Below are 57,671 nucleotides of genomic sequence, written 5' to 3' on the forward strand. Positions count from 1 at the left end.
CCAATCAACACACAACCATGCACACAAAAAATAAAAAGTACATTGGCACACTATTGAGTTCTCAAACATCACCACCAACCAACAAGAAAATTAACTTCCCGTTAACCTCTCATCGGCAGCCCGTACAAACCTACTCAACTCAAAGAACAAAGTCAAATCATCAAACCAAGTCCGTACAAAATGTCACCATCAAGTAACCTCCCGGCTACCTCCCGGCGACTTGGATTAATGTAGTCCACCACAACCAAACAACACAAATCCCCAGTATGGGCTGGAAAAACGAAGAATGACGCCCTTCCACCGTGTGGAAAGGACGTCATTTCCCGCTGTTTAGCTCAGCTTGGCACCGGCGAAATTCTTCTTGCCGCGGCGCAGCACCAGCCAGCTCCCATGAAGAAGATCGTCTGCCGAAGGCTCCCACTCCGCCGATTCGATGCGCTCGTTGTTGACATACGCACCGCCTTCCTTGATGGTACGGCGAGCAGCACCCTTGGAATCGGCCAAACCGCTGGCGACCAAAAGATCAACGATGGTACGCGGTTCGCCGGCTGCAACATCCGCAACGGTGGTCTCAGAGAGAGCGCCGACGAGGGTTTTCTCGTCCAGCTCGGAAAGCTCTGCTTTGCCGAAGAGCGCTTGCGCGGCAAGCTCGACTGTCTTCGTAGCCTCTGCACCATGAACCAAATCGGTCATCTCTTGAGCCAGGCGGCGCTGAGCTGCTCGCTTGTAGGGCTCTTCTTCGACTGCTCGCGCATACTCGGCGATTTCCTCCTGCGTCAGGAAGGTAAACCAGCGCAAATAGTCGATGACGACAGAGTCACCGGCGTTGAGGAAGTACTGGTACCAAGAGTAAGCGGAAGTCTTTTCCGGATCGAGCCACAGTTTTCCGCCGCCGGTGGACTTGCCGAACTTCTGTCCAGAGGCGTCGGTAACGAGCGGCACCGTAAGGCCATGCACCTTCGCACCGTCAATGCGGCGGTTGAGGTCAACGCCGGAAACGATGTTGCCCCACTGATCGCCGCCGCCGATCTGCAAAACGCAATCGCGCTCGCGGCGAAGCTGTACGAAGTCATTGGATTGCAATAGCATATAAGAGAACTCGGTGTAGGAAATACCGTCGCCTTCAAGGCGTCGCTTGACGGTATCGCGGTCCAACATCGTGTTGAGGGAGAAGTTCTTGCCCACATCGCGCAAAAAGTCAATGACCGACATATTCATGGTCCAATCAGCATTATTGACCATGGTGGCGGCGTGTTCGCCCTCGAAATCAATAAACCGACGTAGCTGCCCCTTGATAGCCTCAAGGTTATGGGCCAAGTCCTCTTCGCTGAGCATGGAACGCTCGCCGACTTCGCGCGGATCGCCAATAAATCCTGTCGCTCCACCCGCTAGCGCGATCGGGTGGTGCCCCGCTTCTTGGAAGCGACGCAGCATAATAAGCGGAACGAGGTGACCTGCATGGAGGGAGTCACCGGTAGGGTCGAATCCGCAGTACAGCGCGATAGGGTTCTCGCATGCTTCGCGGAGCGCTTCAAGATCGGTGGACTGATTGATTAGTCCGCGCCATTGCAGTTCATCAATGATATTCATGGGAAGTCTTTCTAGAAATCGAAGTTAAGCGGGCCATTTCTGGGCGTGGTCTACAAGCATGACTGGGATGTCATCCTCAATGGGATAGGCAATACCCAGCCGCTCGTTGACGAGGACCTGTTTATCTTCCAGATATGTCAAAGGGCCCTTGTCTTGCGGGCAGACAAGGACCTCTAGCAACTTCGGGTCAAGACTCATGCGCCTTATCTTAGCGGGTAAAGGAAGAAGTTGGATCCCTCTACCCCACCTTGGCCTTAAAGAAGGGAAGGAACGTTAGCCACCAAGGAGAAGAGATCCTTGGGATCATCCGGGTTGGCAATGATGTCGATCTCAGACTCCAAGTCGGTTCCCTTGACGGAATCGCGCAGATAACGCAGGGCGGAGAAGTCGTTAATAGCGAATCCGACATCGTCGAAAAGCGTGATCTGCTCATCGTCATCGCGGCCGGTGGCCTGGCCGGTGAGCACCTGGTAGAACTCGACAACCGGGAAGTCTTCGGGCTTCTGCTGAATTTCGCCCTCGATGCGAGTCTGCTCCGGGAACTCCACGAAGACCTTGGACTTGTCCAGAATGGAGCTTTCCAGCTCGGTCTTACCTGGGCAGTCACCGCCAACAGCGTTGAGGTGGACACCTGGGGCGACGTGGCGCTCGGCCAGAATCTGGTTCTGTGCCTTGTCTGCAGTGCAGGTGGTAATAATGTCTGCACCAAGAACCGCCTCGTCGACGCTAGAGCAGGCAGTGATATTAAAGCCCAGTGGCTCCAGATTGCGCTTGAACTTCTCTACCGCCTCAGGGTCAATGTCATAAATAGTGATGTCCTCGATGCCCATCACGCCACGGAAGCCCAAGGCCTGGAATTCAGACTGGGATCCGGCACCGACCATGGCCATGCGCTTGGAGTCCTTGCGCGCTAGGTGCTTTGCCACCATGGCGGAGGTTGCAGCAGTACGCAGTGCGGTAAGCAGCGTCATCTCGGCTTCGAAGGTGGGGTAGCCATTGTCGACGTCGGCAAGCACGCCAAAGGCGGTAACGGTCTGGAAACCACGGGCCGGATTGGACGGGTGGCCGTTGACGTACTTGAAGGAGTACTCCTTACCGTTAGAGGTCGGCATGAGCTCGATGACACCGAATGGGGTGTGGGAGGCAACGCGCGGAATCTTGTCAAAGCGCTCCCACTCGCGGTAGTCAGCCTCGAGGTAGTCCACCATTCCGGTAATGATGTTTTCAACGCCCTCGCGCTGAATCCAGCGCGCCATATTTTCTACGTCTACGAACTTAACTGCGTGGTTCATAAAAGTTCCTTTCTATTTCTTTGGGTGAAGGTCTGTTTGCGGTGCGGCCGGGAAGCTGGAGGTTGGCAGATGCTTGGCCTTCCTCTCTTCCGCGATTGTACGAATACGGTCGCGCCATGCGTACCACATTGCCATAAAGACCGGAACGAGGAGCAGGGTCGATGCAAGTGCAAAAGTGCCGATTGGATAGTCAAAGGCCATCAAGATAATGACTAGGCCAATGAAGATGAGCACTGCCCAGTCTCCGCCTTCGCCAAACGGCGAGCGGTACCCCGGTCGGGTATAGCTTCCGCTCTTGGCTAGGCGCACAAACTTGAGGTGCGAGAGCGCAACTGCCGCCCAGGACGCCAATGTACCCAAGGCTGCCAGGTTGAGCACGATTTCAAACGCCATCTCCGGCACCACATAGTTGAGGAAGACGCCTACCAAGCCCACCATGGCCGCCATGACGATGCCGCCGTAGGGAACACCAGACTTGGACATGCGAGCGCCAAACTTCGGGCCGGAGCCGGAGGTGGACATGTTGTACATAATGCGGCCGGTGGAATACAGGCCAGCGTTGAGCGAGGAAATCGCAGCGGTGATAACGACAAGCTGGAAAATCGGAGCCGCCGCGCCAACGCCCAGGGACTCAAAGAAGGTCACGAACGGCGAAACATCTGCGACATAGTTAGTGTATGGCAACACCAAGGTCAGCAATAGCACGGAGCCGAAGTAGAAAATCAAGATGCGGAGCAGCACATTGTTGACTGCGCGCGGGATATGCTTTTCTACATTTTTAGTCTCACCGGAGGTGGTTCCAACAAGCTCGATGCCGGCGTAGGCAAAGACGACACCTTGGACAACGATGACGGCAGGCATGAGGCCATTGGGCAGCCAGCCACCGTTATCAGAAATGAGGCTAAAGCCGGTGGGATCGCCGCTCGGGTGGCCAAGAATAAGGACACCGATGGCCACCAACATGAAGATGATCAACGCGACAATTTTGATGAGGGAGAACCAGTACTCCAGCTCGCCGAAGATCTTCACCGAGAGCATGTTGAATACAAGGATGCCGCAGATAACAACGAGGGCCAGTGCCCACTGCGGAACGGCGTCGAGCCACGACGTGTACTGGCTAAACCACTTGATGTAGATAGCTACGGCTGTGCCGTCCGCCACCAAGGTCATCGCCCAGTTTCCCCAGTACAACCAGCCTGTGACAAAAGCGGTCTTCTCACCGTAGAACTCACGGGCATAGGAGACGAAGGAACCGGAGCTGGGGCGATAGACAATGAGCTCGCCAAGAGAACGCAGGATGATATAGCCAAAGAAGCCACAAATAAGGTACAGCACCGCTAGGAACGGTCCGGCTTCTTGCAAGCGGCTACCGGTACCCAAAAGAAGACCGGTACCAATGGCAGAACCGATGGCGATCATCTGGAGCTGGCGATTGCCCATCCCCTTTTGCAGGCCGTGGTCTTCCGAAGCGTAGACCGCCTTCTCGTTCTCGTGCGGCCCCGCTGTGGGCGGCGGCGAATTTACTGTCATGGGAGAGATCGTCCTTTCATTGACAGGAATGCGTCTGTTAGGTCACATTCTCTGCAAGGATAGTACCGCACCATACTGTTACCCACGTCACTGGCACCCCCATTGTGTTCAACAATGCAGTTGGAGGGTTGGAAATAGGGACCGTTTCCCTACCCCCGCTTCTAGGCATAAAAGAACCGCATGGCCATAGACCATGCGGTTTTCAGGGAAAAGAACTCATTAGCGCAGTGGCGTCTGCGCCCACGTGCGGGCCGCAGCGACCCGTTCCCGTGCCTTTTCCCGTTGCTCTGCCACTCGAGCGCCGGCCGTGCCACCCTTGGTGTCACGAGAAGCCACTGCTCCGTCGATGGTGAGCACTTCGCGGACGCCCGGCTTTAGCCGCTTGTCGACGCCCGCTAGGTCCTCGTCGCTGAGGTCGATTAGGTCCACCCCACGTTCCTCAGCAATCCGTACGCAGGCGCCGGAGGCTTCGTGCGCTTCACGGAAAGGAACACCTTGGCGGACCATCCATTCAGCCAAATCGGTAGCCAGCGTAAACCCGCGCGGAGCCAACTCGCGCATGCGGTCCTCATGAAACGTCAGCGTCGATACAAGACCGGTCATCGCCGGCAGCAGCAGGTTAAGCTGTGTCACCGAGTCAACGATTGGCTCCTTGTCTTCCTGCAGGTCACGATTATAGGCCAGCGGCTGAGCCTTCAGCGTGGACAAAAGCCCAGTGAGATTGCCAATAAGGCGGCCAGTCTTGCCGCGGGTAAGTTCCGGCACGTCCGGATTCTTCTTCTGCGGCATGATGGACGAACCCGTCGACCAAGCATCATCAAGCGTGACATAGCCATATTCCGGTGTGCACCAATAGATGATTTCTTCCGAGAGCCGGGACATATCCACCGCGATCTGCGCCAAAACGAAGGCAGTCTCGGATGCGAAGTCACGAGCCGCAGTGCCGTCCAAGGAGTTTTCAGCAGCGGAGTCGAACCCTAGCTCTTCTGCAATCGCCTCTGGGTCGAGCTGCAAAGATGAACCAGCAAGCGCGCCAGAGCCATAGGGAGACACGGCTAGGCGCTTGTCCAAATCCTGCAGGCGCTCGATATCGCGCAGAAGCGGCTGCGCATGGCCCAAAAGTTCGTGTGCTAGCAGAATTGGTTGCGCGGCTTGCGAGTGAGTCTTGCCCGGCATGATGGCATCGGGATGGGATGCGGCTTGATCGGCCAAGGCATCCACCAAGTCACTCACCTGGGCGGCGGTATCACGAATGGCATCGCGTACCCACATGCGAAACAGCGTCGCTACCTGGTCATTACGCGAGCGGCCAGCACGCAGGCGGCCGCCTACTTCCGGCCCGACAATCTCAATGAGCCCGCGTTCCATCGCACCGTGGACATCCTCATCTGTCGGCGCCGGGCGGAATTCGCCAGAATCCACCTTCTCCCCTAGCTCGGTGAGACCGGCGAGCATGGTTTCCAGGTCGGCGTCGGATAGCAAGCCTGCCTTGTGCAGCACTTTCGCATGCGCCTTGGAGGCTAATACGTCATAAGGCGCGAGGACCCAGTCAAAGTGGGTGGATACAGAGAGGGCAAACATTGCCTCGGAGGGTCCGCCGGAAAAGCGGCCGCCCCACAGGGCACCCTCATTAGTCTTATGTGGTTCCATATGCTTCTACTTCTGGGCGCTGGTCGGGAAACCGCCGTCGCGGTCGCGCTGATTGGAAATTTGGGTAGACAGGCCGTGCAGCTGAACAAAGCCCTTTGCGGCGGTTTGGTCGAAGGAATCGCCGGTGTCATAGGTGGCAAGATCAAAGGAATACAGCGACTGGCCAGAGCGGCGCCCAGTCACCGTGGCGGTGCCGGCGTGCATACTTAGGCGAATATCGCCGGTAACGTTTTCCTGAGATTCCGCAATGAAAGCGTCCAGGGAACACTTCAGCGGCGAATGCCAGAGGCCGTCGTAGACCTCCTCGGACCAACGAGCATCGGTGAGGCGCTTGTAGCGAGCCAACTCGCGCTCCACAGTGACATCCTCTAGCGCTTCGTGCGCTTGGATAAGGACCATTGCACCCGGAGCTTCGTAGACCTCACGGGACTTAATGCCCACCAAACGGTCCTCGACCATATCTAGGCGACCAATACCCTGTGCACCTGCGCGGCGGTTGACCTCTTCAATGATCTGCAGCGGGGACATCTTTTGGCCATCTACCGCCACGGGGATGCCCTTTTCAAAGGAGAGGATAATTTCATCCGGGGCATTGCCCAGACCCGGGTCCTCGGTGTAGGCGTATAGGTCCTTTGTCGGTGGATTCCACAGATCCTCTAGGAATCCAGTTTCGACGGCGCGGCCCCACAGATTCTGGTCGATAGAAAATGGCGAGGAGGCGGACTGCTCAATTGGCAGGTTGATCTCCTCCGCAAAGGCGATGGCCTTATCGCGGGTCCAAGCATAATCACGTGCAGGAGCGATAATTTCGAGAGAAGGATCCTGGGCACGGAAAGAGACCTCAAAGCGTACCTGGTCATTGCCCTTGCCGGTGCAACCGTGGGAGACGTGGGTGCCGCCAAATTCCTGGGCAGCCTTAACAAGGTGCTTGGTAATGAGCGGACGGGAAATGGCCGATACTAGCGGGTACTGCTTCATATACATGCCGTTTGCCTGAATGGTGGGAACGCAGTACTCCTCTGCGAACTCATCCTTGGCATCGATAACGATGGACTCTACGGCACCGCAGTCAAGTGCACGCTGGCGCACCGATTCCATATCCTCGCCACCTTGACCCAAGTCCAGGGAAACGGCAACAACATCGCCGCCGGTCATTTTTGCCAGATACGGAATAGCAACAGAAGTATCAAGGCCACCGGAGTAGGCCAAGACTACGCGTGCAGACATGGAAATCTCCTTAATCTATTGAAAAGAATTCATTTAGGTACATAATATACGAGTGTGTGATAAATTTCCACTCTCACCGTTTAAATATTCCGCGTGGTGAGCGTCACAGCCAGATCTGCGCCCGTAACCCCCTCGCGCGCCAAGACAAAAATGGTGTCATCACCGGCGATACAACCAATGACATCGTGCAGCCCTACCCTGTCAATAAAACTAGCCAGGTACTGGGCCGCGCCAGCTGGCGTGCGCAGCATCGCAATATTGCCGGAAGAATCATGGGATACCACCAATTCATCGAGCATGCGTCGCAGCTTTTCGCGGGGCCCGCCCACCTGATCTTCAAATTGCTCCAGCTCACCGCCGACCATGTAATAGGAACGGCCGCCATCACGCTTTACCTTCTTCGCTCCCAACTCATCCAAGTCACGGGACAAAGTAGCCTGCGTGATGTCAATGCCATCTGCAAGAAGCAGCTCGGATAGTTGCACCTGGCTGGTGACGCGATTGCGGTCCAAAATCTCTAGAATCTTGGCCTGCCGAGCATTGCGGGTGGTCGGGGTGTTCATTACTTAGTTGATCTCCTTATTTATTTCGAGCAACCAGACGAGAAGCGCCTTCTGCGCATGCAGGCGATTTTCCGCTTCATCGAAGACTCGCGACTGCGGACCATCGATCACCTCAGTCGTGACCTCGTTTCCACGGTACGCCGGCAAACAATGTAAGAATATTGCATCCTTATGTGCTTTACTCATTATGGTCGAATCAACCTGATAGGGCAGGAACGGCGTGCGCCTATCACGACCATCATTTTCCTGTCCCATAGAAACCCAGGTATCCGTAATCACGACGTCTGCGCCTTCTACTTCATTGACATCATCAGTAATGGTGATATTGCCCCGCTGACGCGCGCGGTCGACGAATTCCTGGCGAGGCTGAAATCCCTCTGGCGCAATGATGGAGACGTCCATACCGGCCGTGGCAAAACCGATCATGTAGGAGTTGGCCATATTATTATCGCCATCGCCCAGGTAGACGGCCTTTTTACCCGGCAGATCACCTAGATTCTCGCGACAGGTCAGCAAATCAGCCAGGATCTGGCACGGATGTAGGTCATCAGAAAGTGCATTAATCAAAGGTACGGTAGCAGTCTCGGCCATCTGGAGCAGATTGTCGTGCGCAAACGTACGCCACACAATGGCCTCCACGTACCTTGAAAGCACCGCCGCCGTATCTTGAAAAGATTCCCCCTTGCCCATTTGGGTTGTAGAAGTATCGACGGTAATACCCCTGCCGCCCATATTCGCTACCGCGGTTTCAAAGGAAAAGCGGGTGCGCGTAGACGTTTTATCAAAGAGAACCGCCACGGTCTTGGGGCCTTCTAAGGGGCGCTCTGCAAAGGGCTCCTTCTTTAGCTTTTCAGCTAAATCTAAAACCGTCGCTTGTTCTTGTGGGCTGAGATCATCGTCAGCTAGGAAGTGCCGCAGGCTCATGCCAGTTCCTCCAATATGGTTCCGAGAGTTGATAGTGCTGTGTCGAGTTCATGCTGGGAAATGACCAAAGGTGGGGTTAGTCGAAGAACATTCTCGTTGGGAGCGTTGAGAATAAGCCCGTGTTCGAGCCCGTCCCGCACGGCCTGCTTAGCCACCGGTGCGCTTAATACAAGGCCCAGCATAAGACCTCGGCCGCGCACGCGATCTACAATTGAATACTTTTCACATTCCTGCCGCACATAGTCCCCCTTGCGGGTCACCCCTGCGAGAAATTCGGCATTTACGGTGTCAAGAACAACATTTGCCGCGGCGCACGCCACGGGGTTCCCGCCAAAGGTAGTGCCATGAGAGCCAGGCCCAAAAAGACCCTTGGCACGCCCTCGGGTAATCGTTGCGCCGATGGGTAGTCCGGCACCTAAGCCTTTCGCCATAGTGATAACGTCCGGTTGAATTCCTTCTACCTCGTGGGCAAAGAAGGTCCCGGTACGGCCTACGCCTGTTTGTACCTCGTCAACGATTAATAGGACTCCGTATTCATCGCACAGCTCGCTGACCTTTTTCATGAACCCCGCAGGGGCCGGAATGACGCCAGTTTCTCCCTGAATAGGTTCCAGGATTATGGCCGCAGTGTCCTGGGGGTCTTGCTCCACCACCTGACGCAGATACTCCACATCCCCGAACGGATAGAACTCCACTCCTCCCGGCAACGGGCGGAAAGAGCGCTGTTTATCGGGCTGACCGGTCAAGGCCAGTGCCCCCATGGTTCGTCCATGAAAGCCGTGCTCGGCAGCGAGGATTCGCCGGCGCCCGGTCAAGCGAGCAAGCTTAAATGCAGCCTCATTGGATTCGGCGCCGGAGTTACAGAAGAACACTCGGGCGCTATCGTCTCCCACGCGCTCAATCAGCTTCGCTCCCGCATCCAACACTGGCTGAGTGGCGAAGAGGTTCGAGGTATGCGCCAAAGTGCGCGCCTGGTGGGATACCGCTTGTGCTACGTGCTCATTGCCGTATCCCAAGGAATTAACCGCAATGCCTGCTAGTAGATCAATATAAGACTTACCTTGCTCATCGTTAAGCGTTGCCCCTTGGCCGGAGACGAGACCTATAGACGGTATGCCATAGGTATCAACGACCGTCTCCGACCACCGCTGTGTCAAGCTCTGTGGCTTATTCATGCTGCATCATCCTTCCTGAAGATGGTCCCTTCGGGGTAGTCGTGTTGCTTATAATCATCTGGCAACACCATGGTTCCGACGCCACCCGGAGTTAAAAGCTCTAAGAGCACTGAGTGGCCAATCCGGCCGTCGATAACGTGCGCGGCCGATACCCCGCCTTCTACTGCCTTGAGGCAAGATTCCATCTTGGGAATCATCCCAGAGTCCAGTCGGGGAAGAAGTCTGGAAAGTTGACCACGCTCGATCTTGGACACGAGGGAATCGCGGTTCGGCCAGTCTGTGTATAGTCCTTCCACATTGGTGAGAATGACCAAACGCTCTGCCCCGATTGCGCTAGCCAAAGCCCCAGCCGCGCTATCGGCATTGATGTTATAAATTGCGCCTTCCTCCCCCGGTGCGATGGTCGAGACCACTGGGATGCGCCCAGCGTCGATAATGTCCATCACGGCCGTTGGATTGACCTCTACGATGTCTCCGACCATCCCAATATCGGTAGGTTTTCCATCGACTTCCACCAACCTTTTGGTGGCCCGAAATAGTCCCGCGTCTTCGCCAGAGGTCCCCACCGCATATGGGCCGTGCGAATTGATGAGGTTGACTAATCCGCGACCTACCTGCCCAAAAAGCACCATGCGAACTACTTCCACGATCTCCGGAGAGGTCACGCGAAAGCCGCCTCGAAACTCCCCTTCTATACCAAGCTTGTGGAGCATGGAGTTGATCTGTGGCCCACCACCATGCACCACCACCGGCTTAACGCCCACGGTGCGCAAAAAGACCATGTCCGCAGCAAAGGCAGCTTTAAGTTCTTCGTCCACCATGGCATTGCCGCCGTATTTCACCACTACGATGGTGTCCCGATAATGTTGGAGCCACGGGAGGGCATCCGCTAGGACGGTGGCGCGCTCTTGATCACTAAGCCCACTAAACATTTTCATCTCCTCCCTAGGAGCTATACGCCGAATTGATTTCCACGTAGGCGTGAGAGAGATCCGTGGTCCGCACGAACGCAGACCCAGTACCTCCCGTTCCAAGGTCCACGTAGACATCGATATCAGTCCCGCTAAGGTCCACCTCGCGCGCGCCGGGTACACCCGTCGAGGCACGACACACCGGCTGGCCATTGAAATAGACCGAGATATTTTCCGGGTCCATTTCTGCATCTGCCATCCCCACCGCCGCAAGGACGCGCCCCCAGTTCGGATCAGAGCCGAACATGGCGCACTTGAACAGGTTGTCGCGGCCCAAGGTGCGCGCGGCGTTGAGGGCCTGATAGTCGGTGGCAGTGCCTTCCACAGTGATCTTGACGCGCTTGGTTACACCTTCTGCATCTGCTTGCAATTGCTCCGCAATGTCTGAGCAAACCGCCAGCACCGCCGTTTCAAATTCTTCTTGGCTGGGCGAAACACCCGAGGCCCCAGAGGCCATGAGGATCACCGTGTCATTAGTAGAAGTTGATCCATCCACGTCGAGGGTGTTGAAGGTCTGCGACACGGCCTTGTCCAGGGCACTCTGGAGGGCAGCGGCGCTTGCGGCGGCGTCGGTAGTAAGGCACACCAACATCGTCGCCAGCGAGGGGGCCATCATGCCCACCCCCTTGCCCATGGCCCCAACGGACCAGCCGGCCCCAACATAGGCGGCTTCCTTAGTTACGGTATCGGTGGTCAAAATAGCCTCGGCCGCTGCGTGAGCATGGTCCGCGCTGCCGCCTAGGGCCTTCGCCACAGCGCCTGCACCAGCCAACGCTTTTTCCATAGGCAAAGGCTCGCCTATAAGCCCGGTCGAACAGGCGGCAATATTTCCTTCTGGAAGGGACAAGGAGTGGGCAACCTCGGCTACCAGCGCGGAGGCATCCGCATCACCCCGCGGGCCATTGCACGCATTGGCGTTTCCAGAGTTAAAGACAATAGCGGCAAGCTGGCCATCGGCCACCGCCTTGCGGGAGAGTTTCACCGGCGAGGCCACAACACGATTACGGGTAAATACCGCCGCCGCATCAAAGCGTGGTCCATTATTGACAACTAATGCCATATCGGGTTTGCCTGAGGGTTTAATCCCCGCTGTGGTAGCGCCGGCGCTAAAGCCGGCCGGGCCAGTAATTCCTGCTGCATTCATAATCTTCTCCTAGTTTTTATGGGGCTACGGCCGCTTGCGGCAAGCCCAAAGTTTCATCCCAGCCGAGTATTAGGTTCATACATTGCACGGCGGCGCCGGCTGTTCCTTTGCACAGGTTGTCCAGTGCTGCGGTAACCACGAGGCGTCGGGCGCGTTCATCCACATGGGCTTGGAGGTGAACCATATTGGTACCTACAACGTTTTGGGTCTCGGGCTGCTGACCGGCGGGAAGCACGTGACAGAAGGGCTCTTGGGCATAAAACTCACCGAATGCAGTCTCTACTTCCCGCTTGCCGACGCCCTCTTTCATCCCCGCCGTTATGGTCGCCAAGATGCCTCGGGTTAAGGGAGCTAGAACCGGAGTGAAGCTGACGTCAAGCTTTTCCTGCGCAAACGGCTGCAGATTTTGCACGATTTCCGGGGTATGTCGGTGCGTGCCGCCGGGCTTATATGCCTTCAGGTTTCCCATAGTTTCCGCGCCGAGTTGCGCCACGGAGGCCTTCTTCCCGGCTCCGGAAACACCGGTAATAGCAATCACCGAGAGGCTCGGCTCAATGAGTTCGTGGGCAACTGTCGGCAAACCTGCGAGGGTTACCGCCGTGGGAAAACACCCCGGCACAGCTACCCGGTTGGCATCGCGCAGCACTTCCCTATTGCCTGGAATCTCGGGGATTCCATAAGGCCAATGCCCGGCGTACACTCCGCCATAAAAGGCGTCCCAGTCCTTCTTATTGCGAAGGCGAAAATCGGCCGCACAATCGATCACTGTGGTCTGCGGCCCCACGTGCTGAGCAATCGCCGCAGAATGACCGTGTGGAAGGCCCAAAAATACAATGTCGTGCCCGCGAAGATTTTCAGCGGTCGTGCCCACAATGGCACGGTCTGCCAGCTGCGGGAGGTGCGGCATAAGCTCAGCGACCTTCTTCCCTGCGGTGGAATAGGCAGTTAGCGCCCCAATGCGTAGTTCGCCGCCAAGATACGCCGGGTGCGACAGCAGCAGGCGAAGGATTTCGCTTCCCGCGTACCCGGTCGCACCTGCTATTGCTACTGAAATCGTCATAGAAGGGACTATAGCAATAAATACACCCAACCGTATGTTATTCAGTCAGATTGTCCGATTCCGCAGGTAAATGAACGTCGAGTAATGAAAATAATGTATGAAAAAAGGGGGCAGTGAGTTAAATCTCACCGCCCCCTGAGCAGGGTTTAACTACGCGCGCATTTCTGCGCCCAGGCGCTGCTTAGCCAATTCCGCCGCCGCCATGCGGTGCTCGTTGACTTCGTCATCCGTCAACGTGCGGTCCGCGGCGCGGAATAGAAGCTGGAAGGCCAAGGACTTCTTGCCATCTCCTAGCTGCTCACCACGGAAAATATCGAAGAGTTCGACGGACTCGATGAGCTCTCCTGCTCCCTCTTCCACGATGGCGCGCACACGCTCGGCGGGTACGTCTTCATCCACTACCAAGGCAATGTCTTGGTGCAATGCGGGGAACGAGGACAACACCGGTGCGGGGAACTTTTCTTCCAACGGCATGGCGCTAATGTCCAGCTCCATAGCGCACGTGCGCGCAGGTAGGTTCAGGGCCTCCAAGACCTGCGGGTGCAGCTCACCAGCATGGCCCAGTACTACGTCGGTGCCAGCCACCTTCACGGCTGCACAGCGGCCAGGATGCCACGGCAGAACCTGTGCTGCCTCCAGCTCAATATCCACACCAGCGGCGCGGGCGACCTGACGGGCGGATTCGATAGCATCGGCGTAGCTATATGCACGGCCCTCGCCCCACGGTCCTTCATGCTCAATATTGCCCGTAGCCACCGTAGCAACGTGAAGCGGCTGCTCAGGCAGGGTATCAAGGAGCTGAGAAACCACCTCTGCAGAAGGTCGCTGTTCTACGGAAGGCATAGGGGATGCCGCAGCGCGCTTGAACGCCACCTGCTGCAGCCCATACAGGGCGAGATCGCTGCGGCCACGAGCCACATTGCGGGCGATGGCCTCCAACATGTTCGGCAACAGCGTCGTAGACAAGATGGCCTTATCCGCCTCAAGCGGATTTTGCACTTCTACGGTGCGGCGGCGAGCATCATCCTTGTCGAGGCCCCACACATCAAACGTATTATTAGCCACGAACGGTGCAGGCAATACCTCGGCATAGCCGGCATAGGCAAGACCATGTCCGATAGCCCGACGACGCTTCTGCGCAGGGGTTAGCCCGCGGCCGCCGGCCGGGGTAGGCAGCACGGCAGGAATATCCTCCAAGCCCTCAAGGCGCAGAATCTCCTCGACGAGGTCAACATCCATTGCAATATCGGTGCGCCAGGTTGCTGGTGTTACCTGCAGTTGCTCACCTTCATCCCCGACGGTGCAGCCGACTTCTTCAAGACGGGAAATAACGGTATCACGGGAGTAGTCAACGCCGGCATATTCACTGGCTTTCGCGGTGCGCAGAGCAATGGGCTCGCGCTTGGCGACGTCCCCGATAAGCGTACGACCCTTTTCAATGGTGCCGCCTGCTAGCTGCTGGAGCAGCGCACATGCGGTGTCTAGGGCGACCTCTACGATCGCCGGATCTACGCCGCGCTCAAACCGGCGAGAGGATTCGGAAGACAACTTATGGCGGCGAGAGGTACGCGCGACGGTAATCGGATCCCAAATAGCAGATTCGAAGACAACGTCTGTGGTCTCCGCCGAGATTTCAGAGGTAGTCCCGCCCATCACGCCGGCCAAGGACTGGATGCCATTGTCATCACAGATGACCACGTCTTCTGCAGAAAGTTCTCGCTTTACATGATCCAGAGTCTCAAACTTCTCCTCCTCCGCTGCGTTACGGACAACAAGGTTCCCCTGAATCACGTTGGCGTCAAAGGCATGCATTGGTGCGCCCAAAAGCAACATCACATAATTAGTAATGTCCGTAGGCAGATTCACGCTGCGTTGGCCGCAGAGCATTAGCTCGCGTTCCAGCCAAAACGGGGTGCGTGCCTGCGGGTCAATGCCGCTGACCTTGCGGAGGCCAAAGCGCTGTGCCTTGGTTTCGGGGGCCACAGTGACGTCGATAAGCGAGCCCTGCGCCTCCGGCACAGCGGAGGTATCTATGCCAGCCACGGAAGGATCCTGGGCAATATCGGCAAACTCCAGATCAAAAGCGGAGGCAATCGCGCGGCTCAAACCGCGTGCGGAAAGTGCATAACCACGATCTGGGGTGATGTTGACGTCAAAGTCGGTATCGTGCAAGCCGATAATCGGGCGCGCATCCTCACCCACTTTATCGGCGACTTCATCGCCTAAGACGATGATGCCGTTGGCTTGCGCGCCCAAGCCGAGTTCAGCGCCGGAGCACATCATGCCATTAGAGATGTGATCGTAGGTCTCGCGTGCCGCGATCTTGAAGCCACCAGGAAGCTCCGAGCCGGGAAGCGCAACGACAACATAGTCATTCAGGCGAAAATTGCGAGCGCCACAAATGATGCCTTGCAGTTCGCCTGTGCCATTAGCCTGGCCTACATTCACCTGGCAGTAGCGAATGGGCTTTTTAAACTGAGTGAGCTCTTCAATCTCTACGACCTGGCCAATAACCAGCGGCCCCGTGCTCTCTGGAACAGCGGCGTATCCCTCGGTCTCAAAACCTACGCGCACGAATCCGGAATCCATATCGGCAGCGGAAACGCTCCAACCGGGGTTCTTAGCACCGAGGATGCGGGTAACCCAGTCTTGGGAAATAAGCATTAGTGTGTCTATCCTTTCTGGGTTTAGGCCTGTACGCCGAACGGTAGAGTAAAGCGAACATCGCCTTCGACCATATCGCGCATATCGGTCAATCCATTGCGGAACTGCAGTGTGCGTTCAAGGCCCATGCCAAAGGCAAAGCCCGTGTATTCCTCTGGATCTACGCCTACGGCGCGAAGAACATTGGGGTTGACCATGCCGCAGCCGCCCCACTCGATCCAGCCAGCGCCGCCCTTTTTATTGGGGAACCACACATCGACCTCGGCCGAGGGCTCAGTAAATGGGAAGTAGTTCACGCGCATACGCGTAGTAGTTTCCGGCCCAAAGAGTACTTTGGCCAAGTGCTCTAGTGTGCCGCGCAGGTGAGCCATGGTCAGGCCTTTATCAACGGCCAATCCTTCTACCTGGTGGAAAACCGGGGTATGGGTGGCATCCAGCTCATCTGTGCGGAATACGCGCCCCGGGCAGGCAATATAAAGCGGCACGTCGCGCTCCAACATGGTGCGCACCTGTACCGGGGAGGTATGGGTACGCAGCACCTGCCTAGAACCCTCGCCCGAGACGTGGAACGTATCCTGCAAGGTACGTGCTGGGTGGTCCGGCTTGAAGTTCAGAGCATCGAAGTTAAAGTACTCTGCCTCGATTTCTGGGCCGTCCGCAATTTCCCATCCCATGCCGACGAAAATATCAGCGATGCGCTCAGACAACGCGGTAATCGGGTGAAGGGCACCGGTCTGGGTGCGGGTGGTAGGAATCGTGACATCTACGGTCTCGGCTCGCAACTGCTCCTCGCGAGCTTGTTGTTCCAAGACATCCTTGACCTGAGCAAAGCGCTTTTCCATTTTGCCGCGGGCCATGTTGACGGCCTTGCCGGCGCTTTTGCGCTGGTCCTTGGGCAGCTGCCCCAGCGATTGGCGAGCCTGCGGAATATAGCCGCCGTCTCCTAGGTGCTCACGGCGGGCAGCAGCCAACTCATCTAGTGTTTCGGCCGCGTCGAAGGCTGCGATAGCCTTATCGGCCGCGGCCCCAAGAGCCTCTTCGGTCAATTCGATCTGCGGTGTATCGGACACGTATTTCGTACCTTCTTCTCGCGCGAAAACTAACGCGTGCAATCTTACTCTGTTGCGGCTAGCGCGACCGCGCCAGGGACCCCCTTTTCATTCGGGTCACACTAGTTATCCGCTTGCGCCTTAGCCGACTCATAAAGACAAATGCTTGCGGCAGTTGCGAGGTTAAGAGATTCTGCGCGTCCACGCAGTGGAATCCGCACCCGCATGTCTGCTTCCTCCAGCAGCTCGCCGAGCCCGTGTGCCTCATTGCCAAATAGCCACGCTGTTGGCTGGGACAGGTCTGCCTCCGCTAGGTCCACTTCACCGTCGGCAGCAGTTGCCACAATCTGCATGCCCGACTTACGCAGCTGACCCAGCACGTCTTTAATATTGGGGTCCCGCGCTACAGGTACGTGAAACAGCGAGCCGGCCGAAGCGCGCGCTACCTTGCAGCTAAGGGGATCAACGGTTTCACCTGCGAAGATGACACCATCGGCGCCCATTGCATCCGAGGTTCTAATCAAGGTGCCGGCATTGCCCGGCTCAGCAGTCAGCACGGGAACGGAAACGAGGCTTGGTTTGCCGTTCAGGATTTTGCCCGCGGACCAGAGCACCGGCTTGCAAAGCGCAAAGAGTCCCGTAGTCGTGGCTGTATCGGAAAGGTGCTTAGCCGCCTTATCGGTGATGGGATGGACGTACACTCCCATGTAGCCGCACGCAGTGATGATGTCGCCAAAACGCTCTGCCGCCTTCTCAGTAACAAAAACGTCGACTGCAGCGCCGGTAGATACCGCCGCGTCTACCGCATTCTCTCCCTCAATGAGGAATTGCTTCGCCTTCTTCCGGTTAGCCGCACGGTGCAGCTTAGCTGCGTTAACAATGCGCGGAGTGCGTTCAGTAAAGGCAGAGTCAAAATCCAAATTCATGGCTACTACCCTACCTGCCAATTCCTTCTTCTCAGACTCACCCCTGAGTCCCTTATAGGAACGAAAAATCCTGCTGCCGCACGGCAACAGGATCGTATAGGCGAGTTCTACTTAGCGAGCGGGACGCCGCGGGCGTCCTTGTCGTAATCACCGGCACCGGCGATGATCATGATGAACTCAATAAACACCCAAAGACCGAGGATGGCCCAGAAGGCGAATCCGAGCAAGAACCAGAAGGTAGCCCAGCCCAAGATATTGAGCACCAACTGTGACACGCCGAAAGTCGTACGGCCAGTGTAGAAGTTGTGTCCGCCGAAAGAGCCTAGGAAAAAGCACAATAGCAAGGTGGCGATCCACGACTTCTGCTGGCCCGGAGCCACATACTGTTGCTGCACCGGGTAAGCACCCATGTTCGGTTGCGGTGCATAGCCTTGGCCATACTGCGGCTGGTAGTTAGCTTGCTGGTTATAAGGGTTGTACTGCTGACCATGGTTATTGTAATCGGACGGGCCAGAGTACTCGCCATTATCAGGTTGGTAGTCTCCGTTTGGATTCGTCATAGGAAATGTTCTCCTGGGTCTCGGCTTTCACGGGGTCTGGGATAAATCTAGCATGTGAGGCCGAGCACCCTAGTTAAACAAAGGTAACGAAAACCAAAATGCCCGCATACCCCGGTTAACAAGGCCGGAGAATGCGGGCACAAAAGCTTTAATGATTAGGCAGCCTTAGGAGCGTTAACGTCCTCAGGCAGAGCAGCCTTGGCAGCCTCGCACAGTGCGGAGAATGCCTCGAAGTCATTAACAGCAAGCTCAGCGAGGATCTTGCGGTCAACCTCGATCTCAGCCAGGCGCAGGCCGTGGATGAGGCGGTTGTAGGTGATGTCGTTCATGCGGGCAGCAGCGTTGATGCGCTGGATCCACAGCTTACGGAACTCAGACTTACGGGCGCGACGATCGCGGTAAGCGTAAGTCATGGAGTGCAGCCACTGCTCCTTCGCCTTACGGTACAGGCGGGAACGCTGGCCGCGGTAGCCCTTAGCGGACTTCAGAATCGCGCGACGCTTCTTCTTGGCGTTAACTGAGCGCTTTACTCGTGCCACAGTGATACTTCCTTAATTCAGATTGTGATGGCGGATGTGGGTTGATTCGGCGCTACTAAGCGCGGCCGAGCAGACGCTTTACGCGCTTGGTGTCAGGCTTTGCGACTGCCTCGGTGCCCTTCAGGCGGCGGGTACGCTTGGACGGCTTGCCTTCCAGCAGGTGGCGGCGGCCAGCCTGCTCACGGCGCAGCTTGCCGGAACCGGTCACCTTGATACGCTTTGCGGTGCCCTTGTGGGTCTTCTGCTTCATGAGTATTAAGTCCTTAAATCCTACGTGGAATCTGGTCTACTTCTTGCCCTTGCGAACCGGACCCAAGACCATGGTCATATTGCGACCATCCTGCTTGGGGCGCGACTCAACGACGCCAACTTCGGCAACGTCATCAGCCAAACGCTCCAAGAGGCGGAAACCGAGCTCCGGGCGCGATTGCTCACGACCGCGGAACATGATGGTCACCTTGACCTTGGATCCCTTCTCGAGGAAGCGGACTACGTTACCCTTTTTGGTCTCATAATCGTGATCATCGATCTTTGGACGGAACTTCTGTTCCTTCACCACGGTTTGCTGCTGGTTCTTACGGGCCTCGCGAGCCTTCTGAGCCTGCTCGTACTTGAACTTGCCGTAGTCCATGATCTTGGCCACTGGGGGCTTTGCCTTCGGAGCTACCTCGACTAGGTCAAGGTCAGCCTCGTATGCAAGCTTGCGAGCATCATCGGTACGGACGATGCCCACCTGTTCACCACCGGGGCCTACCAAACGGACCTCGGGTACTCGGATACGCTCATTGATGCGAGCTTCAGCGCTGATTGTGGTTCTCCTCGATTAGGGGGTGTATGAGTAAGTAGTTCACCTACCGGGACCACAAACGAAGCAAACCCGGTCTGCCATAGACAGCCGGGAGTTCTCACAGTGCCAAGCATGAATGCTTGGTTACCTTTACCTTTATCCTACGAAGCGTGTTCGCGGCATCGGGTGGGAGAAACTCCGCTTGTGACCCACGAACCTCGACAAGGCGTCATGGGCGGTAGTGCCTTTGACAATAGCAGCTCCTCCCCCTCCTACCAAATTGCGACGTTCCTAGCGGGTTTTACAATGGGCGACTGCTTTAATGTCCCCTGCATCTACCCCAGTATCCACGATATCTACCAGCTGATGGGCGAGGTACTTAACCGCTGGTTCGGCATCGGCGTAGTCCTCCCCGTCCATCACGACAGATAGCGCTACTCCCACGCGCTTTCCATCCACCTCATGAACTCCAAACTGACGGTAGGTGTACTCGTTTTCTTCCTCATCCAGTCCCCAACCACTTTTCGCACGGGTTCGCGGCTGCGCAGACAAACCTACCCTTTGCCAGGACACAATGTCTTTGAGCACCTTGTGGACGTAGTCCGCTTCTGGAATGCACGGCAGTTCAGCGCCAAATACTGCTTGGTCCTTTAACGACCACGTGGAATATCCAAAAGCGGAGTCGTGAATTTTTGCGTGTGATCCGTAGTCGTCGAGTAAAGCTTTGACCGCATTTTCTGCCGAGCCCTCGCGCCATTGCACCTGCGACCACAAGGCAAAAGCGGCATCATTATCAGATTCCTTGATAGCCAAGTCCACCAAGCTTTTATCCGCACCGTCTTTGAGCGCCGCAATGGCGATGGGCACCTTGATGGTGGACCACACTGGCCCCTCACCTTTATCGCCCGCCGCAAAAGTGTCTTCACCTGCAGAAATGGCGACCCCTACCTTTGCATGATACTTCTTTGCGGTTTTGTCCACCGCACGGTCAAGCTGAGCACGCACCTCAGCTGGATCCGGCACCGCAGAGGTAGTCGTTGACACTGGGGCATCTTCTATCTTGGGGTCGCTAGAGCAGGCACTCATGGTACACAGACCGAGAGCTGCGAGCAGGCTAACTACAAGGCGGATATTTTTCACGCTTTGCCCTACTTCAACATGCCCTTTAGGTAGCCACCGGTATAGGAGCCATCTACTTGCGCAACGTCTTCAGGGGTTCCCTGCGCCACAACGGTACCGCCGCCCGCACCGCCTTCCGGGCCCATATCAACAATCCAGTCCGCTGCCTTGATGACATCAAGGTTATGTTCAATAACAAGCACCGAATTACCCTTGTCCACCAAGCCTTGGATAACCAGCATCAGCTTGCGAATATCCTCAAAGTGCAGTCCAGTAGTCGGCTCATCCAGAATGTAAATCGTCCTACCGTTGGTACGCTTTTGCAGCTCGGAAGCTAGCTTGACGCGCTGCGCCTCGCCGCCGGAAAGCGTAGTAGCAGCTTGGCCGAGGCGTACATAACCCAAGCCGACGTCGACAAGCGTGGCAAGGTAGCGGTGAATGGAGTTGATGGGTTCAAAGAAGTCCGCTGCCTCAGAGATTGGCATGTCTAGAACCTCGGCAATGTTTTTGCCCTTGTAGTGCACCTCCAAGGTTTCGCGGTTATAGCGTGCTCCTTCACACACCTCACACGGCACATAAACATCTGGAAGGAAATTCATCTCGATCTTGATGGTGCCATCGCCCTGGCACGCCTCACAGCGCCCGCCCTTGACATTAAAGGAGAAGCGTCCAGCCTTGTAGCCGCGGACTTTTGCTTCCTGGGTTTCGGCAAAAAGGTTACGGATTTTGTCAAAGACACCCGTGTAGGTCGCCGGGTTAGAACGCGGGGTACGGCCAATCGGACTTTGGTCAACTTGCACCAGCTTATCTAGGTGCTCCACACCTTCGACGCGCTTGGCACGGCCGGGAACCTGGCGGGCGCGGTTAAGTTTATTGGCCAAAGTCTTAGCCAAAATCTCATTGACCACGGTGGATTTACCCGAGCCAGACACACCAGTAATACATACCAGCACTCCCAGCGGGATTTCCACGTTGATGCCCTTGAGATTATTCTCCCGAGCACCAACCACCTTTAGGGTGCGGTCCTTATCAATCTCTCGGCGCTGGTCCGGTACGGCGAGCACCTTCTTGCCGGAAAGGTATTGTCCGGTGAGGGACTCTTCTACCTGTTCGATTCCGGATGGTTCGCCTTGGTAGACCACTTCGCCGCCATATTCGCCCGCACGCGGGCCTACATCGACGAGCCAATCTGATTCACGGATGGTGTCCTCATCATGTTCGACCACAATGAGGGTGTTTCCGATATCGCGCAGCCGCTGCAGGGTTTTGATGAGTCGCTGGTTATCACGCTGGTGCAGACCAATGGATGGCTCATCGAGCACGTACAGAACCCCTGCCAAGCCGGAGCCAATCTGAGTAGCCAGACGGATACGTTGCGCCTCACCGCCGGAAAGCGTGGACGCGCCGCGATCGAGCGTGAGGTAATTCAACCCGACGTCCAGGAGGAAACGCAGGCGGGCTTGAGTCTCCTTAAGCACTGCCCCGGCAATGATTTCCTCACGGTGCCCCAGCACCAGGGAGTCTAGGAACTCAGAGGCGTCTTCAATAGAGAGCGCACAAAGCCCGGCAATGGACTGCTCACCGTGAGTCGTAGAGGCCAAGCGGACGGCCAAGATCTCCGGCTTCAGCCGGGTGCCCTTACAGGTGCTACACGGCACGCGGCGGGTATATTGCAGCAGGCGATCCTTTTGGGATTGAGAATCGGTAGTTTCCAGCTTGCGGTGAATAAACCCGGTAGCGCCTTCAAATGGGGCGGTCCAATTACGCTGGCGCCCGTAACGGTTCTTATATCGAACCTGGACTTCCTCATCGGTGCCATAGATCAGCGCGTGGCGCTGTTCCTCGGTTAATTCACTCACCGGAGTTTTGGGGTCAAACCCCATAGCCTTGCCTAAACCCTCTACTAGCTTGACAAAGTAGCGGGAATTGGGGCTGGAGTGCCACGGTTGAATGGCATCTACAGCTGGAGCATCTGGATCCGGAATGAGCAGATCAACATCAACTTCCAATTTGGTACCCAGGCCATCACACACCGGGCAGGAGCCAAACGGAGCATTGAAGGAAAAGGCACGGGGCTCGTATTCTTCAATGGTCAATGTGTGGCCATTCGGACAGGCCGCCTTCTCCGAATAGGTATGGGTGAGTTCTTCCCTATCCACGAACTCAATGGTGACTAGACCATCTGCCAAGCGCAGCGCTGTTTCCACCGAATCCGTTAAGCGTTGCTTTTGTGAGGCCTTTACCTGCAGGCGATCAACCACTACCTCAATATTGTGCTTGATCTGCTTCTTCAACTTGGGCGGATCGCTTAGCTGATAGGTCTCCCCGTCCACTCGGACGCGGGAATAGCCCTGAGCGGACAAATCCTGGAAGAGATCAACAAACTCGCCTTTGCGCTTGCGCACCACCGGTGCGAGCACCTGAAACTTCAGTTTCTCTTCCAGCGCCAGCACGGCATCGACGATTTGCTGTGGCGTTTGGCGCTCGATTACGGCATCACACTTTGGGCAGTGTGGCGTTCCGGCACGGGAGAAGAGCAAACGCAGGTAATCATAGATCTCCGTAATCGTGCCCACCGTAGAACGCGGATTATGGTTGGTGGACTTTTGATCGATAGACACTGCGGGTGACAGACCGTCAATAAACTCCACATTAGGCTTGTCCATCTGCCCCAAAAACATGCGGGCATAAGAACTCAAGGATTCTACGTAGCGGCGCTGGCCTTCTGCGAAGATGGTGTCAAAAGCCAGCGAAGATTTACCAGATCCGGAAAGACCAGTAAAAACAACCATTTTATCGCGAGGGATATCGATATCCACGCCCTTGAGGTTGTGCTCGCGGGCACCGCGCACCACCAAACGATCAGCCACTGTGCTCAGACCTCCAGTACTAGGGATTGCAATCTTCCCTCGAATGTACCCGTAGGCTGGGACACATGACTAACGAGCTTCAGTTACATCAGATTTCTGTGTCCGAGATGGACAATAACTGCTACCTTTTGCAGGCGGGCGAAGAAGGCTTGCTTGTCGACGCCGCCGATGACGCCCCCGCACTCCTCGACATGGCCCAGAAGGCCGGCGTTAAAATCACCGCGGTACTAACCACCCACCGCCACTGGGACCACGTACGCGCGCTCAAAGAGGTTCTCTCTGAGACCGGCGCTATCCACTACGCGTCCTTCCTTGATTCTCCGGCTATCCCAGCCGAGGTAGACGTTGAGCTCCGCGAAGGCGACTCCATCAAGTTCGCGGGCCTCGACCTCCCCATCATCATCTTGCGCGGCCACACCCCAGGCGGCGCCGCACTAGTTACAAACATCGATGGCGTAATTAATCTTTTCGTGGGCGATTCACTCTTCCCGGGCGGCTTGGGCAAGACCACCTCTGAAGGTGACTTCGTACGCCTGTATAAGGACGTCACCGCGCGCATCTTTGATGAGTTCCCGGACAATACGATCGTGCGCCCCGGTCACGGCAAGTCCACTACCTTGGGCGAGGAGCGCCCCAAGCTGGAAGACTGGTGGGAGCGCCGCTGGTGATCCAGTGGCCAATTTCCGCGTACAATGGTCTAGCACACGATAGGTCTAAAACAACGAGCTAAGGAGCTTTAAGGACTATGATTCGCAAGCTTGCCCGCCCCATGCTGGCATCTGTATTTGTATGGGAAGGCGTAGACAACCTGCGCAACGCGTCCGAGCATGTAAAGGAAACCGAAGGTTTCCTCAAGACCGTGCGCAAGGCCGTTCCTTCTGAGTACCAGGGCTATATTCCCAATGACCCGGAACTGGTTACCCGCGCTATTGGCGGCGCTAAGGTAGGCGCCGGCTCCACCTTGGCTCTGGGCAAGGCACCGCGCACCTCCGCTGCGGTTCTGGCCGCCGCAACTCTGCCCAACTTGATTGCTAAGAACAACTTCTGGGCTGCAGATAACAAGGAAGACAAGGAAACTCGCCGCAACGGCTTCCTTACCAATACCGCTTTGCTCGGCGCCTTGTTTATCGCTACCCAGGACACCGAGGGCAAGCCTTCCCTTCGTTGGCGCGCACAAAAGGCTGGTCAGCGCACGAACAAGAAGATTCAGCAGGCGCTGCCTACCAAGTCTGAGTCCGAGCAGAAGCGCGAAGAGCTCTCCGCCCGTGCCAACGAGTTTTCCACCAAGGCCGGCGACTGGATCAACGAAACCTCTGCAAAGGCACAGGCATATGTAGATGACAACAAGGATGACTGGCAGTCCACCGGCCGCGGGTTGCTCGATACCGCAAAGTCTTACGTTGACGATGCCAAGACTTATGTTGAAGACAATAAGGACGATTGGCAAGAGTCTGGCCGCGATTTGCTGGGCAACGCAAAGTCCTTCATTGAGGACTCTGTCGATAACGCCAAGACCTATGTTGAAGACAACAAGGGTGACTGGCTTGAGTCCGCACAAGCCAATCGCGACACCGCCCGTACCGGTGCTGTAAAGGCCGCTACCAAGGCTCAGGCACGTGCAGATAAGGCCGTCGCCAAGCTGGATGGTGCGAAGTCCAAGCGCGCAAGCAAGAAGGCTTCCAAGCATGCTGAGAAGCTGCAAAAAGAGGCAAATAAGAAGATTGAGGCAGCAATCAAGAAGCTGGAAAAGCGCTCTAAGTAGCCACAACTTCTGCGGCCGAATAACTCGGCAGTGACACACGGCCCAGCCTTATGCTGGGCCGTTGTTCTTTGTCACGGCAGGGTCTAAACTCATCTCTCCCCTTGCCGGACAGCGTGCCCGGCCCATCCCCATCAACGTCCAATTACCAAGGAGTCACGTGAACTCAGCATCCAATAGGCACGCGGCGGCTGCAGGTTCCTCGGAGCGCACAGCCATCGCTACTGAGCAAGATTATGTGGACGGACTTTTTTCGCGCCTCGACGATGAGGTGGCGGCAGCCAATAGAAGGCTTAATGAGGTGCAGGCGGATGTAGATCCTTCCACGCCGGACGCGGACGCCTTGGTGCGCCGTGAAACCGAATACCACGGGCTGCAGGCAAAGCTTGATCGTCTCAATGTGGCCCAAATGGGCTTGGTCTTTGGCCGCATTGATATCGACGCCCCCGGCGATAATCCCACCCCCGAAGGCCTAGACCGCCGCTACATCGGCCGCATGGGACTAGATGCACGCGAAGATGACTATCGCACACTGCTTTTAGATTGGCGTGCCCCAATGGCGCGGCCTTTCTATCTCGCTACCACGGCCCAACCGGAAGGCGTCCACACCCGTCGCCAAATTCGCACCAAGGGACGCACCGTCACCGGAATACACGATGAGGTTCTTTCCGGCCCCGGTGTGCGAGAAGAAGAAGCAGGAGTCGCGAGCGAATCGGCGCTCTACCACGCCATGCAACGGGCACGTACCGGCCACATGGCGTCAATCGTGGAGACCATCCAGCGAGAGCAAGACGAGATTATCCGCGATAACACCCGCGGCGTCATGGTAGTAGAAGGCGGCCCAGGTACGGGTAAGACCGCTGTTGCTCTGCACCGTGTGGCTTACCTGCTCTATACCCACCGCGAACTACTTTCTGCCACGGGCGTCCTCATCGTGGGCCCTAATAGCAGCTTTTTGGACTATATTTCACGCGTGCTGCCAGAACTGGGCGAGACTGGCGTGGTGCTATCAACCATCGGCGGGCTCTTCCCCGGAATCGAACCAGAGCACGAGGAAGACCTCGTCGCTCGCGAAATCAAAGGTAGTGCCGCCATGGTGGAGATTCTCTCCACCGCGGTCAAGGACTATCAGCTTCTTCCTGCCGACCCACGCGAGCTGGCAATTGACGGACTCAGCTTAAGCGTTACGCCCAACATGGTGAAAAGAGCCCGCACCCGGGCCCGGCGCTCGCGAAAGCCACACAATGAGGCTCGCGGTGCCTTTATTGAGCACCTCGTAGAAGACCTTGCATTGCAGATGGCTGAAAAAGTCGGGGCCGATCCGCTCGGCGGGAAGAACCTCCTTTCGCGCGCCGATATCGATCAATTCCACGATGACCTTGCAGAAGATACGGCCGTTACTGCATTGATCGATGAGTTCTGGCCCGAGCTCCACCCCACCGACGTGCTTGCTAGCCTATTCTCCTCACCTGAGCGCATTGCCTCTGCTGCCCGCGGGTACGACGATGAAACTCAAGAGGCGCTCTACCGAGAACAAGGGCGAGCATGGACAGATTCGGATGCCGCCCTCCTAGATGAGCTAGCCGTCCTCATCGGCCTGCCCAACCCTGAGGAAAAGAAGGCAGCTGACGATGCTGCGTGGCGCGAACAAGTGGCAGAGGCAGAAGACGCTCTAGATATCTTGTCTTCTTCCGAGTCCACAGATAATGACGATGACATGTTTGAAGCGGAAATTCTTTCTGCCCATGATGTCATCGACGCCGAGACCTTGGCACACCGTCAGGAGGTACGCGATAAGCGCACCACTGCTCAACGCGCCCGCGAAGACCATACGTGGGCATATGGTCATATCATCGTGGACGAAGCCCAGGAATTAACTCCCATGGAATGGCGGATGCTCTTTCGTCGTTGCCCTTCGCGGTGGATGACCTTGGTGGGCGATACTTCCCAGACCGGCTCACCGGCGGGTGTTGATGATTGGGGCGAGGCCCTGAAGCCGTTCGTCGCGCAGCGCTTCCGTCACCATTTTCTCACCGTCAACTATCGCACCCCGCAGCCCATCACTGAGCTGGCTAATGGACTATTAGAGATGATTAACCCTGATGCCATCCCGGCTACAGCCATCCGTGATGGCGTGCAGGTGCGCCGACTTGCACAGGGCAGCTACACCCCTGGTGTACACAGGGAGGCAGACGGCAGGCTCACAGCAGTTATTGACGCCGCCACGGCAGAACGTTTCAAAGGCTTAGAGTTTGACCATGTGGTGGTACTCGATCCGAAGAGGATCGTCGATGCCTCCCCGCAGGGTTTGCAGAATCTCTTTGTCTGCATCACTCGTGCTACCCAGTCGCTTACCCTCGTCGGTGACTGCGGCGAAGTTCTTTAGGCTCCCGTAAGCTTTAGGCCATGGCCTTATCTGACATTGCGCGCAAAACTGAAAGCTCGCTGAACACCTTTACTTTGAAGCGTTCTCTACGGCGGGGATGGAAGCCCCAGATTGTGGGCTATACCGGGTATGGCACCACCGAGCAAGTAAGGGTTTTTGGCCGCGTACTCATGCACGATCCTGATGAAGGCAAAAAGGATTCCTGGGGTGAACGCGGCTACCAGCAGTTTCTTACTATTCAGGTGGGAAACCACGACATTTCAGTGACTATTGGTGAAAAGACCGTCGCGGGCACAACCAATAGCAACGGGTACGTTGACATCCTCGTTCACGAACATGGGTTAGAACCTGGTTGGCATACGGCAACGATCGAGGCCGCCAACGCGCAAGCCGTGGAAGTCCAGGTGCTCATCGTGGATCCGAGCGCCAAGATTGGCATCATCAGCGATATTGATGACACGGTTTTAGTTACGTGGCTGCCACGTGCGTTGACAGCGGCGTGGAACTCTTGGGCTAAGCGCCCCAGCAAGCGACAGGCCGTTGCTGGAATGGCCGAGTTCTATGCTCAGCTGCAACAGCGATTCCCAAAGGCCCCAGTGTTCTATCTTTCTACGGGAGCATGGAATACTTTTGGCTCGCTGAAAAAATTCCTGTCCCATCATAATTTCCCCGCAGGCCCCATGCTGCTCACGGACTGGGGTCCGACCGAGACGGGCCTTTTCCGCAGCGGACAAGAACATAAGCGGGTTCAGCTACGCAATCTACTCATCGCTTACCCGGACATGCAATGGATCCTGATCGGCGATGACGGACAGCACGATCCATTGACTTACGGCGATGTGGCTAACGAGCACCCAGACCGGATTCACTCTGTGATCATCCGCAATCTAAGCCCGCAGGAGCAGCTGCTCTCGCATGGCTCCCTGAGCCCCCTGGCAGATGCCAATGAAGAGGGCCATTTCACAATCCCACTGATTCAGGGCGCAAACGGCAGTGCCCTTGCCGCAGCCTTCAACGCCGCGCACCCCACGGAGTAAGCAGCGCTTAACGACGAAACCCGCCTTGGCCTCTTTAACAAGACCAAGGCGGGTTCAATCACCACATTTAGCTGACAGTGTGAACGATCATCACGTCGCAGTCCGACTGGCGAGCAACGTCTGCAGGTACGGAGCCCAGCAGGCGGCCGGTCAGGGAGTTGATGCCGCGGTTACCCACGATGAGCAGGTCAGCATCGTTGTCATTGACGATGGACATCAGGGCCTGCACCGGAGTACCAGGGCGAACAGCGGTTTCGACCTTAGAAGCACCGAACTTCTCGGCGTGAGCCTTGGCGTCCTTCAGGTTAGCCTCGGCCTTCTCATCGCCCAAAATGGTAACGGAATCCTGGCGCAGGGTCTTGGAAGCCTGCTCCTGGTTCTCGTAGTAAGCACAACCGATGATCAGATTGGAATCGAATGCGGCGGCAATCTTTGCTGCTCGCTCTACAGCGAGGAGGGAAGACTTAGAACCGTCAGTACCGACAACGATCGAGTTGTAGTCGCTCATGATGACCTTTCTTTGTGGGAATGTACCCGGTGTGTTTATTTAGCCTACAGGGGCATTACTGCCAGTGTAACAACGAGAAACGATTAACGTTCCTCGGTGGTATTAACTACGACGACGTCTACCGTTGACTTGTGGGTTAGTTCCGTTGGCACAGAACCGAAGACTCGACCACGGACGGAATTCACGCCGCGGTTGCCCACAACGAACAGGTCCACATCATAGTCCTGGCCTACTTCTAACAAGGCTTTTACTGGGTCTCCAGATTTTCCTACGATTTCAATGTGCTCCGCACCTTCCGATTCGGCGATACGGGTGGCATTGGTCAAATAGGTCCCAGCCATGTCCTCACTTACAACGGGCAGACCGGCTTCGTCGCCCCTCGGAGCGCCAAGCATGGATCCAGCGTGGTTATAAAAGGCTGAGATAATAATCAGCTTGGCGTCGTACGCCCGTGCCATGGACGCCGCTGCGCGAACCGCGCGCAGGGAGGTTTCAGAGCCATCGGTGCCGACGGCAATGTTTTTATAGGTAAGCATCATTCTCCTTGCAGTTGAACCATTTCACAGTGACAACTAAACGGCGCTTCTGGCACCTATTCAGTATAACTAGCGCAGCCGTTTAGAGAAGCACCCGCAGAATCAATCAGCACACTTTTAGGGGGAGAAAACTAAATCCCCGCTTCTTTCAAGCCGCGCAATTCCTTCTTCAAATCGGCAATCTCATCGCGTAGGCGGCCGGCCAGCTCGAATTTGAGCTCACGCGCGGCTGCACCCATTTGGGCCGAGAGGTCGTCGATAAGCGCCTGCACCTCATCGGTAGCCATACTAGAAATATCCCGCTTTTCCACCATGGCGGAAGGATCGGAATTAGCCTCCTCGTCTCCGCCGTCTTCATAGACCTGGTCAAGGATATCCGCGATCTTTTTACGCAACGGCTGCGGATCAATGCCATGTTCCCGGTTATAGGCAATCTGCTTCTCACGGCGCCGTTCCGTCTCCTCAATTGCCTCTTGCATAGAGTCGGTGATTTTATCGGCATACATGATGACCTCGCCAGACACGTTACGGGCAGCACGGCCAATGGTCTGAATGAGCGAAGTTGTAGAGCGCAGGAAGCCTTCTTTGTCCGCATCCAAAATGGCAACGAGCGAGACCTCAGGAAGGTCAAGGCCCTCGCGCAGAAGGTTAATGCCCACGAGAACATCGAATTCTCCCAAGCGCAATTGCCGCAATAATTCGACGCGCTGCAAGGTATCGATATCCGAGTGCAGGTAGCGCACCTTTATCCCCTGCTCCAACAGATAGTCAGTAAGGTCCTCTGCCATACGCTTAGTCAGCGTGGTCACCAACACACGCTCTTGCTTCGATATGCGAGTGCGCACCTCATCAATGAGGTCATCAATCTGCCCTTTGGTGGGCTTGACAGTAACCTTCGGATCCACCAGACCAGTCGGGCGAATTACCTGCTCTACGTATTCGCCATCCGAGGACGTAAGCTCGAAATCGCCTGGGGTGGCGGACATGTATACGGTTTGTCCGACCCGCTGTTCAAACTCATCAAAGGTCAACGGGCGGTTATCCACTGCGGACGGCAAACGGAAACCGAATTCGACCAAGTTGCGCTTGCGCGACATATCGCCCTCGAACATGCCGCCAATCTGTGGAACTGTAACGTGTGACTCATCGATGATGGTGAGAAAATCCTCTGGGAAGTAATCGAGTAGCGTAGCCGGCGCTGAGCCAGCCGGACGACCATCGACGTGACGGGAGTAGTTCTCGATACCGGAGCAGAAACCTACCTGCTCGATCATCTCCAGATCGTATTCGGTTCGCATGCGCAGACGTTGCGCTTCAAGCAGCTTGCCGCGGTTTTCTAGATCCTCCAAGCGCTCAGCCAATTCCTCTTTAATCGCTGCCACGGCCTTTTCCATGCGTTCGGGCCCGGCCACGTAGTGCGTGGCCGGGAAGATGCGAACCTCATCTACTTCCTCTATGACATCGCCAGTCACGGGGTGAATGTAATACAGGGAATCGATATCGTCGCCGAAGAATTCAATGCGCACCGCACGTTCCTCGTAGGCCGGAATGATATCTACTGTATCGCCCTTGGCGCGGAAGGTGCCGCGGGTAAACCCCACGTCATTGCGTTCATATTGGATATCCACCAGCAGTCGCAGGAACCGATCGCGGTCCAGCTCCTCATCAACAGAAATGATTACCGAGCGATCCAGGTAAGACTGTGGAGTGCCCAAGCCATAAATGCAGGACACGGAAGAGACTACGACCACGTCCCTGCGAGACAATAGTGCCGACGTAGCCGAGTGGCGCAGGCGCTCTACGTCCTCATTGATGGAGGAATCCTTTTCAATATAGGTATCGGTCTGCGCAATATATGCTTCTGGCTGGTAGTAGTCGTAATAAGAAACGAAGTACTCTACTGCGTTATGCGGCAAGAGCTGGCGCAGCTCGTTCGCTAGCTGCGCAGCCAGGGTTTTATTGGGCGCCATCACCAACGTGGGCCGCTGCTGCTTTTCGATGAGCCACGCGGCGGTGGCAGATTTACCGGTACCGGTAGCACCCATCAGCACAACATCGCGCTCATCACGGTTGAGTCTGTCATTGAGCTCTGCGATGGCGGAGGGCTGGTCACCAGCCGGTTCATATTCAGAAACGACCTGAAACTCGCCCGGGGTGCGCTCGACCTCGCTGACAACGCGGTGCTCGGAATTTGGAATAAGGGGATGTTCAGCAGCAAAAGCCATACCCACTACTCTACTGTTTAGGTGGCGCGCCTAGCTACGTTCAGGGCAAGGAGTTCTGCGCGGTGCGAAGCCATTCTTCCAACTCGCCAGTGGTCTCCCACAGCGCATAAACGGAAGACGTCTCGGGCCGCATCGCACTATTGATGCGGCGGCGCAGCCAAGCCTTTGACTGCGGCGTGTACAGGGGCGCGAGATCCTCGCGCTCGATGCCTTCCGGCAGTGCATCAGCCTTTAATTTCAACAAGGCGCCGAGTGCAATCATAGTTTCTGCGTCATCCGAGTCGATAGGCTCTGTGGAACATGATTGCTGAAAGCTTTTGAGATCGAAGGAACCATCCCGCAAGCTTGCGAGTAGTTCTCGCGCCGCGTGATTATCAAAAGGCCCAGTATCCCACGTTCCCACGGCGGGTAGCTTAAGCTGCCCAGGTTAACAAGACTTCGAAATGGCGTAAACTTTAGCTACCCAATGGTTAAACCTTCGGTGACTCCGCTTCAATGCGGTCCAGGACCTCAGTCGTTCGCACACGTAGCTGGTCAAGCGTGCCGTTATTATCAATGACGTGCGTGGCCGCGGCAAGCCGCACCTCATCCGGTACCTGTGCCGCAATGCGACGGCGCGCATCTTCCTCTTCTATCCCTCGAAAAGCCACCAGCCGACGAACGCGCTCTTCAGGATCCACATCGACCACAATGACGTAGTCCATGTCTTTGTCCAGGCCATTATCCACCAACAGCGGCATATCATAAACGGCGAAGTCACAGCCATCTCCACGCGCCGTCGCAAATTGCCGCTGTGTCTCCTCTTGGATGCGTGGATGGGTAATAGAGTTCAGCAACTCAGTGTGCTCTTTGTCCGCAAAGGCCCGGCGTGCCAATTCCTTGCGGTTAAGGCTGCCATCCGACAGCAGGATTTCCTCTCCGAAAGCTGCGGCCAACTCGGATAAAGCAGGCTTCCCAGGCTTCACAACGTCGCGTGCAATGCCATCGGCGTCGACCACTCGCCACCCGCGTTCACGGCACAAGGATGCAACTGTTGACTTACCGCTGCCAATGCCACCTGTAAGGCCAATGAGTTTCATGGTCGCCACCCTACGCGAAAAGGAGCCCCACCATACGCGATGGTGGGGCTCTTCATTGCAATTCAGGAGAAAGCGTCTCTTTTACTCTGCGTCCTCCGCCTTTGGAGAAATGTGCAGCAACACATCGCTCGAGGAAACCTGGCCAGGCTCGCCGGTGACAGTTCCAAACTTGGTGGCGTTAGTAACTACCACAGGGGTAATCAGGTTATAGCCTTTGGAGCGGATAAATTCCGGGTCAAAGGAAATCAATTTATCGCCTGCGGAAACGCGTTGCTTCTTTTCCACATGGACTTCAAAACCTTCGCCTCCCAGCTCCACGGTGTCGAGACCTACGTGAATGAGTAGCTGTACGCCGTTGTCCAAGCTCAGTCCTACCGCATGGCCAGACTTTTGAACGGTGAGCACCTTGCCGTCGGCAGGCGCAAAGACCGCATTGCCCGCCGGCTGGACCGCCATACCCGGGCCCAGCTTTGCCGCGGCGAAAATGGGATCCGGAACTTCCGATAGAGCGACCGCCTCGCCCTCGAGGGGAGATTCCAGCGCAATAGCATCTTTCCCAGCCTGCTTAGTGGCCACGCCGGCAGCAGCAGCGCCTGCGGAGCTGGCGGGAACGGCGCCGCCCTCGATCGCGGAGTCTGTACCATTGCCCTTAAGGAACTTCATCTCTGCGCGAGCAGCTGCATCGTCAACAGTCTCGCCTTGTTCGCGCGCAATGCGCTCCAAGTCAGCTTGCTTTTCTTCTGCCGTGCGGTAGCCGAAGAACAAGGTGAGCAAGAAAGAAGTAAGGAATGCAGCCGTAATACCAAGGACATAGCCCAAATGCGGGGTCATGGCACTGGTGGTCAACGCCGAGGTAAAGACGAAGGCTTCTGCACGGACGTCGAAAAGACCGATGATTGCGCCACCCAAGGCACAACCTGGCAGCAACCGATAGTAGCTGCGGCGGAAGCGCAACAAGATGCCGTACAGGGAAGGTTCCGACACGCCACCTAGGATGCCCGCTGCAAACGCACCGATGGAAACCTGGCGCATAGCATTGTTCTTCTCCTTGAAGGAGATGACCATGACCGCGCCGACGACGCCGAAACAGGCGAAGTTCCATGCGCCCATCGGTCCTTGAATGAAGTCGTAGCCGTAGGTGGCGATGTTCTGGATCATGATGACGTTCAGCGGCCAGTGCAAGCCCATGGGAACGAGGAACGGGTAAAGCAGCGGAACAACTATAGCCAAGATGAATGGAGAGAAATCATTGATTTGATAAAGGACCCAGGAAATGCCGTTGCCCACGCCAATGCCGAACGGGCCAAGGAGGAAGGCCGTTGCCGGAATCATAATTAGCAGGGAGAAAAATGGTACGAAAACCATTTGTACCGCACTTGGGATAATCTTCTTCAGTCCCTTTTCCACCCAGTACAGGCCGATTGCAGCCAGAATCGGGGGAAATACCTGGGAGCCATAGGAGTTAATAACCAACGGCAGGCCAAAGACATTAGCGGTATCTCCTGCTTCGCCCAGGGACAAAAACTCCGGGGTAAGAAGTGCCGCTGGGATAGCGGCGGAGACCCACATGTTCGCACCCAGCTTCTGAGCCGCGGTCGCACCCACCATTACAGGTAGGAAGTAAAAGACCGACTGGAACATGGCGTGAGCCAAACGGAAGCCTTCCGGCTGCTCATCCAGCGGCGCGCGGAAGTCCTGAATACCAAAGGTGTCCGCCAAGATCAGCAGCATGATGATGAGCGAGGCGCCCAACAGTGCCCAGAGAACTGGGCGGAAGGTATCAGAAAGAAACTCGAAGCAGTAATCTACCCAGTCGTACTTGCCGCGGACGCCGTCGTACTCCTTCTTGGAGGACGCCGTTTTCTCACCGGAAGCGTGTACACTGGGCTGCTTGATGATTTCGTTGTAGTAGTCAGCAACGCCGCCACCCATGACTACTTGGTAGCCGTGGGCGCCTTGTGGCACGGTGCCTAGCACCGCTGGGTCGCTGTCGAGCTTTTCTTTATCAACTTTCCCCGCATCAGCAAGTTGGAAACGCAAGCGCGTCGCACAGTGCGTCAACGACGTAATATTGTCAGCGCCGCCGATACTTTCAACGATGTGGGCGGAAGTGTCCTTGGTAGATGCCACTTCTTACTCCTCAGTTCAAATACCACTTATAACCAGTGCAGCACTGGCTATAACGTCATAGTTGAGTATAAGAGGATTCCCACATGAACAAAAGCCCGTTTTGTGGGCTTGCCAGGAAATTTTTGCCTCCCCCTTCTTAACTGCGCTGGTCAGCCACTTAAAAACCTCAAATGGCTCAGCAAACGTTTGCAGGGCCTGTCTCAAAGATCACAAAAGCCGCGCCCACCCCGTCTATATGACGAAGTGAACGCGGCCTTGAAGCTGAGCTCTAAACTCAGCAGGGAACTAAGCGGAAGCTTTAGTTGCCAGCGAGTTTGTCGCGCAGTGCGGCGAGCTGCTCGTCGGAAGCCAGGGAGCCGCCAACCTCTGCCTGAGTCTTGGATGCCGGAGCTGCATCAGAGGAATCAGAGGAGTAGTTGGAGGACTCTGCAGACTCAGCAGCCTCAGCGGCTGCGGCGCGGTTGCGCTCGATCTGAGCAGTGTGCAGGTTGAAGCGACGCTCGGACTCTGCGTAACGTGCCTCCCAAGCCTGACGCTGCTCGTCGAAGCCTTCCTTCCACTCGTTGGTCTCAGGGTCGAAGCCCTCAGGGAAGACATAGTTGCCCTGCTCATCATAGGAGTCAGCCATGCCGTACTTGGACGGATCGAACTCTTCGGTGTAGTCCTCGTCTGCCTGCTTAACAGACAGGGAGATACGACGACGCTCGAGGTCGATGTCGATGACCTTGACCATAACCTCCTGGCCAACGGTGACAACCTGGTCCGGAACCTCGACGTGGCGCTGAGCCAGCTCGGAGATGTGAACCAGGCCCTCGATGCCCTCTTCGACGCGAACGAAAGCGCCGAATGGAACGAGCTTGGTGACCTTGCCCGGAACGATCTGGCCCACAGCGTGGGTGCGGGCGAATACGCGCCACGGATCTTCCTGGGTAGCCTTCAGGGACAGGGAAACGCGCTCGCGGTCCAGATCTACGTCCAGAACCTCAACGGTTACCTCGTCACCAACGGTGACAACCTCAGATGGGTGGTCGATGTGCTTCCAGGACAGCTCGGAAACGTGAACCAGGCCGTCGACACCGCCGAGATCGACGAAGGCGCCGAAGTTGACGATGGAGGAAACAACGCCCTTGCGGACCTGGCCCTTCTGCAGCTGGTGCAGGAACTCGGAGCGGACCTCGGACTGGGTCTGCTCGAGGTATGCACGGCGGGAGAGGACAACGTTGTTGCGCTGCTTGTCCAGCTCGATGATCTTTGCTTCCAGCTCCTGGCCGATGTACGGCTCCAGGTCGCGGACGCGACGCATCTCAACCAGAGATGCAGGCAGGAAGCCACGCAGGCCGATGTCCAGAATGAGGCCGCCCTTGACAACCTCGATAACGGTACCGGTGACAGGCTCTTCCTTGGCCTGCAGCTCCTCGATGGCGCCCCAAGCGCGCTCGTACTGCGCACGCTTCTTGGACAGGATCAAGCGACCTTCCTTGTCCTCCTTGGTGAGAACAAGTGCGTCAACCTCATCGCCGACCTCGACAACCTCATCTGGGTTGACGTCGTGCTTGATGGACAGCTCGCGAGAAGGGATAACGCCTTCGGTCTTGTATCCAATGTCCAGCAGTACCTCGTCGTGGTCAACCTTGACGACGGTACCCTCGACAATGTCACCATCGTTGAAGTACTTGATGGTGGCATCTATAGCTGCGAGGAAGTCCTCTGCGGTTCCGATATCGTTGATCGCAACCTGCGGGGTGTTAGAAGATGGCATATTAAGAAATGCTCCGAATAAATGTAGGAAATCGAAATTGGACAACTGCGCGTCTCTCGAAAAAAGCTTGCTAAGCTGCCCAAAGCAGCAAAAGAAAAGTATTCGATCCCGCCTCGTGATTGCTTGAAGCCTTCCTACAACGGCTTAGAACAACCCGTGGCATAGACACGCCCGTTCAACCCTACATCTGTCCAGCTTAAAGGGCAAATACAAGACGCAACTTTTTCTCCAAGGAGTTCTTCCCCCACTGTGATTTCCCCATCACAAGCAAATCAGGCCTACTGGGATGGCGACGCCGCTACCTACCATGCCGAGCACCCCGACTATCTTTCTTCCTTCTATTGGTGCCCAGAGATGCTCCATGAGGACCAAGTGCACTTGCTTGGCGACGTCTCGGATTCTTCCGTCCTGGAAATTGGCTGCGGGTCCGCACCGTGCACCGAGTGGCTCCAAACGCGTTCCCGCTTTGCCACTGGCTTCGATATCTCTCGCGGCATGCTCAACCACGCTGCTGGTGCACTTCCTTTGACGCAAGCCGATGCGCTGTCGCTCCCCTATGCCACAGAATCCTTCGACGCTGCTTTCTCTGCGTTCGGCGCTTTTCCCTTCCTCGCTAATCTCGACCTAGCTCTACAGGAGGTCTCCCGGGTCCTTAAACCAGGCGGTCGTTTTGTCCTCTCAGTCACCCATCCCATGCGCTGGATCTTCCCCGATGATCCTGCCGATTTAACGGCTGATATTAGTTACTTCGACCGCGCCTATCTGGAGCAAGACCGCGATGGCAACCTCACGTATGCGGAGTTCCATCGCACCATCGCCGATTGGTTCCAAGCCCTGCAGAGTAAAGGCCCGTTCCTTATCGAGGACATAATTGAACCCGAGTGGCCGCAAGACCTTAGGATCACCTGGGGCCAATGGTCTCCGGAGCGCGGCGAAATCTTTCCCGGCACGATTATTTTCGTCTGCAGCAATTCCCGCTAACCTATGGGCATGGTTTTGGACCGGATTGGCTTATTGATACGACGTGGCATTGCCTGGTGGATTGACAGTTTCCTAGCCGCTGCCATCGTCATGGTGGTGCGGTGGGTAGTAAATGCGGCAGCCGACCATCCGCTTACTGGAGAGACCTTAGAACTCTATAATGCCATTGCCGCCGCCGTGGTCTTTTACGTCTATCGGGTATGGGTGGAAGCCGCGAAATCCACCTCGCTAGGTAAGTGGTCCCTCCAGCTAGAAATCATTGCCACCCACCCAGGATTTTTCACCGCTTGCCTGCGAAACTCCTGGCTATTGCTAACAATGCTGACGCTTTCAGGTTGGTCGGGTGTTATGCCCCTGCTACTGGCAATTTTAAGCATCAGCATGCTCGCTTTTGGCCAAACTCCCTTCGATATGCTGGCCAATTGCCTGGTGGAGCGCCGACCTCAGATAGACACGCCTTCTTTTCGTGGCCAGAGGTAATAAACAAGGGCGAAAATAACCAACGCAGCAAACATCCACTCGGATGGAAAGAGGAACGCAAGCGCCGTGGAAACGACCATCACCCCAGCGGCCGTTAATCTCCTGACCTTAGGGTTTGGCGCCACACGGGCGATGCTCATGGCTGCCACAAAATACGCTACTGCGAAGAGTCCATACCCGATTCCATAGGCCCTATGCTCTTCAAGGAATTGGTCTAGCCCGAGGTCATTGATATCGGCTGCAAGGAAATTCACTTGCATGGCCCACAAACTTTCAAAAAAGCGGAGATTCCATTTATTTATTTTCTCTTCCAGAGTCACTGCGCAGTATTTCCCTTCCTAGTTTCTCCATGTGCACGCATAATTTTTTCCGCACAGAGAAGGCTACCTAAAAACTTATTGCGCAGTTCGCCACAACTTCTGAACTTTGGGCTCGGCGTAGCCGGGGATACCCAGATTCTCGATAGCTTGTTTATTCCACGTCCCACGAACCTGGCCGTCCACCACAATGGCGCGGCGAAATACACCGCGGTTTCCAGGGGCAAGTATCTCGTGAACTTCTGAAGTCATTGCAAATGACCGATCTCGGTATCCCAGGATGTACTCGTCGAAAGCTCCCAATAAGAGCACCGAACGCTTTCTTCGCGCCTCGGCCATATCCATTACAACTTTCGAGACAAAGTCCTGGGACTCTTCTCCACACCGCTCGATGTCCGGCGGAAGGCTGTCAGCTGCTGGCCTAATTAGTCTTTGCGGTAGCTTTGTCCACCACGCAAAGTCCCGCAGCGTCGCTGGGCCGTGAGTGCGGAAATATCGGACCATTAGGTCAGCGGTAGCTGCGACCTGGTCTCCATTGAAGGCTTCGTCTAATCCCGGCAACTCAACCGGTGTGATGAGTTGTTCGACTCCGGAGTAGACGGCGTGTCCGCTTTCCATTGCTACACGCACAACATGCCAGAAGGGCACCTCGGGCAACGTTGTGGCAGCCCGCTCCTTAAGCTCGGCACGCGAAAGCGGACGATCAATAAGCTTGTTTACCTTTGCCACTAACTCTGCGTCGCCCTTTCGCCGTTTAGCACAGAGTTCAGTTATCCAGCCTATGTCCTTGATAGAAGCCGCAAAAAGCGTATGACGCATGGGATATCCACGCACAATATTTCCGGCATCCGAGTGGTCTTGCGCCCGCAAGGCCAGCGATCGGCGCACAGAGTGCAGGTCTTGGCCTTGCATAACGCCGAAAGCGCGGGCCACCTCTTCCGCGCTCTGCCACCGCTGAACGGTTAAGCCTTGCGAGGCGAGCCTAAGGCGCGCCTTTTCCCGGCGAGAGAAAGAAGCCGCGCTAGTGGGCTGCGGCATCCCAATCCTTGCCGGCACCAGCGGAGACCTCCAGCGGCACGTTGAGCTCGATAGCAGAGTCCATCTCCCGCTCGAGAATTTCACGGACCTGGTCAGCCTCGCCAGGGGCGACCTCGACTACCAATTCATCGTGGACCTGTAGCAGCACGCGGGACTTCATGCCCTGCAATGCGCGGTCCACGCGAATCATTGCCACCTTGATAATGTCTGCCGCGGTACCTTGAATCGGTGCATTTAATGCGGCTCGCTCTGCGTTCTCGCGCGCTAGGCGGTTATCGGAGTTGAGCTCTGGCAAGTAGCGGCGGCGGCCGAAGAGGGTGGCTGTATACCCATCCTTACGTGCCTGGACCACAACTTCATCGAGGTATTTCTTTACCCCGCCAAAACGCTCGAAGTAGCTTTCCATGATGGACTTCGCTTCCCCAGCCGGGATGCCCAATTGCTGGGATAGGCCGAATGCGGACAGGCCATAGACCAAACCATAAGACATGGCCTTAACGCGGCGGCGCAGCTCCGGCGTGACTTGGTCGACGGGGACGTCGAAGACTCGGGAGCCGACGTAGTTATGCAGGTCTTCGCCGTCCTTATAGGCCTCGATAAGCCCGGGATCTGCCGAGAGGTGCGCCATCACACGCATCTCAATCTGCGAATAGTCCGCGGTCATCAGTTCTTCGTAGCCCTCGCCTACGACAAACGCGGAGCGAATCTGTCGCCCAGCCTCGGTCCGCACCGGAATATTCTGCAGATTTGGCTCCGTCGAGGACAAGCGGCCAGTCGACGTCACCGTCTGATTAAACGTGGTGTGGATTCGTCCATCCGGCTGCACGGTCTTGATTAGACCTTCGAGGGTGGTTTTCATCTTTTGGTACTCACGGTGAGCCAAAAGGTGGTCTAAGAACGGGTGGGGATTCTTAACCGCGAGTTGTTCAATCTCCTTGGCCGCGGTGGAATAGCCGGTCTTTGTCTTCTTGGTCTTGGGCAGATCAAAAGTCTCAAAGAGTACGGTTTGTAGCTGCTTGGGTGAGTTGAGGTTGAGCTTATCGTCACCGGCAAGCTCGCGGGCGGCACGTTCTTGTTCGGCGACCTGCTCTACGAAGGCATCCTTTTGTGTTTCGAGAATGTCTACGTCAACAGCAATGCCGGTAGCTTCCATGCGCGCCAAGATGGTCACAAGTGGCAGCTCCAAGTCGGTATAAAGTTCGAAAGAATCAATCTCCTGCAGCTCCGCGGTCAACCTTTCCGCCAATTCCATAATGGCTGCGGCTTGATCTACCAAGGTGGAATCATCCAGCAAGGAAAGCTGCTCCGTGGCGGCGCCGAGGGTCTTTTGGAGGTGGCGCTGGTAGACGTCGGCAAGCGCGTAAGTGCGCTGACCAGGGCGCAGCAAGTAGGCGGCAATGGCCGTGTCATGGGCAATACCCGCCAGCTCAATGCCGCGGCCGGCGAGCATATGGAACGCGGCCTTGGCCTCGTGGAAATACTTCGGCGCATCGGAGGCCAACCACTGCGCTAGGGCCTTATCGTCCTCGACAGAAAGGTCGCCCAGCTCCACTTGCAGGCCGTGGCGTTCCTGGTCTACGAAGGCAATCGCCGATGCATCACCCTGTCCAGGGTTTCCCTCGCCTTGGACATAGACCGCAACATGCTCTCGACCAGGCAGCCACTGGGACAATGGCTCATCATCGATGACTGTCTCTAGCTCTTGGACCTCCTCGGTCTGCTCCGCTGCCTCAGCGCCGTCATTGGGAATGGCGGCCAGGACGCGATCGCGCAGGTTGGTGCCAAACTCGAGGTCATCGAATTTAGCAGCAACGTCCGCAACCTTCGCCTCCTTGAAAGCCAGATCGTCAGGGCCAACCTCTAGGTCCATATCCGTGATCATTTGGGTGAGCTTGCGATTCATCTGCACCTGATCGATGCGCTCGCGGAAGTTATTGCCCACCACGCCCTTGATTTCTTCGGCGTGCTCAACCAGTGATGCCAAGTCTCCGTATTTAACAATCCACTTAGTCGCCGTCTTCTCGCCCACCTTGGGAATGCCCGGCAAATTATCGGACGGATCACCGCGCAATGCAGCAAAATCTGGGTACTGCGCAGGTGTGAGACCATACTTCTCTTCCACCGCGGCGGGCGTAAAACGGTGGAGAGTGGATACGCCCTTCATGGGATAGAGCACCGTCGTGGAATCGTTTACCAATTGCAGGTAGTCACGGTCACCGGTGACGATGAGGGTCTCATAAGCCTGCGCCTCAGTCGCCAGCGTGGCCAGGATGTCGTCGGCCTCGAAGTTCTCGCGGGAGAGGGTGGTAATCCCCAGCACCTCGAGCACCTCGCGGATGATGTCAACCTGGCCCTTAAATTCCTCCGGCGCGGCTTCACGCTGCGCCTTGTAGTCCGGGAACATTTCGGTGCGGAAGGTCTTTCGCCCTACATCGAATGCCACCGCGATGGCATCGGGCTTCTCCTCCGCCACGATATTGGAAAGCATCGATAAAAAGCCATATACGGCATTGGTGTGCTGGCCGCCCGAGGTAGAAAAGTTATCCACCGGCAGGGCGTAGAAGGCACGAAAGGCCATAGAGTGGCCGTCAATGAGCAGAATTCGAGGCTGTTTAGTAGTCACCTGCCCCATCCTAGAGAAGCGAGCCGACATACGAACACCCCGGTGCACATTTATTGGATGACGTGGGCATTCCCCCGCTTCCCCTACCCAATTAGGAATTCCCCTAGTCCCTGCGCTACTATTTTCACAGTCAAAGGCAGCAAGCCTTGGCACTGTGCGCCCCTGTAGCCCAATTGGCAGAGGCAACGGATTCAAAACCCGTCCAGTGTGAGTTCGAGTCTCACCAGGGGCACAGATAGAAAAGACCTCGCATGTACGGTAAATCGGAAAGCGGGGTCTTTTTCATGTTCGCCCCTCCTACCGACGTGTAGTTGAACGGGTAGAAGCTTGCCAGGATTTCAAGCTCTGGAAGCATAGATAGGCCGTCAAAAAGCCGCAAATACTAGCCTGTGTGACCCGTATGGCTTCCAAGCTCGCCAGTTCCGCCCTCAACGCGAGATAGCCAAAGCCGCAGGCAGAGGCGATAGAGTACACCCCCATTAACAGAAATCTCTTTCTAGTCGCCTTAGCTAACGTCTTTTTAAGGTGGAAAAAGGATGTAACCCACGAAAGGGCTGCTAGGGAGCGAATAAGTAGAAGTACACCCATTATCCACCGCCTCACGCGTGCATCCTCGATTCCGTCGAATGAACTACGGTGAATAACGACAAAAGCGTCGACATAATCGTCGAACCGAACTATGCACAGAACTAAGCCAAGTACGGAAAGCATGAGAACGAACGCAACAACCGCCAGGAACATTCCTTCGACCTTATCCCCTAGGTTGTCCCCAGACTTCTGTGTTTGATCACTAGACATTTCCCAAACCTCACATCTCGCCGCCTTGTGCTCGAGGCGCCTTTCAGCCGCCAGCGAAACAATCTAGGACATCGATTCCAAAATTTAAGCACATTTCACGTTACATACCGTAAACTATCATTGACACTCTGACAAGAGTCTCCTATTTTGGGCTGTGTAAATTTGGCACACCTTCCACATTGAGGAGATTTCATGAACCGATTGCGAGTGGAAAGAATTAAAGCGATAGTTTTCACTGCATTGACGCTCATTACATTGTTGGCAATGATGGCCGTGCAGTCCCCTTCCCTAGCCTGGATACCCGTCGTGTTGGGTGCAGCCTCCGCTTGGTTTTGGTGGAAGGTGGATTATCTCTCCAAGCAGGGCGAAGATTAAAACCAAAACGCGCTTAGGTTCTCTCCCCTTATGGCGAAGAACCTAAGCGCTTTGGTGCAGCTAAAGCTTTAAAGCCTGATACTGCAAAATCCCTCTACCCAGTGCTCTAGCCCAACTCGGGCAGAGTCGGGAGGTGATACTTACGCAGGAGCGCGTTAATCTGCGGGATGGAAGCCTTCAGTTGCGGCAGTGCTAGTCCAATGAGGCCAGCCACCCCTGCGATACCAAGGATTGCTCCTAAGATGGCAGGCTTCGAACTCGTACTAGAGCTCAACGCGGAGCCATCCGTGGCAGGTTGCGCGGTATCGGCCGGCTTGCCATCGTTGTGTGCACGGGCGGTAAGCCACTGGTCCTTGCCCAGGACGCCCTGAGTCAGGCGGGTCTCGCCGATCCAGCCATACCACGGGTCTTGTGGGCGCTGGTTGTCAAAGCCACCACCCATGACACACTGCAGGTCGCGCGGGAGGAGCCCCTCGGCGCCTACGGCATTGCGCAGGATGGGCGCGCCGTTGATGAACATTTCGACGCTATCGCGTTCAGGATCATTGACCACGGCGATATGCATCCACTCGTCTTTGGGAACCTCGTGGGACCACACGGTAGAGCCGCTTCCCTGCTTCGGCTCCGCCCACCAGCGCAGCTCGCGGAGGTTAGAGATACCGAACATGACGGTTGGGTCCGTGTCCTCGGAGCCGTCTACCAGTTTATTGATGGCAGAGTCACGGCTGAGCGCACTTCCCCAACCATGCTGTGCGCCGTTGAAATCCTCCGGAATCTTGACAAAGGATTCGAAGGTATATCCCTTGGTGGTATCGACGCTATTGGCAGCCGCGCCCTTATCGGTACGGAACTCGGCATTGCCAACTTTGCCGGCAGGGTCAGACCAGAAGAGGGAGCCGGCATCAGAGGACAACGGGTGATGGTCGGTGCTATAGGTCACCCTGTCTCCGAGCATGGCGCCAGCGCGATGCAGGTCGCTGCCAGAATCGCTGGCAATGTCGGGGATGGTGGTGCCACGGCCGGCAAGGGCGCCATCGACAAGCGCATGCCCATCCTTGTCTCGCGCTTCGCCCGGGCGCCAGTGGAATACCGTGTGGTCGTTTTTGGCAAAATCGTCCGCGCCCTTAGGAAGCTCGTCCTCCGCAATGGTGTATGGCCTATAGCCCTCAGCGGCGATGTCGCGGGCGCGCTGCGCTAGGTCCGGCTGGTGGCCCTCGCCCACGGTGAATTCCGGGGCGAAGGAGGAAAAACGCTGTTCAAAATCGAACGGAATGCTATAGCTATCGCCCTTATCATCCAAGGTGAGCTTATCGAACTGCGTGAGCTCCTCATGCGGCTTTTGCGCCACCCACGGCGAAAGCGCGGTCATCTCCAGCTGCTTGCCCGTAAGGTCAAACTCGAGCACGCCCAATAAGCCATTGCCACCCTGGTAGGCCATCTGATAGTCCTGCAAGATGGAAACGACGTCATGTCCGGCATCGTTCTTGTCCACGCGGTATCCGGCACCGTGGTGGTGGCCGCCCATCACGAGAAAGATCTGATCATTGCTCTTGATGAACTTATCCCACAATCCGTTGCCATAGTCATCGGAATAGAAGACGTTTCCTTCACCATCGATATTGAGCGCCTCATGAGTGGTCACAATGACCGGAAGGTCTGGATGCTTATCAATGATGCCTTGCGCCCAGGCAATAGCCTTCTCATCAGCGCGCCAGCCCAGGGCTAGATTGAGATATTTCTGGCCTTCAGCTTCAAAGATATGTGCCTCGGAATCATTATTGACCGCGGTGTAGCGCTCTTGAAAAGTCTCCGGGTTGGCGGCCTTAGCGCGGTCGGCGCTAAACCACTTGTCATACGGGTGGGCTGCCGCACCTTCCACGTCCATATCGTGGTTGCCTGGCAGGATCGAATAGTTCAAGTCCGAATCGTCGAGGACCTGCATGGCCTTATCAGCTACCTGCCATTCGCCCTCCACGTTCCACTGGTCTACAACATCACCCAGGTGAGTGACGAAGTCCATGTTCAACTCGTCTTGATGGTCCACTAACCATTGGGTTTGCGCCAAGTAGGGTTCGCTGCCGTAGCGAGCTTGGGCCAGGTTGCCGGCCTCTGGGGTGGAATAGCGCGAATAGAACTGGGTATCCGGCAGTACACCGATGCTAAAACGAGAGCCTTCGCTTGGCGACGCCCCCTCGGGCGCCCCCTCCGCAGCACTTGCTGCCGGCACAAAAATGAGGTTTCCCACCACCGCGGTGGCAGTCACCGCGGGCAGGACAAAACGATTCTTCATAGAGAGTCCTTGGTCACTGAAAAGAAATGTTTGCACGGGAGAAAGACGGGAATACGCAGGAAATAGTAGGCAGTCAATCTTTCAGTTAGTTGACGCCTACGTAAACACCAGACTGAATAATGGGAAACTTATAGTTTCTTCCATATAGAACAGCCCTGACTGCAGGAGGCCGCGCCTACCATGCCCCAAACTGCATAGTTGCACTGAAGTGTATTATTCTGACAGAATATTCATGAACGAGGATTCGCCTCAATGATTGTTTCACCTCTACGGTTAGAGAAATCACGTCCCTTTCCGTGACGGATAACCAATCGCCTTTCAATGAAAGATATGCATCACTATTAACAGCGGTCCACATGGCCACCACCGGGAAGCACTTTCTCCCCGCCCGCCTAGGCCAGTCGCCCGCCACTCCAGCCCTCTCCCAGGTAGATTTTAAATTTATGCAATACATTTTGAACGCTATCCGCGGTGCCCTCATCGGCATGGCCGAACTTGTGCCCGGAATCTCCGGTGGCACCGTGGCGCTCATCGTGGGTATTTATGAACGCGCAGTCCACAATGCCAATGACCTCATCTCTGGTCGCTTCAAGAGAGTCGAGTGGAGCTTCCTTGTCTCCGTAGCAGTCGGCATGTTTATCGCAGTCTTCGCAATGTCCACCGTGCTATCTAACTTCGTGGAAAATCACGTATCCGCGTCCGGGGCACTATTTTTGGGCATGGTTGCCGTGTCTATTTTCGTACCACTGTCTATGCTGTCCAAGCAGGAGCGGTTGCGCCCTTCTTCCATCATTGCGTTTGTGATCGCCACTATTGCCATCTTCTTTATCACCGGCTTTACTTCCGAGCCGCATGAGAACCCCAGCCTTATCGTGGTCTTCTTTGCCGCCGCCATTGCTGTGTGCGCACTCATCCTGCCGGGCATTTCCGGCTCGCTCATCTTGTTGACCATGGGGCTCTACCAACCCATCATCGGCGCTGTATCGGATCGAGACCTTGGCACCATAGCCGTCTTTGCGCTGGGTGCCTTGTGCGGCCTCGCCGCGTTTATCAAGGTCTTGAACTTCTTACTGGATCATCACCGAGCCCCTACGCTGATGGCCATGGCAGGTTTCATGCTCGGTTCTTTGCGTGCACTGTGGCCGTGGGGAGCTGACCAGGATGCCTCCAGCGGCATTATCATCGGCATGTTCATCATCGGCGCTCTTATCGTTTCCGCGTTCATTTTCATTGACCTGAAGAAAGCACGCGCCATAGATGAAAGGACGGCGCAGAAATAATGCCGCGCACGTTTTCTCGCCGCGCTACAATTGCCGCGGTCCTTATCCCAACTTTGGGTTTAAGCGCTTGCGTCACCAACGAGGAAGATTCCACTCCAGAGGGCTGGGAAGAACCCCACACCTCTGTAGTACCGGAGATTGCCGCCATGTATGACGACAATGATGGCGTCCTCACCGCTGGCACTAACCCGCCCTACGCGCCATTTCAGCTTAAGGATTCCCACGGAGCCCTCCAAGGCGTCGAGCTTGACCTAGCCCGCGCTGTAGCAGGTGTCTTGGGCCTCGACTTCCAGCCCTTGGAGCAGGACTTCTCCATGATCTTGCCGGCCGTGCAATCGGGCCAGATCGATATGGGTGTCTCCGGTTTTACGGATAACCCAGACCGCCGGAATGAATTCGACTTTGTAGACCACCTCTACGCCGGTATCCAGTGGGCCGAGCGCGTGGACGGGCCTAGGAAGGTCGACCCCGATAACCCCTGCGGATTGACAGTCGCAGTGCAGCGCACAACGGTCTCCGAAACCGATGATGTTCGCCCTAAGCAAGAAGCTTGTAATGGCGATCTCACCGTCTTGTCTTATGACACCGGGGATAACGCCGCGCTGGCCGTCCTGATGGGGCGCGCGGATGCCCTGTCTGCGGACTCCCCGGTCACAGCGTGGGCGGTCAATCGCTCTGAGGGAAAAATGCAGCAGGTAGGCGATATGTTCCAAGCCTCGCCGTATGGCTTCGCAGTTCCTAAAGATTCCGATTTGGGCAAGGCATCGGCCGCAGCGCTGCAGCACCTCATCGAAACCGGCGAGTATGCAGAAATTTTGTCCCGCTGGGGCATCGAGGATGGATTAATAGACCAGGCAATGATTAATGAAAGGCCGATCAATGGTTAATGAGAATGCGGCGACGCCGGCTACGGCCAAGCCTAAAGAAGAACCCGCGCAGATCGAGGCCCGCCCGCTGCGCCATCCATGGCGCTGGGTCTTCGCTGGCCTACTCATCGTGCTGGGAGTGTGGTTCATCATTGCCTCCGCCCGCAACGAGGCTTTTGGCTGGGGAACCTATTTCCAGTACCTCTTTGATAAGCGCATCGCGCTCGCTTCCCTGCACACCATCGCCATCACTATTTTGTCGATGATCATCGGCGTTATCGGTGGTGCCGTGCTTGCGGTCATGCGCATGTCACCTAACCCGGTGCTGCGCGCCGTGTCCTGGATTTTCCTCTGGGTATTCCGTGGCACGCCAATTTATGTCCAGCTGGTGTTTTGGGGTCTGCTCTCTGCCATCTACCAGTCCATCAACCTAGGCTTTACCGAGGTGTCTTTGCAGACCATCCTCACCAACGCCTTCTTCCTTGCGGTGATGGGCCTAGGACTTAATGAAGCGGCCTATATGGCTGAGATTGTGCGCTCGGGCATCACTTCCGTTCCAGAGGGCCAAAAGGAGGCCTCCAAGGCACTCGGCATGTCGTGGTGGATGACCATGCGCCGCACCGTCCTTCCCCAAGCCATGCGCATTATCATTCCGCCTACGGGCAATGAGCTTATTTCCTTGCTCAAGACCTCTTCCCTCGTGGTGGCCATTCCTTATACAGAGGAGATCTTCGGCCGTACCACGGATATTTCCGCCGCCCTTTTCCAGCCCATCCCGCTACTATTGGTCGCGGCTTCCTGGTACCTCGTGGTTACTTCCCTACTTATGGTGGGTCAGTACTTCTTGGAGCGCCGCTTTGAGCGCGGTGCAACCCGCGAACTCACCGGCCGCCAGCTTGCTGCTCTTGCAGATGCTGAAGGAACCATTCCCCGCAACGTATCCGTGATTTCGGAGGCTCAAAAATAATGGCTACTCCCATGATTTCTGCCCAGAACGTCCACAAGTCCTTCGGGCAGCTTGAAGTCCTCAAAGGCATTAACCTCGAGGTCCAAGCCGGCGAGGTGGCCTGCCTATTAGGACCTTCGGGGTCCGGCAAGTCTACCTTCCTGCGCTGCGTTAACCACTTGGACAAAGCAACGGCCGGGCGCTTATACGTCGACGGCGAGCTGATTGGCTACCGCGAGAAAAACGGCACCCTCTATGAGATCAGCGAAAAGGAAGCCGCCGAGCAGCGCTCCGATATCGGCATGGTCTTTCAATCCTTCAATCTCTTCCCCCACCGAACGGTGATTGAAAACATCATTGAGGCACCGGTGCAGGTGAAGAAAATCCCAGAGGAAACCGCCCGCGCCCGCGCCATGGAGTTGCTCGAGGATGTTGGCTTAGCCTCCAAGGCCAATAATTACCCCGTACAGCTCTCCGGCGGCCAGCAGCAGCGCGTTGCCATCGCTCGTGCGGTAGCCATGGACCCTAAGCTCATGCTTTTCGACGAACCCACGTCAGCCCTTGACCCAGAGCTTGTCGGCGAAGTACTACACGTAATGAAGGATCTCGCGGCCGAGGGCATGACCATGCTCGTAGTCACCCATGAGATGGGTTTTGCCCGCGAGGTGGCAGATAAAGTCTTCTTCATGGACGGCGGCGTGGTCATCGAGTCTGGTAGCCCCGCTGAAGTGCTGGATAATCCGCAACAGCCACGTACCAAGGACTTTTTGGCCAACCTACTCTAAGCCCATAGCACATGATTGACTGTGCAAAGACCCGTCAGCTTCTGTCTCTGCAGAGGCGACGGGCCTTGTTCATGGTGAAGGTGTTTAACCGAGGCTCACCAGGCCGCGAACCAATGCGCTCGCTGCGCCCAGTCCGGCAACGCTAAGCGAGAGCACGCGGGCTTTCTCCCGGGGCACACGCTGCGCGATGCGGGTGCCGGCCCAAATCCCGACGAACATTCCCATAACTCCGGCGGGCCACATTACCCAGGGCAAACCATCAAAGTGTGCCGCCCCCGTAAGCGTCTTTGTCATGACAGAAAAAAATCCGCCTACGACAAAAATGGGTTGCAGCGTAGCTGCGTACACTTGCTGAGGCCACTTTGCCGCTTGCGCGTAGACGGTAATAGCTGGGCCTGCCACACCGGCCAAGGTATTGGTAAAGCCGCCGAGGATGCCCGCGGAAATAGCTGGGCCTTTGCCTTCCATTGCCGGGACAAACTTCTTGCCAAAGGTCACTACCGTCAGCGCGGCCAAAAGCGCAAGGCCCACAACGACCATAAGACCTGCTGTATCCATGCGCCTAATGAGCAGCGCCGCGGCCAAGGAACCAATCACCATGACCGGGGCTATGAGTCCAAATTTCTTCCAGCTGACATTCTCGCGCACGGAATAAGTGGTCAGCACCGCATTAATGCAGGCTAAAACGTTGATGACCAAGATGATTCCTTCTACCGGCCCCATAATCAGCATGAGAATAGGACCGCCGATGAGACCGAGGCCCATTCCAGATACTCGCTGGAGGGTCGAGCCTACGACCACAACGAGAAAAATGACCAGTGCTAGGCTCACTTTCGGTATTTCTCCTTTACCGCACGGCCTACGGCTTCAGGAAACATGCCGGTCACGTCCCCGCCAAACTTCGCCACCTGCTTACACAGTGAGGAACTGATATAGCCGTATTTTTCGTCCGTGAGCAGAAAGACGGTATCAATGCCGGAAAGGCGCCGATTCATCTGCGCCATAGGCAGCTCATATTCATAATCTAGGGAGCTGCGCAGCCCTTTCACCAAAACATCCACCCCATGCTCAGTGGTGTAGTCCACCAAAAGCCCAGAGCAGTAGTCCACCTTGATGGAAGAATCCACGCTCTGGCGAATTAGTTCCATACGCTCATCCACGCTAAAGAGCCCGGAGGGTTTGTCAGGATTACCGGTTACCAATACGGTGACCTCATCAAACATTTGCTTAGCGCGGTTAATGATGTCGACGTGACCTAAGGTCACGGGGTCGAATGATCCTGGGCACACGGCCTTAGTCATGCTTTTGTCGCTTCCTTTTCTTCAGGGGTTTAGTCTTCGGGTTCCTCGCTGCCAGGGCGGGTATAGACCGCCATATCCATGCGCGCGATGCCAAAGGTACGCTTCTTCAGTTTCTGACCAGTGGGCTCAAAACCTGCAGGCCACGCAGTTGCCGCGGAATCAACGTGGCGCTCAATGACTACCATGGCGTGATCGCAGAGCACCGGTTCAATAGCGGCGATGAGCTCATCTACCTCATCAAAAGCATAGGGCGGGTCCGCCAACACCAGATCGAAGTGCCGCCGCGGGGCACTTCCCAGGTAGGTGCCTACCTTCATCTCTTGCACGCGCACGCCGGGGTGCTTGACGACGCCCATGTTATGCCGAATGATCTTCACCGCATCCGCCGAAGATTCCACTAGTACAATTTCTTCTGCTCCACGGCTAGCTGCCTCAAGGCCTAGTGCGCCGGAACCAGCAAATAGGTCAAGAACCGAAGAACCGGCAAAGCCCCAACGTGCCGCGAGGGATGAAAAAAGCCCTTCACGGGCACGGTCTGCAGTAGGCCGGGTTCCTTCGGTGGGCACCTTAATGGTGCGGCCGCGGGCCTCGCCGGCAATAATGCGCGTCATTTATTTTTCTCCAATCTCCATCAAAAGGTCTCCGGCTACCACGTCCCTCAAGCCAGCGACCACAATGCGGTATGCCTTGCTTAGTCCTGGGCTCGCTACGGAAGCAACTAGTTCCGTGGCGTCGACGATCGCGGGCGCGACGCCGATACCAACGGTGCCTCCCCCATTCACCTGGCAGCGGAAGATGCCTGCAAAGGGGGCAAGGACGTTCATGCTTCTAGGTTAACCTGTCTTAGTTCTTCTCCAAGTATTCCTGTTCGCTTTCACTCAAGTTGCGCGTGAGTTCCTCGGCCAACTCGGGATTGCGCATCACCATTGCGCGGGCATCCGTATGGGTGCGTTCCACAATGTCTTGGTCATCCGCCAGATTTAATAGCCGCAGCGTACGGTGTGTTCCGGACTGCATGGTGCCCAAAATGTCTCCCTCTTGGCGCTGACGCAAGTCGAGCTCGGCCAGCTCAAATCCGGACGAGGTTTGGGCAATCTGATTGATGCGGCGGAAGGACGGAGTGTTATCGCCTGCCATAGTGTGCAGAAGACAGATAGAGGCATTGCCGCCTCGTCCCACACGCCCACGCAGCTGGTGCAACTGGGAGACGCCGAAATGCTCGGCCTCACGGATGAGCATCACCGTGGCATTGGGAACATCCACACCCACCTCGATGACCGTGGTAGAGACCAAGACATCGATTTCTCCCCTAGCAAATGACGTCATAACCTCGTCTTTATTAGGCATCTTTCCATGCAAGATTGCTATGCGCAGCCCCTTAAACGGCCCGTTTTCTAGCTGCTCCGCAAGCTCTAGCACTCCGCCTTTTCCCTCAATGCGCGGGCAGACGATATAGGCTTGGTGGCCGTGGGCCACTTCCTCGCGAATCCGCTCGAGGGCGCGTAATACCCAGGTAGGGCGCCACTCAGCTACCACCGCTGACTGAATAGGTTTGCGGCCACCAGGCAGCTCAGTAAGGGTCGATACGGCAAGGTCGCCGAAGACGGTCATCGCGATGGTGCGAGGAATCGGCGTAGCCGTCATCACCAGTACGTGGGGACTTAGTCCCTCGTTAGCCTTCAGTCTCAGGCTATCGCGCTGCTCTACGCCGAACCGGTGCTGCTCATCTACTACCACTAGTCCAAGGTTGAAGAACTCCACTGTGTCTTGGATGATGGCATGGGTTCCAATAATGATGTCCGCATCTCCGGAAACGATATCCAGCAATGCCTGCCGTTTATCCGCAGTGCGCATCGAGCCGGTGAGAAGTACCACCGTGACGCCTTCAGGAACTGCGGTTCCGATGGAGGCAGCGTGCTGGGAAGCCAGCACCTCAGTAGGCGCTAGCAACGCCGCTTGAGTTCCTGCGTCAACAGCCTGCAGCATAGCGCAGGTAGCCACCATGGTTTTGCCCGAGCCGACCTCGCCTTGCAGCAAACGCATCATGGGCAATGGGCGGGCTAGGTCATCTTCAATCTCACTGATAACACGCCGCTGCCCTTGGGTGAGCTCGAAAGGCAAATGGCTTAGCAGTTCTTCGCGGAAGCCGCCTAAGGTTGCCGGCATGGTCGGAGCGGTTCGAGCTTCCGCATCGCGCTGGCGCAATGCCATCACCAAGCCAATTGACAAAGCCTCGTTATATTTAAGCCTTTGGATAGCACGATAAGGCCCTGCCTTACCAGGCTCGTGAATTTCCCGCACCGCTTTATCCAGGCTGATTATCATTTGATAATCCAGTGGCTCTTCGATGGGCGGGGTCTTTGATAGGACGTAGTGAATAGCCCCCATGATGTACCAGGAGGTCACCTTGGACGTGGCTGGGTACACCGGGATCCATTCTCGTTCCAAAAGGAGCTGGTCGAGCCTCCCAAACTGTGAGAGGTTCCGCAATGAGCCGGTGGCCTTGGGCCGATTCTTCTTTCCAGATTCGGCCGCCGGCTGGCGGTAGCCATCCACTTCACCATCGGGACGGCCGAACGCATCGATTTCCACAAAGTCTGGCTGTTGCAGCTGCGGTTGGTTGCGGAAGAATTTGAGCTTGCCGCTCATCATGACGCGCTGTCCGCGATGCAGCATGCGCATGACGTAATTGGCATTGAAAAAAGTCGCCATAATGCTGTCATCGAGCTGCACATTGATGATGGTGGTCTTGCCCCTGTCATGCCGGTTGAAGCCGGTAATAGTCCCGGTAACGGTGACGATATCGCCCTCCGCAGCGTCTCCTAGGCCAACGTCCTTGTTGTGGCGAATATAGTCTCGCGGATAGTGAGCCAAAAGCTCACCGCAGGTCTCATACCCCAACGCCTTGGTAATCTTCGCGGCGTCTTTCGCCGCAAGAACCTCCGTCAACGGTCGGTTGTCCTGCCAGCCGAGCATTGCTACTCCACTCCGATTTCGGTTGCAATATCCGGAACGTTAAGCGCCACCACATCCACATGTAGCTGTTGGCCCAAATCCTCCTCATCTACGTCAAGGGCACTTAAGATGGTGACCTGCTCCCCGCCTTCTGCCAAGAGATCGCGACAGGTGGCGCTGATTGACGCAAGGGTTTCCTGGCTGGGATGAGCTACGCGCATGGAATTGGCTGCATCGCGCATAGCAGCGACCACAGCACCCGTATCTGGGTTATTAGGTTCATTGACAGAGATAGCGGCCAAGGCAGCAACTAGCGACTGTGCAGGCACTACTCGCCCAGCACCAGTCTGCGAACTCAGCCCCGTAACTAGGACAATGTCCTCATCTTCGGCCGCAATGGGTTTCTCCGGTGGCACAACGGTAACGCCCGCAGATTCCAAAAGATCGGTAATAGGCCCGGCCGGCGCGGCTGCGTATACTCGGCGAGCAACTGATTCTTCGGCGGCGGGTTCGGTGGGAGCCGGCAGCACCTCAAGGTGCAAGTTGGTCACCTTTCCTTTAGCAAAGGCGGTTTCAATGACGGCGCCCGCCTGCGGAGAGTGGATATGCACATTAGCGCTGTCCTCGGTAGCGCGAGCGATGACCAAGCTATCTCCCATCGGTGCAATTGCCGCCTGCAGCGCGTCGATATCTCCTTCATAGAAAAAGACCACTTCCAGCACGGTGACCTCCTCTGGGGCGGGTAGACCTGCATGCCCAGTAGAGCCCTCAATCTCCGCGAGAAGGGACTCTAAGAGAATCACGAGGCCGGCTCCGCCAGCATCCACTACTCCAGCCTCCTGCAGGGCTGGCAATTGCGATGGGGTGCGCTCTAGAGCAGTCCGAGCGGCCGAGATTGCGCCGCTGACGATGCCGTGCAAGGTCGCGCCAGGACGCGCCGCGGAGTCGTCGGCGGCTTCCGCTGCTGCACGCAAAACCGTAATAACCGTGCCTTCCACTGGCTCGGCGATGGCTAGGTCCACCAACTCCACGGCCTGCTGCAAAGAACGGGCAAAAACGGAGCCGTCAATAACTGAGTCCACCGTGGACTCCGCTACGCCGCGCAGAACCTGAGACAACACCATGCCCGAATTTCCGCGTGCCCCACGCACCGCCCCACGCGCGAGGGAATCAGCTACATCGTCACCTTTGTCGAGCTCCGCAACCGCTGCTTCCATGGTGTGCGCCATATTTGAACCAGTATCCGAATCCGGTACGGGAAACACATTGAGGGCGTTAATTTCCTCGCGGCGATGGGCTAATTCCCCCACGGCGCGGGTAGCCCAATTGCGCAGACCGCAGGAATCCAGCGTGCTGGGATATGACATGCGCAATAGTTTACAAGCGCCAGTCTATTTCCTGCGCGCCTTGGTCCCGCAAAAGGGCGTTTGCCCGGGAAAAGGGCCTAGAACCGAAAAAGCCACGGCTGGCAGAAAGCGGTGAGGGGTGCGGAGACTTGATGCACGGGACGTCGGGAAGAAAGCGCTCACACGCTTGCGCATCGCGGCCCCAGAGGATCGCCACCATGGGGCTGCGGTTGAGCGCGCGGATGGCAGCCTCGGTGATTTCTTCCCATCCGATGCGACGGTGCGAGCCTGCTTGGCCTGGGGCTACGGTCAGCACCCTGTTAAGTAGCAATACGCCTTGGTCAGCCCAAGCACTCAAATCGCCGTCCTCTCGGCCGTTGATCCCCACATCATCGTGAAGTTCACGGTAAATATTGACCAAAGAACGCGGGGGCTTCACGCCGGGGCGAGTAGAAAAGGCCATGCCCATGGCATGCCCTGGGGTGGGATACGGGTCTTGGCCCACGATGAGCACACGGACCTCATCCAGTGGCATGCGCAGCGCGCGACAAACATCCTCAGCTGGGGGCAGATATTCCTGGCCCTCAAGGGCGTGAGAAATCCGTGGCCATTGCTCTTCTATTACCGGCGCCAGCACCGGCTCCCATGAAGGGTGATAGGTGGGGTGCATATTTAAAAGCTTCGCCAGCCTTTCTGATAGCTCGGTGTCTTTCCTCCCACCGTAACCCCGCAGCCCCGAGTTACGGTGCCAATTTTCCGGAATCCGGAGGGGGTGTCTTTCGCGGTCGTGCCTATTAATGTGTGGTCTTCACCGCCGCTTAGCACCCATTCCCACGGGTCACGGTCCACAAGGTCTGCGGCCTGGCACAGCAAATCTTCCGGCTGCAAAGCCTGCGGATCCAAATCCATATGCACGCAAGAGTGTTCAGACATCGTGGTGCAGTCTTGGATCAAGCCGTCGGAGTTATCCGTCATGGCGGTAACCCCAGCGGCGCGGGCAATGACACCGCGGCCAGGATTGAGCCAGGGTGCGCAATGGGCGTCAATAAGCGGCTGGAGGTGCTCGTACCCAGCGGGGAGCTGTCGGCCGAAGCGCTCTAACAAGGCCAAGCCGGCGGCCGAGTGGCCAATCTTGCCATGCGCTACCACGTGCTGGCCTGCCCGCGCACCGTCCAAGGTCAGGGCAGGAAGGCTGCCGCCGAGGAAACCCACGGCCGAAATGTTGATGACCAAAAGATCAGACTTCGTGAGGTCACCGCCCACCAACTCGGCATTATAGAAAGAGCTATGCTCCGCAATGCCCTCAGCGATGCCCCGCACGAAGGACACTGGGGTATCACCTGGCGCGGCGATGGCTAAAAGGGCAGCAACGGGTCGCGCCCCCATGGCTTCAACATCGGCGAAGTTGCGCAAGATAGCTTTCTTACCAATCTCGCGCGGGGTAGACCACTCGCGCAGGAAATGACGCCCCTCCACCATCAAATCCGTGGCTGCCACGGTGCGGGAATTCGGTGGTGCGCTAGGCAATACCGCCGCGTCATCTCCGTTGAGCCTGCTCGAGGCCACAGAGGTAATTTCCCGAATGGCGTTGCGTTCTCCCACCTCTGCGAGAGTCTGAGTTAAGTTCACCAGCGTCCTTTCGATACTATGAGCCCTTATGACATCCCAATTTAACCGCACCGCGATCTTCATTTCACTTGGGTTGTCCATAGTGATGGTTCTGGCGGTCCTCTTCGGCGCAAAGTACGTATTCAATAACATCGCCAAAGCACCCGTGGCGGTCTCCCCCGTGGAATCCAAGGAAGCAGATTCACAAGCCTGCCATAGCTTTATCGACGCCCTGCCGGATAAGGTCATGGATAAGCCGCGCGCAGACATTGCCGAGCCTGTGCCCTCCGGTGTCGCTGCATGGGCAGCTAACTCTGAGGATAAGGTCACCGTGCGCTGCGGCGTGGACATGCCTTTCCAGTACACCGAGTATGCCCAGACCCAAGACCTAGAGGGAGAAAAGTGGTACAAGGTGCGCGATGCCACGCCGGGATCCAACCTAACCACCTGGTATGCGGCGCAGCGCTTCCCTATCGTCGCCGTTACTGCCCCCACCGACGCCGAGCCGGGCGAGCTTAACGACGCCCTCTCAGCACTCAAAGAAAAGCCTGCCCCCGCTCATAAGGCTCCGCTCAAGGAGCTCAAGGCGGGCGATGACCAAAGGTGCGCCGATATAGAAAAGG

At 56.4% G+C, this 57,671-nt stretch carries 53 protein-coding genes and 1 tRNA gene (1 of these 54 running past the window's edge); 14 read left to right on the forward strand and 40 right to left on the reverse strand.

Translation table 11 applies throughout. The annotated features are described in order from the left end of the window. A partial coding sequence (locus tag WMP96_RS07420; RefSeq protein ID WP_340432670.1) for a hypothetical protein occupies nucleotides 1–197 on the forward strand: 197 nt, incomplete at its 5' end. A gap of 133 nt (nucleotides 198–330) precedes the next feature. Here the strand turns inward: WMP96_RS07420 and tyrS are convergent. From tyrS to uvrA, 21 genes are all read right to left on the reverse strand, one after another. Beyond that, complete coding sequence (tyrS, locus tag WMP96_RS07425; protein ID WP_301716124.1) at nucleotides 331–1,590, reverse strand: tyrosine--tRNA ligase; 1,260 nt, start codon at nucleotides 1,588–1,590, stop codon at nucleotides 331–333. A 24-nt stretch (nucleotides 1,591–1,614) separates the two neighbouring features. Then, on the reverse strand, nucleotides 1,615–1,788 hold the full coding sequence (locus WMP96_RS07430; RefSeq protein ID WP_005323252.1) for a Trm112 family protein: 174 nt from the start codon (nucleotides 1,786–1,788) through the stop codon (nucleotides 1,615–1,617). A gap of 56 nt (nucleotides 1,789–1,844) precedes the next feature. Beyond that, nucleotides 1,845–2,882 (reverse strand): ornithine cyclodeaminase, encoded by a 1,038-nt coding sequence (locus tag WMP96_RS07435; RefSeq protein WP_005323253.1) that lies wholly within the window; start codon nucleotides 2,880–2,882, stop codon nucleotides 1,845–1,847. 12 nt (nucleotides 2,883–2,894) lie between these two features. Further along, nucleotides 2,895–4,412 carry an amino acid permease gene (locus WMP96_RS07440; protein ID WP_239205568.1) on the reverse strand — a complete coding sequence of 506 codons (1,518 nt, stop codon included), beginning with the start codon at nucleotides 4,410–4,412 and terminating at the stop codon, nucleotides 2,895–2,897. Nucleotides 4,413–4,631: 219 nt separating this feature from the next. Beyond that, entirely contained in the window at nucleotides 4,632–6,062 is a 1,431-nt protein-coding gene (gene argH / locus WMP96_RS07445) for an argininosuccinate lyase (protein WP_301716125.1), read from the reverse strand. 6 nt (nucleotides 6,063–6,068) lie between these two features. Beyond that, entirely contained in the window at nucleotides 6,069–7,289 is a 1,221-nt protein-coding gene (locus tag WMP96_RS07450; RefSeq protein WP_301716126.1) for an argininosuccinate synthase, read from the reverse strand. An 80-nt stretch (nucleotides 7,290–7,369) separates the two neighbouring features. Further along, entirely contained in the window at nucleotides 7,370–7,852 is a 483-nt protein-coding gene (locus WMP96_RS07455) for an arginine repressor (protein WP_023021631.1), read from the reverse strand. A 3-nt stretch (nucleotides 7,853–7,855) separates the two neighbouring features. Continuing rightward, nucleotides 7,856–8,776 (reverse strand): ornithine carbamoyltransferase, encoded by a 921-nt coding sequence (gene argF / locus WMP96_RS07460; RefSeq protein WP_023021632.1) that lies wholly within the window; start codon nucleotides 8,774–8,776, stop codon nucleotides 7,856–7,858. Further along, nucleotides 8,773–9,951: an acetylornithine transaminase gene (locus tag WMP96_RS07465; RefSeq protein WP_301716127.1), complete on the reverse strand. Its 1,179-nt coding sequence runs from the start codon at nucleotides 9,949–9,951 to the stop codon at nucleotides 8,773–8,775. The genes argF and WMP96_RS07465 overlap by 4 nt, the downstream gene beginning before the upstream one ends. Beyond that, the gene (gene argB, locus WMP96_RS07470) at nucleotides 9,948–10,883 is read right to left on the reverse strand and encodes an acetylglutamate kinase (RefSeq protein ID WP_301716191.1); all 936 of its coding nucleotides are present in this window, start codon (nucleotides 10,881–10,883) and stop codon (nucleotides 9,948–9,950) included. Before argB ends, WMP96_RS07465 begins: the two co-directional genes overlap by 4 nt. 13 nt (nucleotides 10,884–10,896) lie before the next feature. Beyond that, nucleotides 10,897–12,066, reverse strand: a complete 1,170-nt coding sequence (argJ, locus tag WMP96_RS07475; protein ID WP_023021635.1) for a bifunctional glutamate N-acetyltransferase/amino-acid acetyltransferase ArgJ — start codon at nucleotides 12,064–12,066, stop codon at nucleotides 10,897–10,899. 16 nt (nucleotides 12,067–12,082) lie between these two features. Beyond that, nucleotides 12,083–13,126: an N-acetyl-gamma-glutamyl-phosphate reductase gene (gene argC / locus WMP96_RS07480; protein ID WP_301716129.1), complete on the reverse strand. Its 1,044-nt coding sequence runs from the start codon at nucleotides 13,124–13,126 to the stop codon at nucleotides 12,083–12,085. Nucleotides 13,127–13,276: 150 nt separating this feature from the next. Further along, nucleotides 13,277–15,790 carry a phenylalanine--tRNA ligase subunit beta gene (gene pheT / locus WMP96_RS07485; protein WP_340432680.1) on the reverse strand — a complete coding sequence of 838 codons (2,514 nt, stop codon included), beginning with the start codon at nucleotides 15,788–15,790 and terminating at the stop codon, nucleotides 13,277–13,279. 23 nt (nucleotides 15,791–15,813) lie between these two features. Beyond that, complete coding sequence (gene pheS / locus WMP96_RS07490) at nucleotides 15,814–16,860, reverse strand: phenylalanine--tRNA ligase subunit alpha (protein WP_023021638.1); 1,047 nt, start codon at nucleotides 16,858–16,860, stop codon at nucleotides 15,814–15,816. A 101-nt stretch (nucleotides 16,861–16,961) separates the two neighbouring features. After that, the gene (locus tag WMP96_RS07495) at nucleotides 16,962–17,765 is read right to left on the reverse strand and encodes a TrmH family RNA methyltransferase (protein WP_301716131.1); all 804 of its coding nucleotides are present in this window, start codon (nucleotides 17,763–17,765) and stop codon (nucleotides 16,962–16,964) included. 107 nt (nucleotides 17,766–17,872) lie between these two features. After that, nucleotides 17,873–18,325: a TM2 domain-containing protein gene (locus WMP96_RS07500; protein ID WP_340432683.1), complete on the reverse strand. Its 453-nt coding sequence runs from the start codon at nucleotides 18,323–18,325 to the stop codon at nucleotides 17,873–17,875. A 155-nt stretch (nucleotides 18,326–18,480) separates the two neighbouring features. Continuing rightward, complete coding sequence (gene rplT, locus WMP96_RS07505) at nucleotides 18,481–18,864, reverse strand: 50S ribosomal protein L20 (RefSeq protein WP_005323264.1); 384 nt, start codon at nucleotides 18,862–18,864, stop codon at nucleotides 18,481–18,483. A gap of 55 nt (nucleotides 18,865–18,919) precedes the next feature. Beyond that, complete coding sequence (rpmI, locus tag WMP96_RS07510) at nucleotides 18,920–19,114, reverse strand: 50S ribosomal protein L35 (RefSeq protein WP_023021641.1); 195 nt, start codon at nucleotides 19,112–19,114, stop codon at nucleotides 18,920–18,922. A gap of 36 nt (nucleotides 19,115–19,150) precedes the next feature. Next, nucleotides 19,151–19,672 (reverse strand): translation initiation factor IF-3, encoded by a 522-nt coding sequence (gene infC, locus WMP96_RS07515; protein WP_080970442.1) that lies wholly within the window; start codon nucleotides 19,670–19,672, stop codon nucleotides 19,151–19,153. Nucleotides 19,673–19,942: 270 nt separating this feature from the next. After that, nucleotides 19,943–20,791, reverse strand: a complete 849-nt coding sequence (locus tag WMP96_RS07520; RefSeq protein ID WP_340432686.1) for a hypothetical protein — start codon at nucleotides 20,789–20,791, stop codon at nucleotides 19,943–19,945. Between the two features lie 8 nt (nucleotides 20,792–20,799). After that, nucleotides 20,800–23,640: an excinuclease ABC subunit UvrA gene (gene uvrA, locus WMP96_RS07525; RefSeq protein ID WP_023021644.1), complete on the reverse strand. Its 2,841-nt coding sequence runs from the start codon at nucleotides 23,638–23,640 to the stop codon at nucleotides 20,800–20,802. 65 nt (nucleotides 23,641–23,705) lie between these two features. Here uvrA and WMP96_RS07530 point away from each other — a divergent pair, with 65 nt between their 5' ends. From WMP96_RS07530 to WMP96_RS07545, 4 genes are all read left to right on the forward strand, one after another. Then, the gene (locus WMP96_RS07530) at nucleotides 23,706–24,308 is read left to right on the forward strand and encodes an MBL fold metallo-hydrolase (RefSeq protein WP_200287571.1); all 603 of its coding nucleotides are present in this window, start codon (nucleotides 23,706–23,708) and stop codon (nucleotides 24,306–24,308) included. 77 nt (nucleotides 24,309–24,385) lie between these two features. Next, nucleotides 24,386–25,402 (forward strand): DoxX family protein, encoded by a 1,017-nt coding sequence (locus WMP96_RS07535; RefSeq protein ID WP_023021646.1) that lies wholly within the window; start codon nucleotides 24,386–24,388, stop codon nucleotides 25,400–25,402. A 157-nt stretch (nucleotides 25,403–25,559) separates the two neighbouring features. Then, nucleotides 25,560–27,785 carry a HelD family protein gene (locus WMP96_RS07540; protein ID WP_340432692.1) on the forward strand — a complete coding sequence of 742 codons (2,226 nt, stop codon included), beginning with the start codon at nucleotides 25,560–25,562 and terminating at the stop codon, nucleotides 27,783–27,785. Nucleotides 27,786–27,805: 20 nt separating this feature from the next. After that, nucleotides 27,806–28,822, forward strand: a complete 1,017-nt coding sequence (locus tag WMP96_RS07545; RefSeq protein WP_301716133.1) for an App1 family protein — start codon at nucleotides 27,806–27,808, stop codon at nucleotides 28,820–28,822. A 67-nt stretch (nucleotides 28,823–28,889) separates the two neighbouring features. Here the strand turns inward: WMP96_RS07545 and WMP96_RS07550 are convergent, their stop codons facing one another. The 7 genes from WMP96_RS07550 to rpsA all read right to left on the reverse strand — a co-directional run bounded on the left by WMP96_RS07550 (nucleotide 28,890) and on the right by rpsA (nucleotide 37,059). Next, on the reverse strand, nucleotides 28,890–29,330 hold the full coding sequence (locus WMP96_RS07550) for a universal stress protein (protein WP_005323273.1): 441 nt from the start codon (nucleotides 29,328–29,330) through the stop codon (nucleotides 28,890–28,892). A gap of 83 nt (nucleotides 29,331–29,413) precedes the next feature. Next, on the reverse strand, nucleotides 29,414–29,866 hold the full coding sequence (locus WMP96_RS07555; RefSeq protein WP_023021649.1) for a universal stress protein: 453 nt from the start codon (nucleotides 29,864–29,866) through the stop codon (nucleotides 29,414–29,416). 131 nt (nucleotides 29,867–29,997) lie between these two features. Further along, nucleotides 29,998–32,091 carry an excinuclease ABC subunit UvrB gene (gene uvrB, locus WMP96_RS07560; RefSeq protein ID WP_200287577.1) on the reverse strand — a complete coding sequence of 698 codons (2,094 nt, stop codon included), beginning with the start codon at nucleotides 32,089–32,091 and terminating at the stop codon, nucleotides 29,998–30,000. A gap of 40 nt (nucleotides 32,092–32,131) precedes the next feature. Then, complete coding sequence (locus tag WMP96_RS07565; protein WP_051138343.1) at nucleotides 32,132–32,494, reverse strand: DUF4259 domain-containing protein; 363 nt, start codon at nucleotides 32,492–32,494, stop codon at nucleotides 32,132–32,134. Nucleotides 32,495–32,561: 67 nt separating this feature from the next. After that, nucleotides 32,562–33,170 carry a dephospho-CoA kinase gene (gene coaE, locus WMP96_RS07570; RefSeq protein ID WP_200287579.1) on the reverse strand — a complete coding sequence of 203 codons (609 nt, stop codon included), beginning with the start codon at nucleotides 33,168–33,170 and terminating at the stop codon, nucleotides 32,562–32,564. An 81-nt stretch (nucleotides 33,171–33,251) separates the two neighbouring features. Next, nucleotides 33,252–35,300: a glucose PTS transporter subunit IIA gene (locus tag WMP96_RS07575; protein ID WP_340432699.1), complete on the reverse strand. Its 2,049-nt coding sequence runs from the start codon at nucleotides 35,298–35,300 to the stop codon at nucleotides 33,252–33,254. Nucleotides 35,301–35,598: 298 nt separating this feature from the next. Continuing rightward, entirely contained in the window at nucleotides 35,599–37,059 is a 1,461-nt protein-coding gene (rpsA, locus tag WMP96_RS07580) for a 30S ribosomal protein S1 (RefSeq protein WP_301716135.1), read from the reverse strand. Nucleotides 37,060–37,308: 249 nt separating this feature from the next. Between rpsA and WMP96_RS07585 the strand changes: the two genes are divergently transcribed. Together WMP96_RS07585 and WMP96_RS07590 are read left to right on the forward strand one after the other, a co-directional pair. Continuing rightward, nucleotides 37,309–38,040, forward strand: coding sequence for a class I SAM-dependent methyltransferase (locus tag WMP96_RS07585; RefSeq protein WP_301716136.1), 732 nt, complete (start codon nucleotides 37,309–37,311; stop codon nucleotides 38,038–38,040). 9 nt (nucleotides 38,041–38,049) lie between these two features. Then, a complete protein-coding gene (locus WMP96_RS07590; RefSeq protein WP_200287585.1) occupies nucleotides 38,050–38,520 on the forward strand; it encodes an RDD family protein in 471 nt (156 codons plus the stop codon). On the opposite strand, the gene WMP96_RS07595 is transcribed toward WMP96_RS07590, so the two are convergent. The 3 genes from WMP96_RS07595 to polA form a co-directional block, all read right to left on the reverse strand. Then, on the reverse strand, nucleotides 38,484–38,840 hold the full coding sequence (locus WMP96_RS07595; RefSeq protein WP_200287587.1) for a hypothetical protein: 357 nt from the start codon (nucleotides 38,838–38,840) through the stop codon (nucleotides 38,484–38,486). The genes WMP96_RS07590 and WMP96_RS07595 overlap by 37 nt on opposite strands. Before the next feature lie 75 nt (nucleotides 38,841–38,915). Continuing rightward, complete coding sequence (locus WMP96_RS07600; protein WP_301716139.1) at nucleotides 38,916–39,875, reverse strand: DNA glycosylase AlkZ-like family protein; 960 nt, start codon at nucleotides 39,873–39,875, stop codon at nucleotides 38,916–38,918. Next, nucleotides 39,859–42,507, reverse strand: coding sequence for a DNA polymerase I (gene polA / locus WMP96_RS07605; RefSeq protein ID WP_301716192.1), 2,649 nt, complete (start codon nucleotides 42,505–42,507; stop codon nucleotides 39,859–39,861). The genes WMP96_RS07600 and polA overlap by 17 nt, the downstream gene beginning before the upstream one ends. A 149-nt stretch (nucleotides 42,508–42,656) precedes the next feature. On the opposite strand from polA, the gene WMP96_RS07610 reads away from it, so the two are divergent. Together WMP96_RS07610 and WMP96_RS07615 are read left to right on the forward strand one after the other, a co-directional pair. Continuing rightward, a tRNA-Leu gene (locus tag WMP96_RS07610) sits at nucleotides 42,657–42,730 on the forward strand. Nucleotides 42,731–43,488: 758 nt separating this feature from the next. Beyond that, a complete protein-coding gene (locus WMP96_RS07615) occupies nucleotides 43,489–43,671 on the forward strand; it encodes a hypothetical protein (RefSeq protein ID WP_239205600.1) in 183 nt (60 codons plus the stop codon). Nucleotides 43,672–43,777: 106 nt separating this feature from the next. Here WMP96_RS07615 and WMP96_RS07620 read toward each other — a convergent pair whose 3' ends face one another. Continuing rightward, nucleotides 43,778–45,961, reverse strand: coding sequence for a LamG-like jellyroll fold domain-containing protein (locus tag WMP96_RS07620; protein ID WP_340432708.1), 2,184 nt, complete (start codon nucleotides 45,959–45,961; stop codon nucleotides 43,778–43,780). Nucleotides 45,962–46,404: 443 nt separating this feature from the next. On the opposite strand from WMP96_RS07620, the gene WMP96_RS07625 reads away from it, so the two are divergent. The 4 genes from WMP96_RS07625 to WMP96_RS07640 are packed head-to-tail and all read left to right on the forward strand — an operon-like array spanning nucleotide 46,405 to nucleotide 49,838. Next, a complete protein-coding gene (locus WMP96_RS07625) occupies nucleotides 46,405–47,241 on the forward strand; it encodes a DUF368 domain-containing protein (protein WP_034656484.1) in 837 nt (278 codons plus the stop codon). Continuing rightward, nucleotides 47,241–48,128: an ABC transporter substrate-binding protein gene (locus WMP96_RS07630; protein ID WP_023021664.1), complete on the forward strand. Its 888-nt coding sequence runs from the start codon at nucleotides 47,241–47,243 to the stop codon at nucleotides 48,126–48,128. The genes WMP96_RS07625 and WMP96_RS07630 overlap by 1 nt, the downstream gene beginning before the upstream one ends. Next, complete coding sequence (locus tag WMP96_RS07635; protein ID WP_301716141.1) at nucleotides 48,121–49,074, forward strand: amino acid ABC transporter permease; 954 nt, start codon at nucleotides 48,121–48,123, stop codon at nucleotides 49,072–49,074. Before WMP96_RS07630 ends, WMP96_RS07635 begins: the two co-directional genes overlap by 8 nt. After that, on the forward strand, nucleotides 49,074–49,838 hold the full coding sequence (locus WMP96_RS07640; RefSeq protein ID WP_275436463.1) for an amino acid ABC transporter ATP-binding protein: 765 nt from the start codon (nucleotides 49,074–49,076) through the stop codon (nucleotides 49,836–49,838). The genes WMP96_RS07635 and WMP96_RS07640 overlap by 1 nt, the downstream gene beginning before the upstream one ends. An 84-nt stretch (nucleotides 49,839–49,922) precedes the next feature. Here WMP96_RS07640 and WMP96_RS07645 read toward each other — a convergent pair whose 3' ends face one another. The 8 genes from WMP96_RS07645 to WMP96_RS07680 are packed head-to-tail and all read right to left on the reverse strand — an operon-like array spanning nucleotide 49,923 to nucleotide 57,150. Next, on the reverse strand, nucleotides 49,923–50,669 hold the full coding sequence (locus tag WMP96_RS07645) for a sulfite exporter TauE/SafE family protein (RefSeq protein ID WP_340432716.1): 747 nt from the start codon (nucleotides 50,667–50,669) through the stop codon (nucleotides 49,923–49,925). After that, the gene (gene coaD, locus WMP96_RS07650) at nucleotides 50,666–51,139 is read right to left on the reverse strand and encodes a pantetheine-phosphate adenylyltransferase (protein ID WP_023021668.1); all 474 of its coding nucleotides are present in this window, start codon (nucleotides 51,137–51,139) and stop codon (nucleotides 50,666–50,668) included. Before coaD ends, WMP96_RS07645 begins: the two co-directional genes overlap by 4 nt. A gap of 29 nt (nucleotides 51,140–51,168) precedes the next feature. Continuing rightward, the gene (gene rsmD / locus WMP96_RS07655; RefSeq protein WP_023021669.1) at nucleotides 51,169–51,750 is read right to left on the reverse strand and encodes a 16S rRNA (guanine(966)-N(2))-methyltransferase RsmD; all 582 of its coding nucleotides are present in this window, start codon (nucleotides 51,748–51,750) and stop codon (nucleotides 51,169–51,171) included. Then, nucleotides 51,751–51,963, reverse strand: coding sequence for a hypothetical protein (locus WMP96_RS07660; protein WP_023021670.1), 213 nt, complete (start codon nucleotides 51,961–51,963; stop codon nucleotides 51,751–51,753). A 19-nt stretch (nucleotides 51,964–51,982) separates the two neighbouring features. Next, nucleotides 51,983–54,115: an ATP-dependent DNA helicase RecG gene (locus WMP96_RS07665; protein WP_248098850.1), complete on the reverse strand. Its 2,133-nt coding sequence runs from the start codon at nucleotides 54,113–54,115 to the stop codon at nucleotides 51,983–51,985. Nucleotides 54,116–54,117: 2 nt separating this feature from the next. Beyond that, on the reverse strand, nucleotides 54,118–55,461 hold the full coding sequence (locus tag WMP96_RS07670; RefSeq protein WP_239205608.1) for a DAK2 domain-containing protein: 1,344 nt from the start codon (nucleotides 55,459–55,461) through the stop codon (nucleotides 54,118–54,120). Nucleotides 55,462–55,471: 10 nt separating this feature from the next. Continuing rightward, the gene (locus WMP96_RS07675; RefSeq protein WP_023021673.1) at nucleotides 55,472–56,110 is read right to left on the reverse strand and encodes a uracil-DNA glycosylase; all 639 of its coding nucleotides are present in this window, start codon (nucleotides 56,108–56,110) and stop codon (nucleotides 55,472–55,474) included. A gap of 2 nt (nucleotides 56,111–56,112) precedes the next feature. Further along, a complete protein-coding gene (locus WMP96_RS07680; protein ID WP_086588490.1) occupies nucleotides 56,113–57,150 on the reverse strand; it encodes a thiamine-phosphate kinase in 1,038 nt (345 codons plus the stop codon). Here WMP96_RS07680 and WMP96_RS07685 point away from each other — a divergent pair. Further along, nucleotides 57,098–57,671 carry the 5' portion of a DUF3515 domain-containing protein gene (locus WMP96_RS07685; RefSeq protein ID WP_301716143.1) on the forward strand. The gene runs 326 nt beyond the window's last position, so only the first 574 of its 900 coding nucleotides appear in the window; it begins with the start codon at nucleotides 57,098–57,100; its stop codon lies beyond the right edge, outside the window. The two genes, WMP96_RS07680 and WMP96_RS07685, sit on opposite strands and share 53 nt — an antisense overlap.

Source organism: Corynebacterium sp. KPL4035 (assembly GCF_037908325.1).
Classification (GTDB): Bacteria; Actinomycetota; Actinomycetes; order Mycobacteriales; family Mycobacteriaceae; genus Corynebacterium; species Corynebacterium kefirresidentii.

Excerpts from the sequence above, each read along its gene's own strand:
- WMP96_RS07455 (WP_023021631.1), bottom strand. The coding sequence starts at position 7,852 with ATGAACACCCCGACCACCCGCAATGCTCGGCAGGCCAAGATTCTAGAG.
- WMP96_RS07615 (WP_239205600.1), top strand. The coding sequence starts at position 43,489 with ATGAACCGATTGCGAGTGGAAAGAATTAAAGCGATAGTTTTCACTGCA.
- WMP96_RS07640 (WP_275436463.1), top strand. The coding sequence starts at position 49,074 with ATGGCTACTCCCATGATTTCTGCCCAGAACGTCCACAAGTCCTTCGGG.
- WMP96_RS07660 (WP_023021670.1), bottom strand. The coding sequence starts at position 51,963 with ATGAACGTCCTTGCCCCCTTTGCAGGCATCTTCCGCTGCCAGGTGAAT.
- WMP96_RS07450 (WP_301716126.1), bottom strand. The coding sequence starts at position 7,289 with ATGTCTGCACGCGTAGTCTTGGCCTACTCCGGTGGCCTTGATACTTCT.
- coaE (WP_200287579.1), bottom strand. The coding sequence starts at position 33,170 with ATGAAACTCATTGGCCTTACAGGTGGCATTGGCAGCGGTAAGTCAACA.
- argC (WP_301716129.1), bottom strand. The coding sequence starts at position 13,126 with ATGACGATTTCAGTAGCAATAGCAGGTGCGACCGGGTACGCGGGAAGC.
- WMP96_RS07630 (WP_023021664.1), top strand. The coding sequence starts at position 47,241 with ATGCCGCGCACGTTTTCTCGCCGCGCTACAATTGCCGCGGTCCTTATC.
- WMP96_RS07620 (WP_340432708.1), bottom strand. The coding sequence starts at position 45,961 with ATGAAGAATCGTTTTGTCCTGCCCGCGGTGACTGCCACCGCGGTGGTG.
- WMP96_RS07500 (WP_340432683.1), bottom strand. The coding sequence starts at position 18,325 with ATGACGAATCCAAACGGAGACTACCAACCTGATAATGGCGAGTACTCT.
- uvrB (WP_200287577.1), bottom strand. The coding sequence starts at position 32,091 with ATGGCTTTTGCTGCTGAACATCCCCTTATTCCAAATTCCGAGCACCGC.
- polA (WP_301716192.1), bottom strand. The coding sequence starts at position 42,507 with ATGGGGCAGGTGACTACTAAACAGCCTCGAATTCTGCTCATTGACGGC.
- WMP96_RS07535 (WP_023021646.1), top strand. The coding sequence starts at position 24,386 with ATGATTCGCAAGCTTGCCCGCCCCATGCTGGCATCTGTATTTGTATGG.
- WMP96_RS07430 (WP_005323252.1), bottom strand. The coding sequence starts at position 1,788 with ATGAGTCTTGACCCGAAGTTGCTAGAGGTCCTTGTCTGCCCGCAAGAC.
- tyrS (WP_301716124.1), bottom strand. The coding sequence starts at position 1,590 with ATGAATATCATTGATGAACTGCAATGGCGCGGACTAATCAATCAGTCC.
- WMP96_RS07495 (WP_301716131.1), bottom strand. The coding sequence starts at position 17,765 with ATGAATTTGGATTTTGACTCTGCCTTTACTGAACGCACTCCGCGCATT.
- pheT (WP_340432680.1), bottom strand. The coding sequence starts at position 15,790 with ATGCTTATTTCCCAAGACTGGGTTACCCGCATCCTCGGTGCTAAGAAC.
- argJ (WP_023021635.1), bottom strand. The coding sequence starts at position 12,066 with ATGAATGCAGCAGGAATTACTGGCCCGGCCGGCTTTAGCGCCGGCGCT.
- WMP96_RS07590 (WP_200287585.1), top strand. The coding sequence starts at position 38,050 with ATGGTTTTGGACCGGATTGGCTTATTGATACGACGTGGCATTGCCTGG.
- argF (WP_023021632.1), bottom strand. The coding sequence starts at position 8,776 with ATGAGCCTGCGGCACTTCCTAGCTGACGATGATCTCAGCCCACAAGAA.
- WMP96_RS07530 (WP_200287571.1), top strand. The coding sequence starts at position 23,706 with ATGACTAACGAGCTTCAGTTACATCAGATTTCTGTGTCCGAGATGGAC.
- WMP96_RS07435 (WP_005323253.1), bottom strand. The coding sequence starts at position 2,882 with ATGAACCACGCAGTTAAGTTCGTAGACGTAGAAAATATGGCGCGCTGG.
- WMP96_RS07440 (WP_239205568.1), bottom strand. The coding sequence starts at position 4,412 with ATGACAGTAAATTCGCCGCCGCCCACAGCGGGGCCGCACGAGAACGAG.
- argH (WP_301716125.1), bottom strand. The coding sequence starts at position 6,062 with ATGGAACCACATAAGACTAATGAGGGTGCCCTGTGGGGCGGCCGCTTT.
- rsmD (WP_023021669.1), bottom strand. The coding sequence starts at position 51,750 with ATGACGCGCATTATTGCCGGCGAGGCCCGCGGCCGCACCATTAAGGTG.
- WMP96_RS07665 (WP_248098850.1), bottom strand. The coding sequence starts at position 54,115 with ATGCTCGGCTGGCAGGACAACCGACCGTTGACGGAGGTTCTTGCGGCG.
- WMP96_RS07600 (WP_301716139.1), bottom strand. The coding sequence starts at position 39,875 with ATGCCGCAGCCCACTAGCGCGGCTTCTTTCTCTCGCCGGGAAAAGGCG.
- WMP96_RS07555 (WP_023021649.1), bottom strand. The coding sequence starts at position 29,866 with ATGCTTACCTATAAAAACATTGCCGTCGGCACCGATGGCTCTGAAACC.
- rpmI (WP_023021641.1), bottom strand. The coding sequence starts at position 19,114 with ATGAAGCAGAAGACCCACAAGGGCACCGCAAAGCGTATCAAGGTGACC.
- WMP96_RS07550 (WP_005323273.1), bottom strand. The coding sequence starts at position 29,330 with ATGAGCGACTACAACTCGATCGTTGTCGGTACTGACGGTTCTAAGTCT.
- WMP96_RS07675 (WP_023021673.1), bottom strand. The coding sequence starts at position 56,110 with ATGCACCCCACCTATCACCCTTCATGGGAGCCGGTGCTGGCGCCGGTA.
- coaD (WP_023021668.1), bottom strand. The coding sequence starts at position 51,139 with ATGACTAAGGCCGTGTGCCCAGGATCATTCGACCCCGTGACCTTAGGT.
- rpsA (WP_301716135.1), bottom strand. The coding sequence starts at position 37,059 with ATGCCATCTTCTAACACCCCGCAGGTTGCGATCAACGATATCGGAACC.
- WMP96_RS07670 (WP_239205608.1), bottom strand. The coding sequence starts at position 55,461 with ATGTCATATCCCAGCACGCTGGATTCCTGCGGTCTGCGCAATTGGGCT.
- WMP96_RS07625 (WP_034656484.1), top strand. The coding sequence starts at position 46,405 with ATGCAATACATTTTGAACGCTATCCGCGGTGCCCTCATCGGCATGGCC.
- argB (WP_301716191.1), bottom strand. The coding sequence starts at position 10,883 with ATGTTTAGTGGGCTTAGTGATCAAGAGCGCGCCACCGTCCTAGCGGAT.
- WMP96_RS07545 (WP_301716133.1), top strand. The coding sequence starts at position 27,806 with ATGGCCTTATCTGACATTGCGCGCAAAACTGAAAGCTCGCTGAACACC.
- WMP96_RS07635 (WP_301716141.1), top strand. The coding sequence starts at position 48,121 with ATGGTTAATGAGAATGCGGCGACGCCGGCTACGGCCAAGCCTAAAGAA.
- WMP96_RS07465 (WP_301716127.1), bottom strand. The coding sequence starts at position 9,951 with ATGAATAAGCCACAGAGCTTGACACAGCGGTGGTCGGAGACGGTCGTT.
- WMP96_RS07680 (WP_086588490.1), bottom strand. The coding sequence starts at position 57,150 with ATGGACAACCCAAGTGAAATGAAGATCGCGGTGCGGTTAAATTGGGAT.